General features: G+C 59.7%; 47 protein-coding genes and 4 tRNA genes (1 of these 51 running past the window's edge). 21 read left to right on the forward strand and 30 right to left on the reverse strand.

What is annotated here, in order from left to right:
• Positions 1–627 precede the first annotated feature (627 nt).
• Positions 628–2,325, reverse strand: coding sequence for an AMP-binding protein (locus tag PspS49_RS18965; protein WP_160040999.1), 1,698 nt, complete (start codon positions 2,323–2,325; stop codon positions 628–630).
• A 294-nt stretch (positions 2,326–2,619) separates the two neighbouring features.
• Here PspS49_RS18965 and PspS49_RS18970 point away from each other — a divergent pair, with 294 nt between their 5' ends.
• The 4 genes from PspS49_RS18970 to PspS49_RS18985 all read left to right on the forward strand — a co-directional run bounded on the left by PspS49_RS18970 (position 2,620) and on the right by PspS49_RS18985 (position 8,263).
• A complete protein-coding gene (locus PspS49_RS18970) occupies positions 2,620–3,783 on the forward strand; it encodes an isovaleryl-CoA dehydrogenase (RefSeq protein ID WP_122590347.1) in 1,164 nt (387 codons plus the stop codon).
• Positions 3,784–3,880: 97 nt separating this feature from the next.
• Positions 3,881–5,485: a carboxyl transferase domain-containing protein gene (locus tag PspS49_RS18975; RefSeq protein ID WP_160041001.1), complete on the forward strand. Its 1,605-nt coding sequence runs from the start codon at positions 3,881–3,883 to the stop codon at positions 5,483–5,485.
• 13 nt (positions 5,486–5,498) lie between these two features.
• Complete coding sequence (locus PspS49_RS18980) at positions 5,499–6,314, forward strand: gamma-carboxygeranoyl-CoA hydratase (protein ID WP_127928979.1); 816 nt, start codon at positions 5,499–5,501, stop codon at positions 6,312–6,314.
• Positions 6,314–8,263 carry an acetyl/propionyl/methylcrotonyl-CoA carboxylase subunit alpha gene (locus PspS49_RS18985; RefSeq protein ID WP_160041003.1) on the forward strand — a complete coding sequence of 650 codons (1,950 nt, stop codon included), beginning with the start codon at positions 6,314–6,316 and terminating at the stop codon, positions 8,261–8,263. The genes PspS49_RS18980 and PspS49_RS18985 overlap by 1 nt, the downstream gene beginning before the upstream one ends.
• A gap of 40 nt (positions 8,264–8,303) precedes the next feature.
• Here PspS49_RS18985 and PspS49_RS18990 read toward each other — a convergent pair whose 3' ends face one another.
• A complete protein-coding gene (locus PspS49_RS18990) occupies positions 8,304–8,963 on the reverse strand; it encodes a S24 family peptidase (protein ID WP_160041005.1) in 660 nt (219 codons plus the stop codon).
• A gap of 130 nt (positions 8,964–9,093) precedes the next feature.
• Here PspS49_RS18990 and PspS49_RS18995 point away from each other — a divergent pair, with 130 nt between their 5' ends.
• From PspS49_RS18995 to PspS49_RS19005, 3 genes are all read left to right on the forward strand, one after another.
• A complete protein-coding gene (locus PspS49_RS18995) occupies positions 9,094–9,432 on the forward strand; it encodes a DUF3077 domain-containing protein (protein ID WP_093434137.1) in 339 nt (112 codons plus the stop codon).
• A 479-nt stretch (positions 9,433–9,911) separates the two neighbouring features.
• Positions 9,912–11,063 carry a M14-type cytosolic carboxypeptidase gene (locus tag PspS49_RS19000; protein WP_160041007.1) on the forward strand — a complete coding sequence of 384 codons (1,152 nt, stop codon included), beginning with the start codon at positions 9,912–9,914 and terminating at the stop codon, positions 11,061–11,063.
• A gap of 148 nt (positions 11,064–11,211) precedes the next feature.
• Positions 11,212–12,405 (forward strand): MFS transporter, encoded by a 1,194-nt coding sequence (locus PspS49_RS19005; RefSeq protein ID WP_160041009.1) that lies wholly within the window; start codon positions 11,212–11,214, stop codon positions 12,403–12,405.
• Here PspS49_RS19005 and PspS49_RS19010 read toward each other — a convergent pair.
• Both PspS49_RS19010 and PspS49_RS19015 read right to left on the reverse strand, forming a co-directional pair.
• Positions 12,402–12,947: a cytochrome b/b6 domain-containing protein gene (locus tag PspS49_RS19010; RefSeq protein ID WP_160041011.1), complete on the reverse strand. Its 546-nt coding sequence runs from the start codon at positions 12,945–12,947 to the stop codon at positions 12,402–12,404. The two genes, PspS49_RS19005 and PspS49_RS19010, sit on opposite strands and share 4 nt — an antisense overlap.
• Entirely contained in the window at positions 12,944–14,050 is a 1,107-nt protein-coding gene (locus tag PspS49_RS19015) for a catalase family peroxidase (RefSeq protein ID WP_150751121.1), read from the reverse strand. The genes PspS49_RS19010 and PspS49_RS19015 overlap by 4 nt, the downstream gene beginning before the upstream one ends.
• Positions 14,051–14,207: 157 nt before the next feature.
• Here PspS49_RS19015 and PspS49_RS19020 point away from each other — a divergent pair, with 157 nt between their 5' ends.
• A complete protein-coding gene (locus tag PspS49_RS19020; RefSeq protein ID WP_160041013.1) occupies positions 14,208–14,714 on the forward strand; it encodes a sigma-70 family RNA polymerase sigma factor in 507 nt (168 codons plus the stop codon).
• Entirely contained in the window at positions 14,711–15,466 is a 756-nt protein-coding gene (locus PspS49_RS19025; RefSeq protein WP_150751122.1) for an anti-sigma factor, read from the forward strand. The genes PspS49_RS19020 and PspS49_RS19025 overlap by 4 nt, the downstream gene beginning before the upstream one ends.
• Positions 15,467–15,589: 123 nt before the next feature.
• On the opposite strand, the gene PspS49_RS19030 is transcribed toward PspS49_RS19025, so the two are convergent.
• The 7 genes from PspS49_RS19030 to PspS49_RS19060 all read right to left on the reverse strand — a co-directional run bounded on the left by PspS49_RS19030 (position 15,590) and on the right by PspS49_RS19060 (position 22,019).
• Entirely contained in the window at positions 15,590–16,561 is a 972-nt protein-coding gene (locus tag PspS49_RS19030; protein ID WP_110719340.1) for a spore coat U domain-containing protein, read from the reverse strand.
• On the reverse strand, positions 16,558–18,915 hold the full coding sequence (locus PspS49_RS19035) for a fimbria/pilus outer membrane usher protein (RefSeq protein WP_150775911.1): 2,358 nt from the start codon (positions 18,913–18,915) through the stop codon (positions 16,558–16,560). The genes PspS49_RS19030 and PspS49_RS19035 overlap by 4 nt, the downstream gene beginning before the upstream one ends.
• A gap of 79 nt (positions 18,916–18,994) precedes the next feature.
• Entirely contained in the window at positions 18,995–19,726 is a 732-nt protein-coding gene (locus PspS49_RS19040; RefSeq protein WP_238704417.1) for a molecular chaperone, read from the reverse strand.
• A 91-nt stretch (positions 19,727–19,817) separates the two neighbouring features.
• Complete coding sequence (locus PspS49_RS19045; RefSeq protein ID WP_122607800.1) at positions 19,818–20,318, reverse strand: spore coat U domain-containing protein; 501 nt, start codon at positions 20,316–20,318, stop codon at positions 19,818–19,820.
• 4 nt (positions 20,319–20,322) lie between these two features.
• Positions 20,323–20,859: a spore coat protein U domain-containing protein gene (locus PspS49_RS19050; RefSeq protein ID WP_127928991.1), complete on the reverse strand. Its 537-nt coding sequence runs from the start codon at positions 20,857–20,859 to the stop codon at positions 20,323–20,325.
• Between the two features lie 20 nt (positions 20,860–20,879).
• Entirely contained in the window at positions 20,880–21,413 is a 534-nt protein-coding gene (locus tag PspS49_RS19055; RefSeq protein ID WP_160041015.1) for a spore coat U domain-containing protein, read from the reverse strand.
• Between the two features lie 102 nt (positions 21,414–21,515).
• Complete coding sequence (locus tag PspS49_RS19060) at positions 21,516–22,019, reverse strand: spore coat U domain-containing protein (protein ID WP_160042560.1); 504 nt, start codon at positions 22,017–22,019, stop codon at positions 21,516–21,518.
• Positions 22,020–22,323: 304 nt separating this feature from the next.
• On the opposite strand from PspS49_RS19060, the gene zapE reads away from it, so the two are divergent.
• From zapE to PspS49_RS19075, 3 genes are all read left to right on the forward strand, one after another.
• Complete coding sequence (zapE, locus tag PspS49_RS19065) at positions 22,324–23,454, forward strand: cell division protein ZapE (protein ID WP_150751126.1); 1,131 nt, start codon at positions 22,324–22,326, stop codon at positions 23,452–23,454.
• A 216-nt stretch (positions 23,455–23,670) separates the two neighbouring features.
• Complete coding sequence (locus tag PspS49_RS19070; RefSeq protein ID WP_160041017.1) at positions 23,671–24,984, forward strand: leucine-rich repeat-containing protein kinase family protein; 1,314 nt, start codon at positions 23,671–23,673, stop codon at positions 24,982–24,984.
• A gap of 240 nt (positions 24,985–25,224) precedes the next feature.
• The gene (locus PspS49_RS19075; protein ID WP_108227338.1) at positions 25,225–26,166 is read left to right on the forward strand and encodes a transposase; all 942 of its coding nucleotides are present in this window, start codon (positions 25,225–25,227) and stop codon (positions 26,164–26,166) included.
• Positions 26,167–26,270: 104 nt separating this feature from the next.
• On the opposite strand, the gene PspS49_RS19080 is transcribed toward PspS49_RS19075, so the two are convergent.
• Positions 26,271–26,975, reverse strand: coding sequence for a YebC/PmpR family DNA-binding transcriptional regulator (locus PspS49_RS19080; protein WP_099756686.1), 705 nt, complete (start codon positions 26,973–26,975; stop codon positions 26,271–26,273).
• Positions 26,976–27,196: 221 nt separating this feature from the next.
• Between PspS49_RS19080 and tssI the strand changes: the two genes are divergently transcribed.
• Positions 27,197–28,594, forward strand: a complete 1,398-nt coding sequence (tssI, locus tag PspS49_RS19085) for a type VI secretion system tip protein TssI/VgrG (RefSeq protein WP_160041019.1) — start codon at positions 27,197–27,199, stop codon at positions 28,592–28,594.
• A 38-nt stretch (positions 28,595–28,632) separates the two neighbouring features.
• Here the strand turns inward: tssI and PspS49_RS19090 are convergent, their stop codons facing one another.
• On the reverse strand, positions 28,633–30,024 hold the full coding sequence (locus PspS49_RS19090) for an FAD-dependent oxidoreductase (protein ID WP_127928997.1): 1,392 nt from the start codon (positions 30,022–30,024) through the stop codon (positions 28,633–28,635).
• A gap of 72 nt (positions 30,025–30,096) precedes the next feature.
• A complete protein-coding gene (locus PspS49_RS19095; protein WP_007917286.1) occupies positions 30,097–31,422 on the reverse strand; it encodes an MFS transporter in 1,326 nt (441 codons plus the stop codon).
• A gap of 282 nt (positions 31,423–31,704) precedes the next feature.
• Between PspS49_RS19095 and PspS49_RS19100 the strand changes: the two genes are divergently transcribed.
• Positions 31,705–32,577 (forward strand): LysR family transcriptional regulator, encoded by an 873-nt coding sequence (locus PspS49_RS19100; RefSeq protein ID WP_150652273.1) that lies wholly within the window; start codon positions 31,705–31,707, stop codon positions 32,575–32,577.
• A gap of 96 nt (positions 32,578–32,673) precedes the next feature.
• Here the strand turns inward: PspS49_RS19100 and PspS49_RS19105 are convergent, their stop codons facing one another.
• On the reverse strand, positions 32,674–33,534 hold the full coding sequence (locus tag PspS49_RS19105) for a LysR substrate-binding domain-containing protein (RefSeq protein ID WP_160041021.1): 861 nt from the start codon (positions 33,532–33,534) through the stop codon (positions 32,674–32,676).
• 112 nt (positions 33,535–33,646) lie between these two features.
• On the opposite strand from PspS49_RS19105, the gene PspS49_RS19110 reads away from it, so the two are divergent.
• Entirely contained in the window at positions 33,647–34,756 is a 1,110-nt protein-coding gene (locus PspS49_RS19110) for a 2-aminoethylphosphonate--pyruvate transaminase (protein ID WP_127929001.1), read from the forward strand.
• A gap of 141 nt (positions 34,757–34,897) precedes the next feature.
• The gene (gene phnX / locus PspS49_RS19115) at positions 34,898–35,725 is read left to right on the forward strand and encodes a phosphonoacetaldehyde hydrolase (protein WP_127929002.1); all 828 of its coding nucleotides are present in this window, start codon (positions 34,898–34,900) and stop codon (positions 35,723–35,725) included.
• A gap of 87 nt (positions 35,726–35,812) precedes the next feature.
• On the opposite strand, the gene PspS49_RS29875 is transcribed toward phnX, so the two are convergent.
• Positions 35,813–36,379 (reverse strand): hypothetical protein, encoded by a 567-nt coding sequence (locus PspS49_RS29875; protein WP_238786294.1) that lies wholly within the window; start codon positions 36,377–36,379, stop codon positions 35,813–35,815.
• A 384-nt stretch (positions 36,380–36,763) separates the two neighbouring features.
• On the opposite strand from PspS49_RS29875, the gene PspS49_RS19125 reads away from it, so the two are divergent.
• On the forward strand, positions 36,764–37,312 hold the full coding sequence (locus PspS49_RS19125) for a cytochrome b (RefSeq protein ID WP_007917296.1): 549 nt from the start codon (positions 36,764–36,766) through the stop codon (positions 37,310–37,312).
• 3 nt (positions 37,313–37,315) lie between these two features.
• Here PspS49_RS19125 and PspS49_RS19130 read toward each other — a convergent pair whose 3' ends face one another.
• Complete coding sequence (locus PspS49_RS19130) at positions 37,316–38,242, reverse strand: pyridoxal-phosphate dependent enzyme (RefSeq protein WP_160041025.1); 927 nt, start codon at positions 38,240–38,242, stop codon at positions 37,316–37,318.
• Positions 38,243–38,442: 200 nt separating this feature from the next.
• Positions 38,443–40,482 (reverse strand): NADPH-dependent 2,4-dienoyl-CoA reductase, encoded by a 2,040-nt coding sequence (locus tag PspS49_RS19135; protein WP_127929004.1) that lies wholly within the window; start codon positions 40,480–40,482, stop codon positions 38,443–38,445.
• A gap of 209 nt (positions 40,483–40,691) precedes the next feature.
• Here PspS49_RS19135 and PspS49_RS19140 point away from each other — a divergent pair, with 209 nt between their 5' ends.
• Both PspS49_RS19140 and PspS49_RS19145 read left to right on the forward strand, forming a co-directional pair.
• Positions 40,692–41,822, forward strand: a complete 1,131-nt coding sequence (locus PspS49_RS19140) for a carbon-nitrogen hydrolase family protein (protein ID WP_150775900.1) — start codon at positions 40,692–40,694, stop codon at positions 41,820–41,822.
• Between the two features lie 3 nt (positions 41,823–41,825).
• On the forward strand, positions 41,826–42,866 hold the full coding sequence (locus tag PspS49_RS19145) for an AraC family transcriptional regulator (RefSeq protein WP_160041027.1): 1,041 nt from the start codon (positions 41,826–41,828) through the stop codon (positions 42,864–42,866).
• 410 nt (positions 42,867–43,276) lie between these two features.
• Here the strand turns inward: PspS49_RS19145 and PspS49_RS19150 are convergent, their stop codons facing one another.
• A complete protein-coding gene (locus tag PspS49_RS19150) occupies positions 43,277–44,131 on the reverse strand; it encodes a DUF2242 domain-containing protein (protein ID WP_160041029.1) in 855 nt (284 codons plus the stop codon).
• Between the two features lie 92 nt (positions 44,132–44,223).
• The gene (locus PspS49_RS19155) at positions 44,224–45,123 is read right to left on the reverse strand and encodes a LysR family transcriptional regulator (protein ID WP_160041031.1); all 900 of its coding nucleotides are present in this window, start codon (positions 45,121–45,123) and stop codon (positions 44,224–44,226) included.
• Positions 45,124–45,241: 118 nt separating this feature from the next.
• Between PspS49_RS19155 and PspS49_RS19160 the strand changes: the two genes are divergently transcribed.
• Complete coding sequence (locus tag PspS49_RS19160) at positions 45,242–46,447, forward strand: MFS transporter (protein ID WP_160041033.1); 1,206 nt, start codon at positions 45,242–45,244, stop codon at positions 46,445–46,447.
• 765 nt (positions 46,448–47,212) lie between these two features.
• On the opposite strand, the gene PspS49_RS19165 is transcribed toward PspS49_RS19160, so the two are convergent.
• From PspS49_RS19165 to PspS49_RS19210, 10 genes are all read right to left on the reverse strand, one after another.
• Positions 47,213–49,084 carry a SurA N-terminal domain-containing protein gene (locus tag PspS49_RS19165; RefSeq protein WP_127929011.1) on the reverse strand — a complete coding sequence of 624 codons (1,872 nt, stop codon included), beginning with the start codon at positions 49,082–49,084 and terminating at the stop codon, positions 47,213–47,215.
• Positions 49,085–49,312: 228 nt separating this feature from the next.
• Positions 49,313–49,585, reverse strand: coding sequence for an HU family DNA-binding protein (locus PspS49_RS19170; protein WP_003183171.1), 273 nt, complete (start codon positions 49,583–49,585; stop codon positions 49,313–49,315).
• Positions 49,586–49,733: 148 nt separating this feature from the next.
• Positions 49,734–52,130 carry an endopeptidase La gene (lon, locus tag PspS49_RS19175; RefSeq protein WP_127929012.1) on the reverse strand — a complete coding sequence of 799 codons (2,397 nt, stop codon included), beginning with the start codon at positions 52,128–52,130 and terminating at the stop codon, positions 49,734–49,736.
• 163 nt (positions 52,131–52,293) lie between these two features.
• Entirely contained in the window at positions 52,294–53,577 is a 1,284-nt protein-coding gene (gene clpX, locus PspS49_RS19180; protein WP_003223632.1) for an ATP-dependent Clp protease ATP-binding subunit ClpX, read from the reverse strand.
• Between the two features lie 112 nt (positions 53,578–53,689).
• Positions 53,690–54,325 carry an ATP-dependent Clp endopeptidase proteolytic subunit ClpP gene (clpP, locus tag PspS49_RS19185; protein ID WP_007951559.1) on the reverse strand — a complete coding sequence of 212 codons (636 nt, stop codon included), beginning with the start codon at positions 54,323–54,325 and terminating at the stop codon, positions 53,690–53,692.
• A gap of 93 nt (positions 54,326–54,418) precedes the next feature.
• On the reverse strand, positions 54,419–55,729 hold the full coding sequence (tig, locus tag PspS49_RS19190) for a trigger factor (protein ID WP_127929013.1): 1,311 nt from the start codon (positions 55,727–55,729) through the stop codon (positions 54,419–54,421).
• 402 nt (positions 55,730–56,131) lie between these two features.
• Positions 56,132–56,207: transfer RNA gene (locus PspS49_RS19195), tRNA-His, on the reverse strand.
• Positions 56,208–56,284: 77 nt separating this feature from the next.
• Positions 56,285–56,369 (reverse strand) — tRNA-Leu (locus PspS49_RS19200).
• A gap of 56 nt (positions 56,370–56,425) precedes the next feature.
• A tRNA-His gene (locus PspS49_RS19205) sits at positions 56,426–56,501 on the reverse strand.
• 32 nt (positions 56,502–56,533) lie between these two features.
• Positions 56,534–56,610: transfer RNA gene (locus PspS49_RS19210), tRNA-Arg, on the reverse strand.
• 275 nt (positions 56,611–56,885) lie between these two features.
• On the opposite strand from PspS49_RS19210, the gene folD reads away from it, so the two are divergent.
• Positions 56,886–57,671: the 5' portion of a bifunctional methylenetetrahydrofolate dehydrogenase/methenyltetrahydrofolate cyclohydrolase FolD gene (folD, locus tag PspS49_RS19215; protein ID WP_038362797.1), read on the forward strand. 69 nt of this gene lie beyond the right edge of the window; the window shows 786 of its 855 coding nt (coding positions 1–786); the start codon lies at positions 56,886–56,888; its stop codon lies off the right edge, out of view.

A 57,671-nucleotide genomic window follows, 5' to 3' on the forward strand; every position in this document is an offset into this window, starting at 1 on the left:
AGCGAGTAACACGGAAACAAATTGTCTGGTTTCGCTGGAGTGAAAATTTGCTGAAATTCTCAAATCATTGATTTATAAGGATTTTTAAAAGTTGGCACGGCTTCTGCTATCTCTATGGCATAACAAGAATAAAAAGCAGCAAACCAATAAAAATAAGACGTACCGACTCTGACATAACAAAAACAACACGGCAGAGACGCAGCTAACAGATTTTTTTGGAGAAGGTGTGCTTTTCAGGGTGCTCTCAGGAGTGACCCGCAACCGGGCAGAGAACAATAAAACTACCTTCAGGTAGCTCCCGAATCGGTTGGATCGTTTAACGAGAAAGCAGATCAGCGCTCAAAAAAATACGTTTGCTCTTGACCCCGGATGGGGGTCGCCAAAAACAGCGGTAAAGGGCAACGGTTGCCAAAAACAACAACAGACCGACCCTCAATAATAAAAAAGAGCACGCGACGACAAAATTAAAGGGGAGCTTCGGCTCCCCTTTGTGCTTTCTGTGATTTGTGTTTTCACTGCGTATCCCCTGTGGGAGCGAGCCTGCTCGCGAAAGCGTTGTATCAGACACATCTGCCCTGAATGACACACTGCATTCGCGAGCAGGCTCGCTCCCACATTGAATCCTCGTCAGGCGTGCTTTTCGCGTAGCTCTTCGATGCTTATTTCCCGCATGCGGAATTTCTGAATCTTGCCCGTGACCGTCATCGGAAACTCTTCAACGAACTTGAAGTGCCGTGGCGTCTTGAAGTGCGCGATGCGCTCCTTGCACCAGGTTTGCAGTTCCAGTTCGGAAGCGCTGTGGCCGGGGTGGAACTTGATCCAGGCAACAATCTCCTCGCCGTAACGCGAGCACGGAATGCCGATCACCTGCACGTCCGCCACCGCCGGATGGGTGAAGAAAAACTCTTCCAGCTCACGCGGATAAACGTTCTCGCCACCACGGATGATCATGTCCTTGTTACGCCCGGCGATGTTGACGTAACCCTCCTCGTTCATGCTCGCCATGTCTCCGGTGTGCATCCAGCCCGCCTCATCGATGGCTTCGGCGGTGGCCTGCGGATTGTTCCAGTAGCCGAGCATCACGCTGTAACCACGGGTGCAGAGTTCGCCGATGGTGCCGCGCGACACGAGGTTGCCGACCTCGTCGATGATCTTGCTTTCCAGTTGTGGCTGGGTGCGGCCGACGGTGGTCACGCGCAGCTCCAGTTCATCGTTCGGCCCGGTTTGCAGCGACACCGGGCTGGTTTCGGTCATGCCATACGCAATCTGCACTTCGCTCATGTGCATCTCGCTGATGACCCGGCGCATCACTTCGATCGGGCAGGTCGCGCCGGCCATGATCCCGGTGCGCAGGCTCGACAGATCGAATTCGCCGCGTTGCGGCTGGTCGAGCATGGCGATGAACATGGTCGGTACGCCGTAGAGGCCGGTGGCCTTTTCTTCGGCGACGGTTTGCAGGGTCAGCAACGGGTCGAAGGCATCGTTGGGGTAAATCATCGTGCTGCCGTGGGTGATGCAGCCGAGGTTGCCCATGACCATGCCGAAGCAGTGATACAGCGGCACCGGGATCACCAGGCGATCGCGCGGGGTCAGGCCGATGCTTTCGCCGACCATGTAACCGTTGTTGAGGATGTTGTAGTGACTGAGGGTCGCGCCCTTGGGGAAACCGGTGGTGCCGGAGGTGTACTGAATGTTGACCGCTTGATCGAAGTGCAGGCTGTCACTGCGTTCTTGTAGTTGTTCTTCAGAGACACTGGTTGCCATGTCGGACAATTGCGACCACGACAGGAAACCTGACGGTGGCTGCGCGTCGAGGCTGATCACCCCGCGCAACTCTGGCAACCGCTCGCTGCGCAATTGGCCGATGGATTGTTCGGCCAGTTCCGGCACCAGGCCTTGCAACATGCCGTGGTAGTTCGAGGACTTGAATGCCCCGGCGCAGACCAGCCATTGGCAGCCGGATTGCTTGAGCACGTATTCGAGTTCGGAACTGCGATAGGCCGGGTTGATGTTGACCAGGATCACGCCGATTTTCGCCGTAGCGAATTGGCTGATGCACCATTGCGCGCAATTCGGTGCCCAGATACCGAGGCGGTCACCGGCCTGCAAACCCAAAGCGAGCAACGCTCTGGCATGCAGGTCTACCGCATCGGCCAGTTGCCGCCATGAGTAGCGCAACTGCTGATGGCGCACCACCAGCGCTTCACCGTCCGGGTATTGCGCAACAGTCTGATCGAACTTTTGCCCGATGGTCATCGCCAGCAAGGCTTTGTCCTGAGAACCACGGGTGTAGCTGCGCTGCGGGTTTGCACTGGGTTGATCCATGACGACCCCTATTGTCTTTATTTATGGGTTGCCGACGATCACTTGTAGGAGTGAGCCTGCTCGCGATCTCGATCCATCAGTCAACATTTACGTCGACTGACACAACGCGATCGCGAGCAGGCTCACTCCTAAAAAAACCAATCAGCTTTCAATCTTGAACTGCCCCTACTCTCGCTCAAGTTGACGTTAACGTAAAGGGTGATTGACAGCCATCCGTCACAGGCTTACGTTAACGTAAAGGTGAGAGCCGAGTGACCGCCCTCCCCACCCTACAAAAAAGCCAAAAGGTGACCCATGAGCTATCCATCCCTGAACTTCGCCCTCGGTGAAACCATCGACATGCTGCGCGATCAGGTTCAGTCCTTTGTCGCCAAGGAGATCGCCCCGCGCGCGGCGCAGATCGACAGCGACAACCTGTTCCCCGCCGACATGTGGCGCAAGTTCGGTGACATGGGCCTGCTCGGTATCACTGTGCCGGAAGAGTACGGCGGCGCTGGGCTGGGTTACCTGGCACACGTGGTGGCGATGGAGGAAATCAGCCGCGGTTCGGCCTCTGTAGCGCTGTCCTACGGTGCGCACTCCAACCTCTGCGTCAACCAGATCAACCGCAACGGCAACCATGAACAAAAAACCAAATACCTGCCGAAACTGATCAGCGGCGAACACGTCGGCGCGCTGGCGATGAGCGAGCCAAACGCCGGCTCCGACGTGGTCTCGATGAAACTGCGCGCCGACAAACGCGGCGACCGCTTCGTCCTCAACGGCAGCAAAACCTGGATCACCAACGGCCCTGACGCCAACACTTACGTGATCTACGCCAAGACCGACCTGGAAAAAGGCCCGCACGGCATCACCGCCTTCATCGTCGAGCGCGACTGGAAAGGCTTCAGCCGCAGCAACAAATTCGACAAGCTCGGCATGCGCGGCTCCAACACCTGCGAGCTGTTCTTCGATGACGTCGAAGTGCCGGAAGAAAACATCCTCGGCGTCCTCAACGGCGGCGTGAAAGTGCTGATGAGCGGCCTCGATTATGAGCGTGTGGTTCTCTCCGGCGGCCCGACAGGGATCATGCAGTCGTGCATGGATCTGATCGTGCCGTACATCCACGATCGCAAACAGTTCGGCCAGAGCATCGGCGAATTCCAGCTGATCCAGGGCAAAGTCGCCGACATGTACACCCAACTCAACGCCAGCCGCGCCTACCTCTATGCAGTCGCCCAGGCCTGCGAGCGCGGCGAAACCACCCGTAAGGACGCCGCCGGCGTGATCCTCTACACCGCCGAACGCGCCACACAAATGGCCCTCGACGCGATCCAGATTCTCGGCGGTAACGGTTACATCAACGAATTCCCGGCGGGTCGTCTGCTGCGCGACGCCAAGCTGTACGAAATCGGCGCCGGCACCAGTGAGATCCGGCGCATGCTGATCGGTCGCGAACTCTTCAACGAAACGAAATGAATTTCGTCAGCTGCGAGCCGCAAGTTTCAACCTTTAAGAGAACCGCTTTAACTTGCCGCTCCAAGCTTGCACCTCGTAGCTGCTTACGGAGTAAGCCATGATTCTGCACACTCAGCTCAATCCTCGTTCGGCGGAATTCGCCGCCAACAGCGCGGCGATGCTCAAACAGGTCGACGCGCTGCACACCCTGCTCGCCCAAGTGGCGCAAGGCGGCGGCGCGAAAGCTCAGGAGCGCCACACCTCGCGCGGCAAATTGCTGCCGCGGGAGCGCATCAACCGCTTGCTTGATCCGGGTTCGCCGTTTCTGGAAATCAGTCAATTGGCCGCCCACGCGGTTTACGGCGAAGACGTACCCGCCGCTGGTGTGATCGCCGGGATCGGTCGTGTCGAAGGCGTCGAGTGCATGATCGTCGCCAACGACGCAACGGTTAAGGGCGGTTCGTACTACCCGCTGACCGTGAAAAAACACCTGCGCGCGCAGACCATCGCGCAGCAGAATCGCCTGCCGTGCATCTATCTGGTGGACTCCGGTGGCGCCAACCTGCCGCGTCAGGACGAAGTGTTCCCGGACCGCGAGCACTTCGGGCGGATCTTCTTCAACCAGGCCAACATGAGCGCGATGGGCATTCCGCAAATCGCTGTGGTCATGGGCTCCTGCACTGCTGGCGGCGCCTATGTGCCGGCGATGGCTGACGAAGCGATCATGGTGCGCAATCAGGCGACGATTTTCCTCGCCGGGCCGCCGCTGGTGAAGGCCGCGACCGGTGAAGTGGTCAGCGCCGAGGATCTGGGCGGCGCCGATGTGCACTGCAAAATTTCCGGGGTCGCCGACCACTACGCCGAGAGCGACGAACATGCCCTCGCCCTCGCCCGCCGCAGCATTGCCAATCTCAACTGGCGCAAGCTCGGCGAAGTGCAACAGCGCGCACCGATTGCGCCGCTGTACGCTAGCGACGAGTTGTACGGTGTGGTTTCGGCTGATGCGAAGCAACCGTTCGACGTGCGCGAAGTGATTGCGCGACTGGTCGACGGTTCGGTGTTCGATGAATTCAAAGCGCTGTTCGGCACCACGCTGGTCTGCGGTTTCGCGCATCTGCACGGTTACCCGATCGCGATTCTGGCCAACAACGGCATCCTCTTCGCCGAAGCCGCGCAGAAAGGCGCGCACTTCATCGAACTGGCTTGCCAGCGCGGCATTCCGCTGCTGTTTTTGCAGAACATCACCGGTTTCATGGTCGGCCAGAAATACGAGGCCGGCGGCATCGCCAAGCACGGCGCAAAACTGGTAACCGCCGTTGCTTGCGCAAAAGTGCCGAAATTCACCGTGATCATCGGCGGCAGCTTTGGCGCCGGCAACTACGGCATGTGCGGGCGCGCTTACGATCCACGCTTCCTGTGGATGTGGCCGAACGCGCGGATCGGCGTGATGGGCGCCGAGCAGGCAGCGGGCGTGTTGGTGCAGGTCAAACGCGAACAGGCTGAACGCAGTGGTCAGGCCTTCAGCGCCGAGCAGGAGGCCGAGATCAAGCAACCGATTCTCGACCAGTACGAAGAGCAGGGTCACCCCTACTATTCCAGCGCACGGCTGTGGGACGACGGCGTCATCGACCCGGCGCAGACCCGCGATGTGCTGGCCCTGGCCTTGTCCGCGTCGTTGAACGCGCCAATCGAACCGAGCCGCTTCGGCGTGTTCCGGATGTGATCGGGAGAATCTCATGAGCGACTTCAATACACTCGAACTGCAAACCGACCCACGGGGTTTCGCGACGCTGTGGCTTAACCGCGCCGAAAAGAACAACGCGTTCAACGCCGAAATGATCCGCGAGTTGATCCTTGCCCTCGACAAAGTCGCCAGCGACGCCAGCCTGCGTTTCTTGCTGGTGCGTGGCCGTGGCAAGCATTTCAGCGCCGGCGCCGATCTGGCGTGGATGCAGCAATCGGCCGAGCTCGATTACCACACCAACCTCGACGACGCCCGCGAACTCGCGGAGCTGATGTACAACCTCGCCAAGCTGAAAATTCCCACAGTCGCCGTGGTCCAAGGCGCGGCGTTCGGTGGTGCACTGGGGTTGATCAGTTGCTGCGACATGGCGATTGGCGCCGATGATGCGCAATTCTGCCTGTCGGAAGTGCGCATTGGTCTGGCCCCTGCGGTAATCAGCCCGTTCGTGGTGCAGGCCATCGGCGAACGTGCTGCGCGGCGCTATGCGCTGACCGCCGAACGTTTCGGCGGCCAACGCGCTCGGGAAATCGGCTTGTTGTCCGACAGCTATCCAGCCGCTGAACTGGAACAACAAGTCGAACAGTGGATCAACAACCTGCTGCTCAACAGCCCCGCCGCGATGCGTGCCAGCAAGGATTTGCTGCGTGAAGTCGGCAACGGCGCGCTGACCCCGGCACTGCGCCGTTATACCGAAAACGCCATCGCCCGTATCCGCGTCAGCCCCGAAGGCCAGGAAGGTCTGCGCGCTTTTCTGCAAAAACGTCCGCCGAGCTGGCAAGCCGCAACCACCACCAAGGAGCCGCGTTGATGAGCGCACCTGTTCTCACCACCCTGCTGGTGGCCAACCGTGGCGAAATTGCCTGTCGCGTAATGCGCACCGCCAAAGCGCTGGGCCTGACCGCGGTCGCCGTGCACAGCGCCACCGACCGTGAAGCGCGGCACAGCCGTGAAGCCGACATTCGCGTCGATCTCGGTGGCAGCAAAGCCGCCGACAGTTATCTGCAAATCGACAAACTGATCGCGGCGGCCAAGGCCAGCGGCGCGCAGGCGATTCATCCGGGTTACGGGTTTCTCTCGGAAAACGCCGGTTTCGCCCGAGCTATCGAAGCGGCCGGTTTGATTTTCCTCGGCCCGCCCGCTTCGGCCATCGATGCCATGGGCAGCAAATCCGCCGCCAAAGCGCTGATGGAAACCGCTGGCGTGCCACTGGTGCCGGGTTATCACGGTGAAGCGCAGGATCTCGAGACCTTCCGCGATGCTTGCGAGCGTATCGGTTATCCGGTGCTGCTCAAGGCCACGGCCGGCGGTGGCGGCAAAGGCATGAAAGTGGTCGAGGACGTCAGCCAACTCGCCGAAGCCCTCGCCTCGGCACAGCGTGAAGCGCAGTCATCGTTTGGCGATTCGCGGATGCTGGTGGAAAAATATCTGCTCAAGCCGCGTCACGTGGAAATCCAGGTGTTCGCCGATCAACATGGCAACTGCCTGTACCTCAACGAGCGTGATTGCTCGATTCAACGGCGCCATCAGAAAGTCGTCGAAGAAGCTCCGGCCCCGGGCTTGTCCCCGGAACTGCGTCGGGCGATGGGCGAGGCGGCTGTGCGCTCGGCGCAGGCGATCGGATATGTCGGCGCCGGTACTGTGGAATTTTTGCTGGATGCGCGCGGTGAGTTCTTCTTTATGGAGATGAATACGCGCCTGCAAGTAGAGCATCCAGTGACCGAGGCCATCACCGGTCTGGACCTGGTCGCGTGGCAGATCCGCGTAGCCCGTGGTGAAGCGCTGCCGATCACCCAGGCGCAGGTGCCGTTGAACGGTCATGCGATTGAAGTGCGCTTGTACGCTGAAGACCCTGCGAATGACTTCCTGCCGGCGACCGGGCGTCTGGCGTTGTATCGCGAATCGGCTGAAGGGCCTGGGCGCCGGGTCGATAGCGGGGTTGAAGAAGGCGATGAAATTTCGCCGTTCTACGACCCGATGCTCGGCAAACTGATTGCCTGGGGCGAGGATCGTGAGCAGGCGCGCCTGCGTCTGTTGAGCATGCTCGACGAATTCGCGATTGGCGGATTGAAGACCAACATCAACTTTTTGCGGCGGATCATCGCCCATCCGGCGTTCGCGGCGGCGGAGCTGGATACCGGATTTATTCCGCGCTATCAGGAGCAATTGCTGCCTGCTCCCGGCACGTTGAGCGATGAATTCTGGAAAGCGGCGGCTCAAGCGGTGGCGCAAAGCCTGCCCCAGCTTGTGCGTCAGGATGACCCTGCTTCGCCGTGGTCATTCAATAGTGGTTTACGTGCAGGTCTGCCACTGGAAATCACCCTGCATTTGAGTTGCGAGGGCCAGGATCGCGCCTTGACGCTGAATGCCGCTGATCACGCCAGACTGTCGGGTGAAACACTCATCGTCGAGCACGACGGCGTCCGTCGTACGTTGCGCGCCATTCGCCAGGGCGATGCGCTCTATCTGCAATGGGAAGGCGAGTTGCGGCGCATCGAGACGTACGACCCGATCAGTGCCGTCGAAGCCAGCCACAGCCATCAGGGCGGACTGACCGCGCCAATGAACGGCAGCATTGTCCGTGTGCTGGTCGAGGCTGGGCAATCGGTAGAGGCCGGTGCGCAACTGGTGGTGCTGGAAGCGATGAAGATGGAACACAGCATCCGTGCGCCGCATGCCGGGGTGATCAAAGCGCTGTATTGCCAGGAAGGTGAAATGGTCGGCGAAGGCAGCGCTTTGGTTGAACTGGAAGCAGTGTGAATATGAGGATCGATCCTACGCCTGGCGAGGATCGATCTGACTAGTAACGCGCCGTTGCCTGAACCACAACGCCGATGATTCGACACTCATCGGTCAGCAGCGCCTTTGGCCACGTCGGATTGAGCGGTACCAGGTAACGCTGGCCGCCCTCTTCGTCGAGCTTGCGGAAGATCGCTTCAGGGCTGTCGGGCCATTGTGCGATTACCAGTTTGCCGGGCACCGCCTCGGCCGCCGGATCAACCAGAATCAGCATGCCTTCGGCAATGCTCTGGCCACTGGGGGCGGTCATTGAATCCCCCGTCACCGTCAACCAGAACGCCGGACCACGCGCGTGGTAATCCGTCAGTTCGAAGCGCTGTTTGCCTGAAGGCTTGGCGTAGGACGTGGCGTCGCTCTCGCGCACCTCGCACGTCGTCTGCCAATCGCTGACCGGGTAACGGAAATACGGGTTGTACTTCTGCGCCAGCGGCATGTCGTCGTCAGGTGTTATTTGCGGTTCCCGGATCACCAGCACCACTTCCAGAAAATCCATGCCCAGCGCTTGCAGCACGCGATTCATTTGCGTGATGCCGGGTTCGCGACGCTTGTTCGGCCAATGGCCGATCCCGCCCTGGGACATGCCGACGCGCTCTCCGAGCTCTGTTTGAGTGATTTTGAGTTCACTCATCTTGGCCTTGACCAACTCAATCCATTTATCCATGTGCAGCACCTTACGTCGACGCCTTCGGCCAGCAAAACACATATTGTAGTATTTAAATTCTGGTCACAACTACACAAAGTACTATTCTGAAGACACGGATTTTCAATCGACCAAGGAGTGCCTCTTCATCATGAATATCAGCAGCAAAGACTTGCCCGATCTGCAAATGGACACCACCTTCACCTCGCCTCAGGGCAATGCAGCGGCGCAGCGAGCGTTGGACTATTACTTGAAACCAGCTGTGTCAGAACCCGAGGTCGACGAACGTTTTTTCGATGTCAGGCGCCATCTGAGCGGCGAAGAAGCCCTGGTGCACGCCTCGGATCTGTTGCGCTGTGCCGCAGCCACGGCGTTCAAGGCAGCCGAAAACCTGCAAGGCGCGAGTCGCGATCTGGCGTTTTCAGTGGTGCACATGGTGGATATGGCGCGGGCAATGGTCGACCATTCGCTCGATGGCGATGAAGCTTGAGCAACGGGACAGCGGACGGACAGGAAAGAATTTTCCAATCGCGCAGATAAAAACATTTGACTTGCAAATGATAATGATTATTATTGCATGCAGCTGGTCGCGAGATCAGTCGATGGACCAGAGACCTTAGGTCGGTCTTCTGGACTATCTCCTCATCAGGCTAATCACGGTTTTTGACCCGGCTTTTTGCCGGGTCTTTTTTTGCCCGTTTTTCGGGCTTGTGTCTTCAGGCTAATGAAGTCTTTAGGTGTTGCGAATTCGATGGCGCGGATAATATCAAAAGAATATCGCTTGGCAAGCCGAGCCCGGCCACATTGGGGCAAACTAATGACAATTAGCACTTGAGAATCAATCGCACAGTCTCTAAGCTGCATCCGCGTCATGGAGGACGCCCCCCGCCACACCCCGCAATTCCCCTCGGTTTCAGACCTGCCTGCGTGTAAAGTAACGGCCATAAAAATCATATTCAGGAATCGATTATGACCGTGGCCAAATCCTCGTTCGACATCAGTGCCAACTTCGACAGCGGCAACATCCAAGTCATCGACATCAGCAATCCGCTCAATCCGGTTCTGGCCATTCGCCCGGATACCCGCAGCGCCCATTTTCAGTGGTTCCACTTCAAGGCCAGCGGCCTGCATGTTCATCAGGAACACTGGTTTCGCCTGGTCAACGCCAGCCAGTCCTCCTATAACAAAGCCTGGACCGGCTATCAGGCAGTCGCCTCCTACGACCACGTCAACTGGTTCCGCATTCCAACCAGTTTTGAAGGTGACAGCCTGCGTTTTTGCCTTGAGGCGGAGCAAACCCATGCATGGTTTGCGTATTTCGAACCCTACAGCCGTGGCCGTCACGACTGGCTGATCGATCAGGCCCTGAGCAAGGCCGGCACCGAACTGCTGGCCACCGGCAAGAGCGTCGAAGGTCGCGATATTCAACTGCTGCGCAAAGGCACCGGCGCCGAAGGTCAGCGCAAAATCTGGATCATTGCTCAACAGCATCCCGGCGAACACATGGCTGAATGGTTCATGGAAGGCGTCATCGAACGTCTGGAAAGACACGACGATCCTGTGCTGAACAAACTGCTGGCCAGCGCTGATTTGTACCTGGTGCCGAACATGAATCCCGACGGTGCCTTCCACGGTCACCTGCGCACCAATGCGATGGGCCAGGACTTGAACCGCGCCTGGCAGAACGCCAGTCAGGACATCAGCCCCGAGGTACTTTTCGTACAACAGCAAATGGAAAAGTACGGCGTCGATCTGTTCCTCGACGTACATGGCGACGAAGAAATCCCCCACGTATTCACCGCCGGTTGTGAAGGCAATCCGGGTTACACACCGCGCATCGAAAAGCTCGAAGAGCATTTCCGCAGCCACCTGAAACACACCACCAAAGACTTCCAGACCAAGTACGGCTACACCCGCGACGAACCGGGCCAGGCCAACATGACCCTGGCGTGCAACAGCGTCGGACAGAAATACGACTGCCTGTCACTGACCCTGGAAATGCCGTTCAAGGATCACGACGACCATCCCGACAAGGTAACCGGCTGGTCGGGCAAACGCTCGAAACAACTGGGCAAAGACGTGCTGACCACCATCGCCGACATGGTTGATACCTTGCGCTGATCCCCTCCTCCGTCCCTCAAAAGATCGCAGCTTGTCTGCGATCTTTTGCTTTCTGCCATTCGTACTTTCGTGCAAACAGGTTGCAAAATAAAACCTGAATCAATACCGTGATCAAGGTTTTATTTTGAAACCTAAAAGGATGCGGGATATGAAACCTCTCAACAGCAGCGCCGTTTTGCTTTTCTCTGTGGCCTGCGGTCTGGCCGTGGGCAACGTGTATTACGCCCAGCCATTGCTGGACGCCATGGCTGAAGCGTTTGCGATGTCGCCGGCGACTATCGGCATCGTCATCACCCTGACGCAAATCGGTTACGGCATCGGCCTGGTGTTACTGGTGCCCCTCGGCGATCTGCTCAATCGACGCCGATTGATCGTCACTCAAACCCTGCTGTCGGCAGCGGCGTTGTTGATGATCGCGCTGGCGCCCAGCAGTGTCTGGCTGCTGCTCGGCATGACGTTGACGGGGCTGCTCGCCGTGGTGACGCAGGTGCTGGTGGCTTACGCCGCCACACTGGCGATCCCTACACAACGCGGGCGCGTGGTCGGTGTGGTCACCAGCGGTATCGTCGTCGGCATCTTGCTGGCACGCACGGTCGCCGGCGGCATGGCCGATCTGGCCGGCTGGCGTGCAATCTACTTTCTGTCAGCAGGGCTGACACTGTTGATGGCGTTGCTGCTGTTTCGCGTCCTGCCCAAGCGCGAATCTCCACAACCGGCGACTGGCTACATCGCACTGATCGCCTCGGTATTCAGTCTGTTCAAAGAAGAACCGGTACTGCGCCAACGCGCATTCCTCGCCCTGCTGACCTTCGCCAGCGCGATGGTGCTGTGGACGCCGATGGTGTTGCCACTGGCCGCGCCGCCACTGTCCCTGTCGCACAGTGAAATCGGTCTGTTCGGTCTGGCCGGCGCAGCAGGTGCGCTGGCCGCCGCACGGGCCGGACACTTGGCTGATCGCGGCCTCGGCCAATGGGTCAGCGGACTTTCGCTGTTACTGATGCTCGCCTCCTGGCTGCCGATCGCCCTCACCCAATCCTCGTTGTGGGCATTACTGCTGGGTGTGATCACCCTCGATTTGGCTCTGCAAGCCGTGCACGTCACCAGCCAGAGCATGATCTACAGTGTGCGCCCCGAAGCACAAAGCCGCCTCACTGCCGGTTACATGCTGTTCTACTCGATCGGCAGCGCACTCGGCTCCATCGGTTCGACCGCGATGTACGCGTGGGCCGGCTGGATCGGCGTGTGCCTGCTCGGCGCCGGCATCAACGCCGTGGCGCTGGCTTACTGGTGGTTGACCCTGAAAAGCGGCGCACCGGCACGATGCGCCACTCCGATGAGTTAACTGCGATCGCGACCACGCAACATGCTGTCGAGCACTTCGTCACGGCGCACCCAGCCATGGAACAACGCCGCCGCCAGATGCAGCAGCACCGTCAGGAACAACAGATAGGCCAGATACCCGTGAGCCTTGCGCAAAAACGCGAACAACTGCGCATCGGCCGGGACGATCGATGGCAACTGCAACGTTGTGCTGAGCATGACCGGCTCACCCGAGGCGCTGATCATCGCCCAGCCCAGCAACGGCAACACCAGCATCAACGCGTACAACAACAGATGTGAAGCCTTGGCCGCCAGCACTTGCCAGCCTGGCAGATCCGCGGGCAACGGTGGCTGGCGCGTGGTGAGCCGCACCAGCAAACGCAAAATCACCAACGCCAGAATCGCGATGCCCAGCGGTTTGTGCAGATGGATCAGCCATTCATGCCGCTCGGACACCGAGGTGACCATACCTGCACCGATAAACAACATGGCAATGATCATCAGCGCCATCAGCCAATGCAGCAGTCGCGCCAACAGGGCGAAATGCGTCGGTTGAGTTCTCATGGACGAGCCTCCTGTTTAGCGGCGGGCAACTGACTGACTTCGCTGGTGCGACGCAGGTAGGAATTGGCGTAACCGGCGGAACGGGCCGCGAGCAACGGGTCGTCGGAACCTTGAATCCCGGCCGGCAACACCAGCGGGTCGTAGTTGATATCACGGCATTCGCCGCTCAGTTGCGGCTGGGTCTTTTCCAGCACCAGCGTGCCCGCGTTCAACACTTTGCGCCCGGCCGGCCAGGTCTTGCTGGCGTCGTTCACCGGATCCTCAGGATTGGCCAAGGTGATGTTCAACTGAAAGCGCAGCGGCGCTGAGGCCAAACGTTGCACCAGATCCTTCTCGAGAAAATCGCCACCCTCAGGCGCAGTGGCGCCCGCAGCGTCCCGTGCCAACGGTGTCATGCTCCAGCGTACGGCCTGCTTTTTACCGCTGGCGTCGACCAGATAAAACGCGTTGACGCTGTTGTAAGTTTCGGTGGCATAACTGGCCGACGGCTTGGCGGTTTTCACCCAGGTCAGAAACGGCACGGCTTCCGGGTGCGAGGCAAAGAAGGCCGGGACCTTGCTCGGATCAGGTTTACCCGTGGCCGGGTCCGGCGACTGTGCCTGCTGCAATTGATAAAACGCCTCAGGCGTACCGACCGGGAACACCGGCATGCTGTTCATCCCGGTGCGCCACTGCTGCCCGTTGGCCTGGGTGAACCGCAGCGCCAGACTGCGAATCGGCACGCTGCTGTCCGGTGCATACGGATTGCCCGCCGGCAGCGCGAATCGCCCAACCACCGGAGTCTGCGGCTCGTTGAACACTTGCGCAGTGGAAAACACCCGCGCCTCGCCGCTGCTCTCGAAATGCCCGATCACGCACACGCCTTTGGCATGGTTACGGCGAAACCCGGGGTGTACGCCGTTGTTCTTCTCCAGCACATCGACCAGCGCTTTTGGCGTCAGGCGTTGTGGGTCGAAGTTACCGTGAACGTAGGCAAACGCCCCGGCCACTGCAGCGACTACCACGGCAATGCCGCCCAGACGCAGAACCAGGCTCGCCGCACTCAGTGGCGGGCGCTGTGGGCCGCCGGGCGGTGCAGAATCGGGTGATGAACGATCAACCATGAAAGACTCCAGGGCCATCGGCCACAAGTAGGAAGAATCAGCAAGACGCACCTCGTGTGGATTTATTCCCCGCCTCGGTATTTATTTTTCCGAACGTGGAATAACCTCCAACGACGGACGTCTCCCTAGTCCACAGCGTAGTGACTAGCAGAATTTCATGAGCGAATTCGACGAACAGTTGAGAGAAATCATTCCCAGATTGCGCCGCTTTGCCGTGTCACTGACACGCAACAGCAGCAGCGCCGACGATCTGGTGCAGGCGTGCCTTGAGCGGGCGCTGTCGAGTTGGGGCGACAAACGCGCTGAAGGTGACTTGCGTGCCTGGCTGTTTGCGATCCTCTATCGGCAGTTTCTCGATGCCCATCGCCGCTCGCGACGCTACGCGCGGATGCTCGAGTTCTTCACCGGACGCGACGATGCCGAACCCTCGGTGGAACGCACCGTGATCGCCCAATCGACCCTGCAAGCCTTCGACCGCTTGCCCACCGAACAGCGCGCCCTGCTGCTGATGGTCTCGGTGGAAGGCCTTTCCTATAAAGAGGTCGCCGCGATTCTCGACGCCCCGATCGGCACCGTGATGTCGCGCCTGTCCCGCGCCCGCCAGGCCTTGCGCCAGCTCAGCGACGGCGAAATCAGCAGCCCTTCTTTGCGGATACTCAAATGATCAGCCTGCCTCCCAACGAGCGTGACTTGCACGCCTACGTCGACCACCAACTCAGCGACACCGACCGGCGCGTGCTGGAGACCTGGCTGGCCAACCATCCGGACGAAGCGGCGCAGGTTCGCGCCTGGCAACAGGATGCCCAACAATTGCGCGCGGCACTCAGCGGTGCGTTGCAGCAACCGGCCAATCCGGCCCTTGACCCTGCCATGATCCGTCAGCGCCGCCAGCGTCAGTCACGGCGTCATCTGGCCAGCGCCGCGGTGTTGCTGATCGCAGTGAGCATCGGAGGCTTCAGTGGCTGGCAGGCTCGCGAAATGACTCTCGTGCGCCCATCCATGTTACCGATGACCGACGCCTTGCAAGCCTATCGCCTGATCGCCCAGCAAGGGATGCTGCCGGCCGATTACAAGGTCGACAATGACGGCGACATGCAACGCTGGCTCGATCGTTATTTCAACCGGGCCAGTCGTTTACCGGACCTGAAGGCGGCCGGGTTCGAACCGGTCAGCGGACGCTTGCTCAGCACTGACGAAGGCCCGGCGGCGATGGTCATGTATGAGGATGGCAGCGGGCATAAGGTGAGTTTCTACGTGCGCCCGCCGGGGCCAAAGAACACCTTTTTGCCCCGTGGCAGCCGCAGTGACGGAGACTTGCAGGCGCAGTACTGGTCGGGCGACGGGTACAACTATGCGATGGTCAGCCCGGTTGATACGCCGGCGGCGCAACAGCTCAAGCAATCACTGCAATTCTGAATCCAGTGAGGACTCCAATGTGGGAGCGAGCCTGCTCGCGAATGCGGTGGATCAGCAACACTGTTGTCGACTGACATCCCCATTCGCGAGCAGGCTCGCTCCCACAAGGGTTCAGCGTCAGGCTCAGAAACCTACGTCGAGCACCACATTATCCAGATAAGTGCCCGCCGGTGGCGTGGTCTGGTCGGTGTAGATCTTCGCGTTGTAGTTGAAGATCTGGCTGCCCGTGCCCAACCCGTTACCCGGATTGACCTCGGCATCGGTACTCGCCCGCCGCGCCGCGCCGACACTGCCCCAGCGCGTAGTGCCGGCGCTTTTGAAAATGTCGTAGGCCAGATAATTGCTCCCGGAAATCATCCGTCGCCGGCCGCCGACACTCACCGCATTCTGCCCGTCGCTCAATCCCACTGTATAAGCACTGCCCTTGGTGCAGGCCAGATTGATGGTCTGTCCGGTCACCGGCGTGAACGCGCTGACCACCGGCGCGCTGCCGAACGCGATGTTCGGCGCAGTAATCGTGCAGTCATTGGACACCGTCAGATTCACCGTCAGCGAAGTCGTGCCGTTGGCGATATCGCGCCCGAGACAGATAGCGCCAATGCCGATCCCAGAGCAGTAATTCCAGTTCCAGAAAATGCTCAGCGTCTCGGTATACACCCCGGCGGCAACGTTGCTGCCAATGGTTGTACCGAGGTAGAGCGGCACCGTTTTCGGCGTCGTACCATTGAGCAGGCCAAGGGCATCGATGATGCCGTTGCGCGCAAAGTCATAGGCCGTGCCGCGGGTCAGCGGGTAACTGGTGCTGTTGTTGGCGTAGATCGTGTAGCTGATGACATCGCCGGTCGGCCCGACCAGCCCCCCTTGAGTCGAAGACACAGTGCCCCAGAAGTGGTCGTTACTGGTCAGCAAGGACAGCAGCGAACCGGTGCAACTCAAACCCGCATTCAGTGTGGAACTGGGCTGCGAAGTCGTGCGCACGGCAATCGAACTGAGCGTACCGAACGCCGCCGGTGTGGTGCTGACCACCGAGCACGCGGCCTGCACCGCCCCCGGCAGCATCAGCGCCAGCATCAATAGCCATCGCCTGAACATCATTGACACACCAACGGCCCGAGCAATGGCACCTGATCCTGATTCAGGTCGACGCTGAACTGTGCCCGACAGGTCTTGCCGTCGCCCAGCGTGACCAGCAGCGAATTCTGCGCCTGCAGGTTCTCCAGATAAACCAGCCCATCCCAACCGACCACCGTCCGCGTGCCGCTCTGCTCATGCAGCACGCCCGCGCCCAGCGGCAGCTCGCGCTGCTGCGCATCGACCAGCACGATGCTCGCGGCGATCACCCGGCTCAGCGGAAACTCCAGCAGATAACCGCTGCCTCGGCGCACGGCAATGCGCTGTTCGACGTTGGGGCTGCGCACGTTGGCCGGCAGATTCAGTGGATCGATTTCATACTTGCCGCGGTAATACGCGCTGCTCCACGGCACCAGCAAATGACCGTTCTTGTCGGTCTGACCGACCTGCTGGTTTTCGTAGCGCACCGGAATGTCGGCGAAACCCTCGGTGCTGACCACCACAAACGCATCGTCGATGCGGTTGGCGGCGAACACCTGGCGATCCATCCACACCAGCGAACCACTGGCGTCGGCCCAACGGGTTTCGGCGTCGGAAGTGCCATAGACCCCGGCCTGCAATTGCACCGACTGCAGGCGCCAGGTCACGTCAGCCTGACGATAATCGGCGCCATCACCCTTGGCGTAACCCAGATTGAAACCTACGCCACCCTCAGTCGGCACCGCACGACTGTAGTTGACCCGCTGCTGGCTCTGCCCGGTTTTACTGCGCTCGGTGCTGATCGCCAGACTGCCGCGCAGATCGAACGGGACCACCAGTTGCGCCTGCACAGCCCAGTTGCTGTCGCCGATCTCGCGGTTGGCCGAGAGGTAGAAACTGCTGTTGCGCCACAGCGGTTTGCTCCAGCTCAGGTTGAGCAGACGCGTGCGTGAATCGTCCGCTGCACGCACATCGAAATAGCCGGCGCCGAGGCTGCCCCAGCGGTCGAGATTGAGGCTCAAGGTCGCCTGTTCGCTGCGCCGGCTCAGGCTGATATAAGGGCTGTCGACCACGGTCAGGTCGGCGTATTGATCATGCCGTTGCAGGCGCTGATAAGAAAAACTGAAACGCTGGTTGCTGTACTGATAGCCCAAACTGATTTGCTGACCGCCCTCACCGTCGAAACGGCTCTGGCTCAACGCACTGTTAAGCACGCCAAAATTGCCCAGTTGCAGGTTGCCACCGAGGCCACCGAGGGTCAGCGAGTCGGCTGCTTCGGCATGGCTTTCCAGAGTAAAACTGTCGCTGACGCCATAACGCAGGCTGCCGGACGTGACACCCGGGCCATAGTTGAAATCCTTCAAGCCGTAGTCGCGGCGCAACGTACCGGCGGCCACGGAAAAATCGCTCAAGCCCTTTTGCAGCAAGGTGCTGGTGACATAGAACGGCACCGTGGTCGACACCTGCCGGCCCAATGCATCGGTGGTCACCACCACCGCTTCGCCCGCGCCGTTGATGAACGGAATGTTGGTCAGCGTGTAGGGCCCAGGCTGTAAATCTGCGCTGCTGGACTTGTAGCCATTGATGAACAGATCCACCGAGGACGGCACTGCTGCTTCACCGGCAAATTGCGGCAGCGGATAGGTCACCAGATCCGGGCGCACCGCAAAATCCCGAGAGAACTGCACGCCGCCCAAACGCACCGAACTGCTCCACGGCAACGCACCGCTGATCACGTCACCGGCCTCGTAGGTGAGCATTCGCTCGTCATCGGAGTAACGCCAGGTGGTGTCGTAACGCAGGTAGCCATTGTTCAGCGTGTTGAGTGAATCACCGGACAAGGTGCGCCGGTATTGCCCGGTATTGGACAACGTGCCCCAACTGTCGAACAGCCGCACTTCGTTCCACGCCGCCAGATAAGTGCCGGCATCGTCGGTGTCGTTGAGGTACAAGTCATAGTTGAACAGCGCGCCGAAACTGCTCAATGCCGGAGTGCGCGGGTAAGCCTGGCGATTACCGATGAACTGTTCCGGCAGCCAGTCCGGCGGCACGTCCAGCAGCAGGCGCTGACCGACACTGTCATAGTCGCTGTGCAGCCCCGGCAGGCTGTCGAGATCGACCTCGACGGCGAGGTTGTCGGGCAGTTTCATGCCGGTTTCGCGCAACGCCGTCGCCGGTACAAACAAGCGCCCGTCGCGCTGCTGCACTGCCACGACGCGTCCGGTATTCATCTGGTTGACCACCAGTTCCAGAAACAACTGTGCATCACTCACGGCCTCCATGCCGCTGGGCGGCGGCGGCAGATCGCCGGCCCCGGATGGTTGAACGAACATCAGGCAACACGCGCCGGTGATGAACCACAACGGACGCTGAATACGGCGAGCCAATCCCGGGCTCATACACGTTTTACGTCCGTCAATGGACTGAATCCTCCTGATACCGCTTTAGCCGCCGCCAGATGTTGGCGCGACGACTCACTCACTTGGCCGGCGTAATGCTCTGCACCTGCGCCGCACCATTGACCCGCACCTGCAACGCCGACTCATTCGACAGCGCCGCCGGTGCCGGCCAGCGCATCACTGCGCCCGGCAGCACGTAGCCCAACAGCCCTTCGGCCAACGGTTTGCTCTGCCCGGCCTGTTTGATGGCCACGTCGGTCAGCCGCGCGTGCACCGCGCCCTGATTGCGCACCTCGACATAAGGCTTGCCGTCCACGGCCACCGTGCGCCAGCTCAACTGCGGCAGGCCCACGCCTTTGGGATCTCGTGCGCGAGTGCTGTCTTCTTTGCTCCACAGCCCGGCGCCATAGGCAAACAGCGGCACCGAGTAACGCATCTGGAAACGGATCGCCGCAGCGGTTTTGCCACCGTCAGCGCTCGCTGGTTGTGCGGAAGGAATTTCATCGATGATGATCCGGTAGGCCAGTTCCTGCCCCGGCGGCACCTCTTTGGTCCGGGTCAGACGCACCAATTGCTTCTGCCCCGGTTCGATCTTCGCCACTGGCGGGCTGCCGATCACGTCGCGCTGATTCTGGTACTGCTCCGCGAAACCGCTCTGGCTCCAGCCGAATACGCGGATCTGCAGATTGGCGGTTTCGCTGCCGCGGTTCTCCAGCCACAGCGCACTGGCCTGTTGATCAGCTTCCAGCACCGGATCGATCGGCCAGATCAGCACCGAACTTGCAGCGTTTACAGAATTCATCCCCAGCATGAGCAAGGCCGCTATCGCGCAAACCCCGAGCGAACGCCCTGACGTGTAACACTGCATAAACCTGCTCCTTGTCGGCAATCCTGACTTCGCCTCACCACGACAGTTGCACCTGCAACACATCGCTGTACGTCCCCCCAGGCTGATTGCCCGGCAACTGCACCTGACCGTAGATTGGCAGGCTGATATTGTTCGCATCGCTGTAAGCCACCGCCACACTCTGGCCAATGCCCAGGCTCTGGCTGTAGGCCGCATCGCGAAACAGCGCATACGCCACCCGCGCACTGCCGCTGTTGACCTGCATGTGCCGGCCGCTGTTGTTGTACTGGCCGCCATCGACGCTCATGTTCAAGGTCACGCCCGGCGTACATTGCAATTGCACGCCCCCCGTCAGCGCGACCTGCACCGTGCCGGTGGCCAACGCTGAACGTGAACCGAAATTCAGCCCGCCGTAGTTCGACACCCCGCCCACCACCAGACATCCCGCGGTGACCGTGGCGCTGACCTGAAAGCTCTGGCTGGTCGCGGCGGTCAGCGGCAGCGGCGCACTCCCCGCACAGAGCAGGAGCAGCGCGGCACAGCCATGACGACGCATGGCATCAGAACGTCAGTTCAACAGCGACGGTGTCGGTGTAAGTCCCCGCTGGCAAACCGGCCTTGCCCACCGCCTGACCGTAGAGGTTCACCGTCTGCGCAACGCCGGTGCTGGCGGCGAGGTTGATCGTCCCGTCAATCGCCAGCAGTTGCGAGTGCCCGGCGTCGGTGTACAAGTCGTACGGCACGTAATTGGCCACCCCGTCGTACAACGCTCGGGTGCCGCCCGGCGACATGCCATCATGGGAACCGGCGCGCACCTTGACCGTCGGCGTAGTGCCGCTGGAGCAGAGAATCGACAGCGCTCCGCCGCCACCGCCCAGCACTTGCCCGGTGGCGGTGGTGAACAGGCTGTTGGCGGTGCCGAAGTTCAACGCACCGAAGTTCAGCCCGGTCGAACCGCCGGCACCGTTAACCTGACAACTGCTGATCAGAATCAGGCTGGAGGTGATCTGGCCGGTGACCGTGGTGGCGGCGTTGACACTGGAAACCAGCGCCAGGCCGAACAGTGACAAACCTATCCTTGATGCAAACGTACGCATGGTGTCCGTCCTCTACGGGGTTACCAGTCGAGCGTCACCGTCAGGGTGTCGGTATAGACCCCTGCCGGCACCGCGCGGGTATTCGCCACCACCGAGCCAAATACCGGAATGGGTATCTGCGCAGCGCTGGTGACAGCGAAATTGTGTTGCTGGCCGATGCTGTAGCTCCGGGCGCCGGAGGGATCGACGAACAGCTGATAGGGAATGGTCTGGCGGCCGTTGCTCAGGTGCCGGGTGTTGCCGTCACCGTGGGTGCCGCCATCGATGGTGACGGTGAAACCGGTGACCGACGGATTGCAGGCGACGTTGAGCTTGCCGCTGCTGTCGCCATCGAGGCTGGCCTTGATCGGCGCGTTCCAAGTGGGCCCCTGCAGGCCGAAATCGAGGGTACCAAGGTTGCTGACCGGGCTGGCGGGACTGCTGTTGTTGGTGACTTCGCAACCGGCAATCAGGATCAGCCGCGCATTGATCTGCCCGCTCATCGCCGCTTGCGCGTCGTCGGCGAGCAATACCAGCGTCCCTGCTACGACCACCATCCAAAGCTTGCCTGTCATTGCGTCCGTCCCTGCTCCTTGATGGTGACTCATCCACCGCGCTCGTCATCGAACGCCTTCCTTGCACGCCCCGCGTCCACCGGGTGCCTGTTGAAACCGTGATCACCAGGTGACCGTCACCTTGACCAGATCCGAGTAACGGCTGACCTGTGGCACTTCGGCCAGCGGCTCGATCCGCGCGTACAACGGTAATTCCACGGTGCCGCTGTCCGGCACCCGCCCGCTGACCGGCACATCCACCACCAGCGGCACCCGCCTGGCCGCGTCCTGATACAAGCGGTACGGAATCGGCTTGCTGCCCGTCGAACCAGCCATGTAGCGGACTTCACCGACCCCGCCATGCAAACCACCGTCGACGCGCATCTGGTACGGCGTGTCCGGGTTGCACTCCAGCCGTGGCAGGCGCTGATTGGTCAACGCCGCGCCCAATGGCCCGGCCGGGTCGTCAAGGCGCGAGGTGCTGCCGAAGTCGAGCACACCCAGTTGCTCGATGCCGGCGCCACGCTGCTGGCCGATCAACTGGCAGCCACGCTGCACGTCAACGCGCACTTCGACCTGAAGATCCGCCGCATAGACGGGCGCAACGAGCACACCCAGCAATCCCATGACCACCTGTACTTTCACTGCGCCGTTCCTTGTCAGCGATCGCTTGCGACGTCGTTTCTGTGATTGAGGTTAGCAACGGTCGACGATTCCGCCAGTCGATTGGATCCATGGATCGCCCGGGATATGTTTCGAAAGGTTGGCAAGTGGTCGGGCCAACTCGCTAAAAATAGCTGTACGCACCAGACAAAATCGTCCAATAACCGCCCACTCTCGATTCGTCGCGGTGGCTGGCGAACTCGGCGTCTGGTTACACTACGTCGCCGCGCTTCCGGGAGCCGGTTCTACGAATACGGAGACGCCCACAGTGCCTGCCCAACCGCCGAAACGATCGCGACTGACCCAGCGCTGGCCGGCGTTGCGCCGCTGGTTCGGCAAGGGTTTACCAGCCAGCGCCGGGCATGACGCCAGTGCCCAGTCGATCCGCGATTACTTCCGGCACAAAGCCAGCGCTCAGGGCTACACCCTCAGCCACAGCCAGCAGCACGTCATCGATTGCATGGCGCAACAGGCCAGTCTGCTGTTTGGCGCCAGTAGCCGAACCGCGCCGAGCCTGTATCTGTTCGGTGCCGTCGGACGTGGCAAGAGCTGGCTGCTCGACGGTTTTTTTCATGCCTTGCCGATCACCCAGAAACGACGCCTGCATTTCCATCAGTTCTTCGCGCAATTGCATCAAGGCATGTTCAGCCATCGCGCGCAGGACGATGCCCTCGACGTGACCCTCGACGAACTGCTGGAGGATTGTCGGGTGCTGTGTTTTGACGAGTTTCATGTGCATGACATCGGCGATGCCATGCTCATCACCCGGCTGTTCAAGGCATTGTTCAAACGGCGGATTCTGCTGCTGGTGACCTCCAACTATGCGCCCGAGGGCCTGCTACCCAATCCGCTCTATCACGCCCGTTTCAAACCGGTGATCGAGCTGATCAACGCGCACATGCAAGTGATGGAAGTCGGCGGCCCGCATGATTACCGCAGTCACACACGCCACTCTGCGCAGCAGATATTCACTCAGGGGCATTACGTGTGGCCCGCCACGCCCGCACAACGCGCCGCGCTGGAGCTGCCGCCTGCAGATGCGCCAGCCATCAGGTTAGCGGTCGGCACCCGACAGTTTCAGGCGCGGTTGTGTGACGCACGGCGTGTCGGTTTTACCTTCAGCGATCTGTGCGAACAGCCGACGGCGGTCATGGATTATCTGGAACTGTGTCGACGTTTCGACCGCTGGATCATTGATGATCTACCCGAGCTGGGAGAGTGCTCGATCGCTGCGCAACAACGCTTCATCAACCTGATCGACGTGCTGTACGACCAGGACAAACACCTGACGCTGCTCGGTCGACTGCCGTTGCGTGAAAGCCTCGACGGCCATGCCATTGACCTGGCGCGCACACGCAGCCGGTTGGGGCAATTGCAAGAGATACACGATAACGACTGACCACACAGCTCATGTGGGAGCGAGCCTGCTCGCGAAGACGGGGGTGTCAGTCAATACATAAGAGGCCGACATTCCGCTTTCGCGAGCAGGCTCGCTCCCACAAAAGGCATCTGAAGTTTCGCCACCTACCCAATTTCAAATCCGGGTATTGCCGTTATCATGTCGCCCATCCTCAGCGCCCCAGCGTCGCTCCACTGATCAATAGCGAACACCAACATGCACACCCTTGCTCAATTACGCGCCGGCGAGTTGTCGGGCATCACGCGACTGGACCTGTCTTGTGGCCTGACCGAATTCCCGCGCGAGATTTTCGACCTGGCCGACACGCTGGAAATCCTCAACCTCAGCGGCAACGCCCTGAGCAGTCTGCCGGATGACTTGCACCGTCTGACGCGCCTGCGCGTGCTGTTCTGTTCCGACAACCCGTTCACTGAACTGCCGGCCTGCCTCGGCCAATGCGCGGCGTTGACGATGATCGGTTTCAGGGCCAATCGCATCGTCAACGTACCCGGTGCTGCCTTGCCGCCACAGCTGCGCTGGCTGATCCTGACCGACAACTGCATCGAACACCTGCCGAACGAACTGGGTGAACGTCCTGCCCTGCAGAAACTCATGCTGTCCGGCAACCGTCTGCAAACGCTGCCGCCCTCCCTGAGCAACAGCCATAGGCTGGAGCTGCTGCGCATTTCCGCCAACCGCCTGACCGAACTGCCGCAGTGGCTGCTCGCGCTGCCGAGCCTGAGCTGGCTGGCCTACGCCGGTAACCCGCTGGAAACCGAGGCGGACGCCGCCGCGCTGCAGGCGACGGCGCAAATCCCCTGGTCGGCGCTGCGTCTGGAGCAACGCTTGGGTGAAGGCGCCTCGGGGGTGATTTCCCGGGCGAGCTGGCAGCGCGACGATGGCTCAGTGACGCCGGTCGCGGTGAAACTGTACAAGGGTGAAATGACCAGCGACGGCTCGCCGCTGCACGAAATGAATGCCTGCATCACCGCAGGTCTTCATCCCAATCTGATCCGCATCGAAGGGCGCATCAGTGACCATCCCCAGGGCCAGCAGGGATTGGTGATGCAACTGATCGATCCGTCGTTCAGCAACCTCGCCGATCTGCCAAGCCTGGCATCCTGCTCGCGAGATGTGTATGCCGATGATTGCCGATTCGGCGCCGATGTTGCGCTGAACATTGCCAAAGGCATCGCTTCGGCAGCCGATCACTTGCACCAGCAAGGCATCACCCATGGCGACCTCTACGGGCACAACATTCTGCTGAACGAGCGCGGCGATTGCCTGCTTGGGGATTTTGGCGGGGCGTCGTTCCATGCAGTCGCCGACACAGTAGAAACGCGCGCGTTGCAACGCATCGAAGTGCGTGCGTTCGGGATTTTGCTCGGGGAATTGCTGGCGCGCATCGACTCGGGGTTGAGTGATGAGCGGCGTCGGTTTCTTGAGGAACTGGAGCGACGTTGCTGTCAGGCGGATGTGCTGGCGCGGCCGGGGTTTGCTGAGGTCATGAAGCAACTTGAAGATCTGTGACCGCTGCGCGGTCAATCGCTGGCAGGCTAGCTTGTATGGTAGGACTTGAAGGGAGGAGGAGGGACAAGGCTCGATTCTGACTGTTGACGCAGCACAGACCGTGGGAGATTTCGCCCCTCCTCCTTTCACCCAAGCGCCGATAAAGAATGCATCTGGCTAGACCGACGATAGGAACAAGCCTGCGCCTCTGGGTGAGCCCTTCAAGTGCTCAAACCTTATCCCGGAGGAAATCCTGTGGCAATGCCAGTCGCTCTATCAAATCCGATCGTTGGCGTGGATGTCGCCAAAAATGAACTGGTGATTTATCAGGCCGATAGCGATCTGCTTGAAGCGATTCCCAACACCAAAACATCCATCAAGCAGTGGCTGAAGGCCTTGCTCGGCCCCGTGTCTATTGCCATTGAGGCAACCAACATCTACCACCTGGAATTCGCTGATTTGGCCTATGCGGCCGGTTGCACGATTTACATGGTGGGCGGCTATGAACTCAAACATTACCGCGAAGGCGTGAAGATCCGCGCCAAAACCGACGCCTTGGACGCCAAGTTGCTGGCCCGTTACCTGAAGAACGAAGCCGAGGAGTTGCGCCCCTGGACCCCGCCATCACCGCTGTACCGCCAGCTCCTGAGCCTTTTCCGCCGCCGCGCGGCTTTGGTCCAGGCAAGGGTCGGCCTGGTGCAGAGCTGGTCGAATGAGCCGCTGTTGAAGGCAGCTTTTGCTGAACAAATAAAATCCATGCAGCGGCTTGAAACGATGATCGAAAAGACGATCAACGATCAGCTCAAACAAGCCGGTTTGCTCGGCCAATTGAAGCGTTGCCTGAAAGTTGAGGGCATTGGATTTCTGACCGGAGCGCGCCTGCTCACGGCGTTTCAGCGGGGGGAATTTAGCAACGCGGATGCGTTTATCGCCTTCCTGGGCATGGATTTACGGGTATCGAAATCAGGGCAAAAGGACGGTCGCCGCAGCTTGACCAAGCGCGGAGACCCCGAGGCCCGCCGACTTTTGCACAACGCAGCGATGTCGGCTAGCCGTACGATAGCCTGGAAAGGGTTTTACGAAGCCCAAAGAGCACGGGGTTTCAGCACCACGCAGGCGTTGGTGATGCTGGCTCGCAAACTTGCTCGGGTGGTATTCGCCTTGCTGAAAGGGCAAAGCGAATATCAGACAAAAGTCAGTTGAGGGCTTCCCCTCAACCATAGAATCTCCCACACTGGATCTGTGGCGTTCACAAATCCCCTGTGGGAGCTAGCCTGCCAGCGCTGAGGCATCACTGGAGAAACAGATCAGCCCGCCAGGCCGACAAACATGTCCTGCACGTCATCATGGTTGTCGAGGCCTTCGAGGAACGCTTCAACTTCAGCCATCTGCTCATCGCTCAAACCGCTGACCGGGTTCTTCGGCTGGTAACCCAGCTTGGCCGACAGCACGGTGAAACCTTGCTCTGGCAGCGCCTTCTGCACCGAATCCAGATCGGTAGGATCGGTCAGAAACAGCGTCGCGCCGTCTTCGCCCGGCTCGAAATCCTGAGCACCGGCTTCAATCGCGGCCATTTCCGGATCGGCGTCCGGGGTGTCCGGCGAGGCTTCGATCATGCCGACGTGGTTGAAGTCCCAGGCCACGGAGCCTGAGGCACCCAGTTGGCCTTTACGGAACGCTACGCGGATTTCGGCGACGGTACGGTTGATGTTGTCGGTCACGCACTCGACGATCAGCGGCACCTGGTGCGGGGCGAACCCTTCGTAGGTGACGCGATGGTATTGCACGGTTTCACCCAGCAGACCGGCGCCTTTCTTGATCGCGCGATCCAGGGTTTCTTTTGGCATCGAGGCTTTCTTGGCCTGTTCGACCACCAGACGCAGGTGTGCGTTGGTGGTGGTATCGGCACCGTTGCGGGCAGCGATGGTGATTTCCTTCACCAGTTTGCCGAAGATCTTGCCCTTGGCGTTAGCTGCCGCTTCTTTGTGTTTAACCTTCCACTGTGCGCCCATTACTCACTCTCTTGATCTGTGGCGCCGAGACATCTATTGGCCGACGCGTGGCGCCAAGTTTATACGGCCTAAAGTCGGCAATCGACCAAAAAAATGCAATGCAGAATCGACATCTTCACTAGAGCTTGTAGGGGGATTCTGAAAAACGGCTTTGACATGACCATTCAGCGCTGTGGTTTCGTACCCTCTCAGGCCCGTATTGCCTGACAGAGCCTGTTCGAATGCTCAATGACAAGGAAAGTCCTTTTACCCTGACCCTGACCGACAGCGGCCTGAGCCTGCCGGTGCTGCGTTTTCAAGGCGAAGAAGCGCTCAACCAGCCTTACCGTTTCGACATCGAACTGATCGGCCTCGCGCCCGCCATGGCGCCGGGTACATTCCTGCACCAACCGGCCTTTTTGCGTCTGGACGATCATCATGGGGTTCACGGCATGATCGACAGTGCCAGTTGCGAACATCGCGGCACGCACCGGATCGGCTATCGACTGACCTTGGTGCCACGTCTGCAAAGGCTGGCCCAACCGAGCAAGCGGCGGGTGTTTGTGCACCTGAGCGTGCCGCAGATTCTCCAGCAATTGCTCACGGAAAATGCCCTGCCCATTAATGGTTACCGGATTGAAATGACCGTCGGTCAATACCCGGCCCGGCCGTTTTGCATCCAGTACGAAGAAAGCGATCTGGCGCTGCTGGACAGGCTTTGTGAAGAAGAAGGCATTCACTATCACTTCGAACACCGGGTCGACGGTCACGTTGTCGTGTTTGCCGATGACAGCCTGAGCCTGCCGCAAATGCCGGCGCTGCTGCCGTTCAAAGTGTGCGAGCAAACACCGTCACCCTGCGTCAGTGCGCTGTTTCAGCACCATCACGCCGCGCCCATCGCCACGCTGCATACCGTGCGCAATCGAGGGCAGCAGACAAGCCGTGACGATGCCGCCAACCACGGCACGGCGACCGCCCTGCCGCCAATACCCTCCCTCGAACAACGTCACCACGAACAACGCAGCCGTCGACATCTGGAGAGGCAACGCGGTCAGCATCGGACGATCAACGGCCGCAGTGACCGGGTCGGTTTGCTCAGTGGGCACCTGCTACAAGTGTCGGCGCATCCGGTCAGCCACTTCAATGAACAATGGCGGCTCACCGCCCTGCGCCATCACGGGCAGCATCCGTCGATTCTTGACCCTGGCCCAAACGTCCATCGTTACCACAACGACTTCAGCGCCCAGCCCTGGTCATCCGACTTTCGCCCGGCGCTCAGACAACCCCGGCCCAGCGTCGCCGGCTATCACCTGGCCCGGGTGCTCGGGCCTGCCGGGCAACCGGCGCAACTCGATGACCAGGGCCGAGTCGCCGTGCGCCTGTGGCCGTCGGATACCGAGCACACGCTTGATCACCACGCGATCTGGCTGCCCATCGCCATGACCCGGACCCATCGCCGAATCGCACAGGACGAATTGCCCTGCACCGGCAGCGAAGTGTGGGTGAGTTTCCTCGACAGCGATCCAGACCGACCGATTCTGTGCCTGGGCAACTCACGCAACCCTACGCCTCGCGAGCCACCGCCCGCGCGCGACAACAGCTTATTGCTGGACTGGCTGTTCAATAGCGACGCCCGCTGATCCAGCCTGCGGCTGCTCCTGCATCAGTCAGCAGTGCTTCAGGCTTTGTCAGCCTTGCCCGCCGCTGCGGCGAATTTCGCCAGACGCACATCCAGGTGCCGAGGTCGCCGCCCATGATCCTCGGCGCGCTCCTTGCGGCGGATGGCGTTGCGCACCATCAACGAGCCGAGGTAGCGGATCGGCTCCGGCGGGAAATACCCCAGCGGCCCGTTGACCAGCGGCGAGCGCGTCCACGGGTTGTCGAGACCTTGCACCAGGGCGGCAAGAATCTGCCCGCCCATGTGGCACGGGCCGACGCCGCTGCCCGAATAACCGAAACCGTAAAACACATTGCCCGCGCTGCTCATCTGGCCGAAGAACGGTAATCCGGTGACTGAGCGATCCGACGGGCCATTCCAGGTGGCATCGACTTTCACGTCGGCAAAGGCCGGGAAGAAGTCCGCCAGGCTGCTTTTGAGCAGGCCGGCGTACGGCGACGGCTGATCGAACACCGGCAGCATGCGCCCACCAAACGCGAAGGTATTGCCGCCCTTGCCGAGCATGATCCGACCGTCCGGGGTGTTGTGGTAGTAGTGCACGAAAATCCGCGAATCGAGCACCGTCACGCCGCTGGTCAGGCCGATTTCCTGCAACAGATCCGGGCGCGGCTCGGTGATCAGCATGTCGCTGGAAACGATTGCCACGCTGCGTTCGAACTGCGGGAAGGCACGGGCCATCCACGCATTCATCGCCAGCACCACGCGATCGGCAACGATGCTGCCGTTTGGCGTCTGCAGGCGCGCAGGACGGCCCTCCTCCAGCCCGGTCATCGCGGTGCTTTCGTGGATCTTCACGCCCAGCTGCAGCGCCACCCGACGCAAGCCGCGCACCAGTTTGCCGGGTTGCACACTGGCCGCTGCCGGCGAAAACCAGCCCTCCAGATGCTTGCCTGAACCGGCCATGCGCTGCACATCGGCGAGCGGACGCTGGGTGAACGAGTTGATGCCATTGCGTTCCAGTGCGGCGATGACGGCGTCGGTCGAGCCGACCTGCGCGCGATTGGTCGCGGTGTACAGCGTGCCATCGAGCCGGTAATCGGCATCGACGCCATACTGCTCACAGAACTCGCCGATCGCGTGAATGCTGCGTTCCGATTCCTTGACCAGACGCACCGCCTCCTCAACACCAAACAAGCGCTCAAGGGTGAAATATTTCGCCGACCATGACAGCGCACAACCGCCATTACGCCCACTGGCGCCGGCGCCGCAGATGTCCGCTTCGATCAACAACACATCGAGTTCGGGGTTCTGCTGCTTGAGCATGATTGCCGTCCACAACCCGGTATAGCCGCCGCCGACAATGCACACATCGGTGCGGACCTCGCCCTGCAACGGCGGGCAGGGTTCAGACGTATCGGCCTGCAAGGCCTGCTCCAGCCAAAACGGTCTCATGGGGTTTCTCCAGTCAGTTGGCCACGGCACAGCTTGCCGCGAGCGTCGCAGCAAGCCGCGAGGCACAGGGTTTCAGGAACGCAGGGGTTTGATCGTCAGCGGGCAATTGGGGATTGAGGCACGCGGTTCCATCACGCCGACCGGGCGGCTGTTCCAGTGCGGAATCAGCACCAGCGCCGAGAACAGCGCACAACCGGCGAAGACGATGAACACTGTCACCGAGTCGAAGTAACCCGGCAGCAAACCACCGAGTACCGCACCCACCGATCCACAGCCGTTGACGAAACCGGCAGCGGTGGCCCCAGCCTTGGCCTTGCCGAAGTCGATCGCAGCAGCGCCGCTGATCATCGAATCCGGGCCGTACAGGGTCAGGCCCATGACAAACAACAATGCGACCACCAGCAACACACTGCCGCTCTGCAACGCAGCCATGAACAGCGCCAGCGTCACGGTCAGCGCCAACAGGCTCAACACACAGGCCGGCATACGGCGGGCGCCGAACAGTTTGTCCGAGGCCAGCCCGATCAGGATCGGCCCGAGCAACCCGGCCAGTTCGAACGAAGTGGGAATGATCGCCGCGCCGACCTTGCCGACACTGGGCATCTGTTCAAAGACAATCACCGGGCCCCACAACAGAATCGCGTAACGCGCCGGTTTCAACATGAAATATGCCAGGCCCAGCACCAGCACCGTGCGGTTACGCAGGATTTCCTTTAACGGCTCCCAGACACTGAGCTTGCTATTGGCTTCAGTTTCTTCCGCCGTCAGTTCCGGTTCCGGCTCGACTGCCGGCAAACCGACGTCTTCCGGTTTGTTGCGCTGGAAGATAAAGAACAACACCGCCACCACGGCAACCACCACCGCACTGGAAATGAACGCCGCGTGCCAGGTGCCCATCAAGGTGTACGCCCACCAGCCGGCGAACGGCGACGCCACCAGACCACCAAAGGCGTAGCAGGAACTCCACAGCCCGAGCACCCGCCCGCGCTGCTGGGACGGGAAGAAACTGCCGAGGTTTTTGCACAATCCCGACCATCCGGTGGACTGCGCCAAGCCCTGAATCAACATGCACGTAGCGAAGATCGGCAGCGTGGCGAAACTGCCCATCACCAACGCCGCGGCTGCGGAAATCAACAAACCACCGAGCACGACAACTCGCGGGCCAAAGCGGTCGGCAAGCATGCCCCAGGTGAATTGGCCGAGGGCATAAGCCGCCAGATAGATCGCATCGAGATTGGCCATGGCCATCTTGTCGAGCATGAAGGTCGGGTCTTCGGCGATGCCCAGTTTGGCCACCGAAAACGCTTTGCGGGTGAAGTAGAAAGCGGCGTACGCCAGCCAGGTAATCGCGAAAATCTGCACGCGCCAACGCGCAATGGTGCCGATGTGCTTGTTCATGGTGGTTCTGACCTCAGGGTGTGAGTGTGCCGGCAGAATCGTTAAGAAAAACGCCTGTGTTTTTATTGTTGAGCACTGCGATATCACCCCGTCCCTACGGCGATACCGGTCAGATGAGTCCTGCTGTTGCACGCCCAGGCTCATGGCCAACCGCGCTGCCCGAACGGGCAGTCAGCGATGGCGTGAAGCGATCAAAGCAATTACTGTTTAATAAATAAAATCGATTTATCGTATTTCACACATAAGCTCAGCTTGTTACTGACTTATCGATCAGGTGACTTCATGTCGGTGTCCCACGCCCAACTCAAAGCCTTCCACGCCGTGGCCGTGCATGGAAGCTTCACCAAAGCCGCCGAGCGCCTTTTTCTCACGCAACCGGCGATATCCGACCAAGTGCGCAAACTCGAGGAGCGTTTTGGCGTGTTGCTGTTTCACCGCAATAAACGTTCCGTGCGCCTGACCGATCTCGGCGAGCGCTTGCTGGCGATCACCCAACGCCTGTTCGTGATCGAAGCAGAAGCGCAGGAATTGCTGCAGGAATCCCAGGCCCTGCAAACCGGCAGCCTGATTCTGGCAGTGGATGCGCCGGTGCACGTGCTGCCGCAGATCGCGCGTTTCTGCGAACGTTATCCGGGGATCAGCGTGAAGATCGAGACCGGCAATACCGACGAATCGCTGTTTCGCCTGTTCAACTATCAGGCCGATCTGGCGTTGCTCGGGCGTGATGTCAGCGATGAACGCTTGCTGTGCGTTCCATTGCGTAACGATCCGATGGTGGCGTTCGTTTCGCGCAATCATCCGTGGGCCGAGCGCGAATCGATCTGCCTGCAAGATCTGGATGACACGCCGCTGGTGCTGCGTGAACACGGTTCGGTGACGCGGCAGACGCTGGAAGAGGAAATGGCCCGGGCCGGGTTTCGCATTCGCCCGGCGATTCAGGTCGAAGGACGGGAAGCGGCGCGCGAGGCGGTGGTGGTCGGGATTGGTGTCGGCGTGGTTTCGGCAGCAGAGTTTGGCGCGGATTCGCGGGTGTGTGCGTTGCCGATTATCGACTGCACGCGACGGCTGACGGAAACGCTGGTGTGTTTGCGTGAGCAGAGCAATCGACGGGTGGTGTCGACGTTCCTCGATATGGTTCGCGACAGTCTCGTGTGAACCATGATGGCCCCTTCGCGATCAGGCTCGCTCCCACATTTGGAATGCATATCCCTGTGGGAGCGAGCCTGCTCGCGAAGGGAGCACCACGGTTTATCAGGTTGGCGCGAGGCCAAAGAACGCCTGAATCAGGCGCAATTCCCGTCGCCGTTCCATGCAGCCGATCATGTGCCGATTCACCAGCCCAGCCCCGACAATCGGAATCGCCACCACCCGCGGGTCATGACTAACCTCAACCGATGACACCACGCCAACGCCCAACTCAGCCGCGACGGCTTCGGTCACCGCCTCACGGCTATCGAGCTCCAGCAACACCCGTGGATGGATCGACGCCTGCGCGCACGCCTGATCAAACGTACGCCGGGTGATCGAACTCGGCTCGCGCAGCACCATGATCACCTGATCCAGTTCCTTGAGCTTCACTTCACCGACCCGCATCGCCCATGGGTGCCCCGCCGGCACCAGCGCGCAAATCCGCGATTCGCTCAACGCTTGCAAATGCAGGCCTTTGCGCGGTTCGACTTCGGTCAACACCGCCACATCGGCGTGTTCCGACAACAACGCCGCGAGGGTTTCCTGGGCATTGCCCAAGCGCAGATTCACCGTGATCCCCGGATACCGCGCGCGCAGGCTGGCGAGCATCGGCATGACCATGTGCGGCCCGTCCGCCGCCACTTCCAGCCGTCCGGTCAACAGCTGCCGGTTGGCCTCGAGCATCGTCTGCGCCTCTTCCGCGAGGCCAAACATCGCGCGGGTGATCGCCGCGAGTTTGGTGCCTTCCTCGGTCAGTTCCACCCGTCGCGCGGTGCGCCGCAGCAGGGTGATCTGATAGTGCTCTTCCAGCGCCTTGATGTGCCCGGTGACCGCCGGCTGACTAATAAACAAGCGCGCGGCGGCCCGGGTGAAACTGCCTTCACGGGCCACGGCGTCGAACGCGCGAAGCTGGAACAGGTTCATGAATAACTCTCGCTGATGGCTGGCATAACAACAAACAATTTGATTGATGCAACGGCGAATTGCAACGTATGCCCCGTAGCTTCATCCCACAGCGCAATCCGAGGACACACGAATGAGTATCGCCGAACCCATCCTGCTCACTCCCGGCCCGTTGACCACTTCGGCCCGCACCCGCCAGGCGATGATGGTCGACTGGGGGTCATGGGATGACCGTTTCAATCAACTGACCGCCAGCCTTTGCGAACAATTGCTGGCGATCCTCAACGGCGCCGCCACTCACCACTGCGTGCCATTGCAGGGCAGCGGCACCTTCGCCGTTGAAGCGGCGATCGGCACCTTGGTGCCACGTGACGGCAAAGTGCTGGTGCTGATCAACGGCGCCTACGGCAAGCGTCTGGCGAAGATCTGCGAAGTACTCGGCCGCTCGTTCAGCACCTTCGAAACCGCTGAAGACGAACCGACCACCGCCGCCGACGTCGACCGTCTGCTGCGCGCCGACAGCGACATCACTCACGTCGCGCTGATCCATTGCGAAACCAGCACCGGGATTCTCAATCCGCTGCCGGAGATTGCCCAGGTCGTCGCGCAACACGGTAAACGCCTGATTATCGATGCCATGAGTTCCTTTGGCGCACTGCCCGTGGATGCGCAACAAGTGCCGTTCGACGCGCTGATCGCCGCGTCCGGCAAATGCCTGGAAGGCGTACCGGGGATGGGTTTTGTCTTCGCACGTAAAGAGGCGCTGGCCGCTGCCGCTGGCAATTCGCATTCGCTGGCGATGGACCTGTACGACCAGCACGCCTACATGATGAAAACCGGCCAATGGCGCTTCACCCCGCCGACCCACGTGGTCGCGGCGCTGCACGAAGCGCTGCTGCAATACAACGAAGAAGGTGGCTTGCCGGCGCGGCATGCGCGTTATGACGCCAACTGTCAGGCGTTGATGGAGGAGATGGGCAAACTCGGTTTGCGCAGTTTCCTGCCGGCGGCGATTCAGGCGCCGATCATTGCCACGTTCCATGCGCCGCAAGATCCGCGTTATCAGTTCAAGGATTTCTACGAGCGGGTCAAGGCCAAGGGTTACATCCTCTATCCGGGCAAACTGACCCAGGTCGAAACCTTCCGCGTCGGTTGCATCGGCCATGTCAGCCCGGACGAAATGCGCCAGGCCGTGGCGGCGGTCGGCGAAGTGCTGCGCGAAATGGAAGTCCTCGAAATCTGAATTACCACGATCCCTGTGGGAGCGAGCCTGCTCGCGAAAGCGGTCGCACATACAACATAGATGTCGACTGACACCACGCCTTCGCGAGCAGGCTCGCTCCCACATTTTTGAATTGCATTTCAACTCAGGAATTTGATTGCCATGAACTACGAAAACCCAAACAAGCTGCAAGCCGCGATCCTCGACTGGGCCGGCACCGTGGTCGATTTCGGCTCGTTCGCGCCAACGCAAATCTTCGTCGAAGCCTTCGCCGAGTTCGACGTGCAGGTCTCCATCGAAGAAGCTCGTGGCCCAATGGGCATGGGCAAGTGGGATCACATCCGCACGCTCTGCGATCAGCCGCAAGTGGCCGAGCGTTATCGCAAGGCGTTCGGCCGCACGCCGACCGATGACGACGTCACCGCGATCTACAACCGCTTCATGCCGCTGCAGATCGAAAAGATCGCCGAACACTCGGCGCTGATTCCCGGCGCGCTGGAAACCATCGCCAACCTGCGCCAGCAAGGCATCAAGATCGGCTCCTGCTCCGGCTACCCGAAGCAAGTGATGGACAAGGTCGTCGAACTGGCCGCCAGCAACGGCTACGTCGCTGACCACGTGGTTGCCACTGACGAAGTACCGAACGGTCGCCCGTGGCCGGCTCAGGCGCTGGCCAACGTGATCGCGCTGGGCATCGACGATGTCGCGGCGTGCGTGAAGATCGACGATACCGTGCCGGGCATCCTTGAAGGCCGCCGCGCCGGGATGTGGACGGTTGCGCTGATTTGCTCGGGCAATGCGCTGGGCCTGGATTACGCCGGTTTCCGTGCTTTGGGCAGCGATGAGCTGGCCAGCGAACGCAAGCGTATTCACGCGCTGTTCGAAGGCTCGCGCCCGCACTACATGATCGACACCATCACCGATTTGCCAGAAGTGATTGCTGACATCAACAAGCGCCTGGCCAACGGCGAGATGCCGCAAAACGCTTGAGGCAGAAAACGAAAACACCGCTGATGCATGACAATCAGCGGTGTTTTTTTTGCGCTGTATAAACCCAGGACAACGTTCGGCAATTAATTACTCCGAAACAAGATTGCCCTCTGCATCGTACGCCAGGCCATCGGGATGTTTAATACTTCCATCCGGCATCTGTTCAGTTCCATCTTCCCAAACAATACGTCCATCCGGATATTCAACGGTATTATCCGGCCAGATGATTCGCCCGTCCGGATACTCTACCCGGCCATCTTCATATTGAATGATGCCATCGGGACGCTTGATTAAAGTTCTATCGGCGTCAATCACACTACCGTCAGGCAGTGTGGTCGAACTATCGACATTGACTGTCGCACCGAGTGTCTGGATTAGCGTTATCAATGCCACCGGATCGACGTTGACGTTAATGGTCGGCCATGGCATTGGCGGGCGCTTGGCCTCGGTCGGCGTGGCAGGACTGGTCGGACGCACTGGCTTGGTCGGTGCCACCGGTTTGGTCGGTGCCACCGGTTTGGTCGGTGCCACTGGCTTGGTCGGCGCAACTGGCTTGGTCGGTACCACCGGTTTGGTCGGCGCTACCGGTTTGGTCGGCGCAACTGGCTTGGTCGGTGGCACCGGTTTAGTCGGTGCTACCGGTTTGGTCGGCACAACCGGCCTGGTTGGAACTACTGGCTTTGGCACTGTAGTAGAAGGGCGAGGTTTCGAAATCGGTTTTTTCATATTAATACTCAACTTTAAAAATATATTTTTAATCTTTAACAACCCAATAAAGATTCGACCCGACAATAACCACTTAAAACAAACCACTCAAACCAAAAGTAAACACAAGATATAAACAACACAACGTCACACCTGCCAAAACCACATACAAAACTTAACTTCAAGTAACAAGCAAATCAAAACCGGGCATTGAATACTTTTCTTTCTTGCAAAAAACATCACGAGCTCCGGGCAAAAACATCCCGGCAGGTTTACAGTGAAACAAGTGCCGTGACGATGGCCTGATTGCACTCCGATCCCGAGGAATTTCTTATGCCGTGGACAAGCTCAGAATCGCGTTACAGCACCGTATCGGTCCTGTTGCACTGGCTGATGCTGGTGTTGTTGGTGCTGGTGTACGCCAGCATGGAGCTACGCGGCCTGTTCCCCAAAGGCAGCGGCGGGCGCACGCTGATCCGCGAAGTGCACTACATGCTTGGCCTGACCGTGTTCGTGCTGGTGTGGTTTCGCCTGCTCGCACGCAGCATTGGCCCGGCGCCGAAAATCTTTCCCGCGTCGCCGCAATGGCAGACCGTGCTGGCGCGGCTGATGCACTGGGCGTTGTACCTGTTCATGATCAGCATGCCGATTCTGGGTTGGCTGATTACCAGCGCCGAAGGGCATCAGGTGATGTTCTATGGTTTTGATCTGCCGCTGCTGGTCGCGGAGAACAAGGATTTCGCCAAACAGGTCGAGTACTGGCATGTGCTCATTGCCACGATTGGCTACTGGCTGATCGGGCTACATGCGCTGGCGGGGATCTATCACCATTATGTGGTGCGCGATAACACCCTGCTGCGGATGATGCCCAAGCGCGGTTGAATTTCAGGGGTTGCCGATAAAACCGCGCCGCCCCTGCAAACCACCGGTATGAATGAAGATCAGCCGCGTGCCAGCTGCGAATCTGCCCGCCTCGACTTGCTGCTTGAGCGCCAGCAATGCCTTGCCGGTGTACAGCGGCTCCAGAGGAACGCCGCTGGCCTGCTCGGTTAGTTCGATGAACTCATGCAACGCCGGATCAACCCTGGCGAAACCGCCACGGCTGGCGTCGATCAGTTCATAGCTCCCGTTGCCCTGCCCTGCGGTTTGCAGGATCGACTCGACTTGCGGCGCCACGCCGTGGTCGTCCGGCACAGCCAGCGCACCATAGACCGGGTGCGCCCCTGCTTCGGCGATCACCAATCCCGCCAATGTCGTGCCGGTGCCGCAGGCCAGCCACCAAGCGTGATAATCACTCCAGCCCAGTGTGTGCAATTGCGCCTGCGCCTGCTGTTTGATGGCCGCACAACCAAGCGCCCCCGTTAAGCCGCCACCGCCCTCGGGCACGGCATACAACTGCGGATACTGCGCGTGCCAAGGCGCCCAGAATCCCGGTTCATTGCGCGCGCGATAGCCGCCGTAACCCAACCAATGCAGTTGCATGCCGAAGGCTTGCAGATCCTGCACGGTCGGCGTTTCCTGCGCATGCCCGCGCAGCAGCCCCACGGTTTGGAAGCCCAGCCGTTTCCCCGCCGCCGCCAACGCGTGCAGATGATTGGAGTGAGCACCACCGAGACTGATGATGCCTTCGGCACCCGCGCGATCCGCGGCTTTGAAGTGCTCGACGAGTTTGAACCATTTGTTGCCGCTGATCAGCGGGTCGATCTGGTCGAGGCGCAGGATGGCGACTTCAATGCCGGCAGCGTTCAGCCAGTCCAGATGAAAGTGTTCGAGGGGGGCTTGGGGTAGCCAATCGGAGGGAGGCAAAAGCATAGGCGGCGATTCGATCTGGACAGAGCCGGCATTCTAGTCGCTCACAAGCCGCCATCGCGAGCAGGCTCACAAGGTTCGCAGTGTGCACAAATCCTGTGGGAGCGAGCCTGCTCGCGAAGGCGTCGTGTCAGTCGACATGTGTATTGGCTGACACTCCGCTTTCGCGAGCAGGCTCGCTCCCACAGGTTAAGCGGCGTTTTTTAGAGCTCCGCGGCCAGGCGCGAACCCTGGTTGATCGCACGCTTGGCATCCAGCTCCGCCGCAACATCGGCACCACCGATCAGGTGCACGTTCTGCCCCGCTTCAACCAAGCCATCGTGCAGTTCGCGCAACGGATCCTGCCCCGCGCAAATCACAATGTTGTCCACCGCCAGCACTTGCGGCTCGCCGGTTTCGCCAATACGAATGTGCAGGCCCTGGTCATCAATGCTCAGGTATTCGACGCTGTTGAGCATCTGCACCTGCTTGTTCTTCAGACCGGTACGGTGAATCCAGCCGGTGGTTTTGCCCAGACCATCTCCGACCTTGGTTTTCTTGCGCTGCAACAGGAACACTTCGCGGGCCGGCGCATGCGGTGCGGCTTTGATCCCGGCCACGCCACCACGAGCCTCCAGTTGCGTATCGATGCCCCACTCTTTCCAGAACGCGGCACGATCCTGACTGGTCGCTACGCCTTCGTGAACAAGGAACTCCGAGACGTCGAAACCGATGCCGCCGGCGCCGATCACCGCCACGCGTTTGCCAACCGGTTTGCGCTCGAGGATCACGTCCAGATAGCTCAGCACCTTGGCATTGTCGACACCCGGAATCGCTGGCAGACGCGGCGCAATGCCGGTGGCGAGGATGATTTCGTCGTAACCGCCTTCAACCAGTTTCGCCACATCGACGCGGGTGTTCAGGCATACCTCAACATGCGTGGTCTGCAACTTGCGTTTGAAGTAACGCAAGGTTTCGAAGAACTCTTCCTTGCCCGGCACGCGTTTGGCGATGTTGAACTGGCCGCCGATTTCGCTGGCCGAATCGAACAAGGTCACCTGATGGCCACGCTCAGCCGCCACGGTTGCGGCAGACAGACCCGCAGGGCCAGCGCCCACCACGGCAATCTTCTTGATCTGTTGCACCGGCAAGTAGTTGAGTTCGGTTTCGTGGCAGGCACGCGGGTTGACCAGGCAACTCGTGAGCTTGCCGCCAAAGGTGTGGTCGAGGCACGCCTGATTGCAGCCGATGCAGGTGTTTATTTCATCGGCGCGGCCTTCAGCAGCCTTGTTGACGAAATCCGGATCGGCGAGGAACGGCCGCGCCATCGAAACCATGTCGGCATCGCCTTCGGCGAGAATCTGCTCGGCGATTTCCGGGGTGTTGATGCGGTTGGTGGTGATCAACGGGATCTTCACCGAGCCACGCAACTTGGCCGTGACCTTGCTGAACGCCGCGCGCGGCACTTTGGTGGCGATGGTCGGAATCCGCGCTTCGTGCCAGCCGATACCGGTGTTGATGATGGTCGCGCCGGCCTGCTCGATGGCCTTGGCCAGGGTGACGATCTCGTCCCAGGTGCTGCCGCCCTCGACCAGATCGAGCATCGACAGACGGAAAATGATGATGAAGTTCGGGCCGACCGCTTCGCGAACGCGACGAACGATTTCCACCGGCAGGCGCATGCGGTTTTCGTAACTGCCACCCCAACGGTCGGTGCGGTGGTTGGTGTGCGCGGCGAGGAACTGGTTAATGAAATAACCTTCCGAACCCATGATCTCGACGCCGTCATATTCGGCGGTTTGCGCCAGCACCGAACAGGTGACGAAATCGCTGATCTGCTTCTCGATGCCTTCTTCGTCCAGCTCTTTCGGTTTGAACGGGTTGATCGGCGCCTGAATCGCACTCGGTGCGACCTGTTTCGGGCTGTAGGCATAACGCCCGGCGTGAAGGATTTGCATGCAGATCTTGCCGCCCGCCTCATGCACCGCGCGGGTGACGATGCGGTGCTTGAGCGCTTCTTCCTCGGTGGTCAGTTTGGCCGCACCGGAGTAAACCCCGCCCTCGTCGTTCGGGCCAATGCCGCCGGTGACCATCAGGCCGACACCGCCACGGGCACGCTCGGCGAAGTACGCCGCCATGCGTTCGAAGCCACCCGGTTTCTCTTCCAGGCCGGTGTGCATCGAGCCCATCAGGGTGCGGTTGCGCAGCGTGGTGAATCCCAGGTCCAGCGGGGCCAACAGGTGCGGGTAATGAGCGGCGGTCATCGGTAACTCCACAACGAGCGATCACGGAAAAAGTTGCGGGCGCTCTGCGGCCCCCGTCAGTCATGTGCCACAGACTAAGAGTCGCATCGCTGTCACTCAATGACCGTAACTGACAACTTATTGATCCAAATGCGCAGCGCCCCTTGGCAACCGGAGCCATGGGCCCTACCCTAGTCGCCACACCCTGTACCCGGTTGTTGTTGGTTTTCATGCGCAAACTTTTGTACCTGACGTTTTCCATGGCCCTGGTGGCTGTCCTTACTACCTATGCCATGTGGGCGGCGGACCGGCCGGCGGGGCATTACCTGTCGGACCTGCGCATAAAAGTGGCGGTTGATCAGGGCACGCCCGGCGACCGTGGCAATCTGCTGGGTATCCAGCCCGAACTGTTCCCCACTGACTATCAAAGCCCCGAACGCTTGCACCGCAAACTCGCGGCGTATTTGCAGCAGGCCCAAGACCAAGGCCTGCTGAACGATAAAACCGTGGTGGTGTTGCCAGAGAACGTCGGCACCTGGTTGCTGCTCAGTGGCGAGAAAGACGAGCTGTATCAGGCGCCGTCCCTCGCCGAGGCGATGAACTGGCTGGCGGCGAGCAATCCGTTGTTGTTCGCCCGCGCCTGGCTCAGCGCCAACGGCAGCGACCGCCTCAACGACGCGTACCTGCGCATGAAATCCAAGGCGATGGCCAAGGATTACCAAGCCCTCTTCGGCGGCCTGGCCAAGGAGTTTCACGTGACACTGGTGGCCGGTTCGATCGTGCTGCCGGAACCGAGCATCCGTGACGGCCGGCTGAAACCCGGCAGCGGCGCCTTGTTCAACAGCAGCGTGGTGTTCGGCCGCGACGGCGTGCCGCTTGGCCAGCCACAGCGGCAGATGCACCCGGTGTTCGATCAGCGTGAAGTGATCGAAGGCGCAGGCAAACACCAGATCAACGTGGTCGACACCCCGGCCGGACGCCTCGGCGTGCTGATTGGCAGCGACAGTTGGTACCCGGACAACTACCGCACACTCGACGAGCAAGGCGCGCAATTGGTCGCGGTGCCGGCGCAAGTATTCGGCCAGGGTGCGTGGAATCAACCCTGGCGCGGCTACAAAGGTTCAAGTACACCGGGATCGGTCAGTCTCAAGCCCGGTGAAGTCACCGAAGGACAGGCCTGGCATCGTCTGACGCTGACCGCACAACCGCCGAGCAGTCGGGCGATTGCCGGCATCAGCGTGTTCCTGCGCGGGCAGTTCTGGGACAAAGCCAGTGCCGGTCAGAGTTTCCTCAGCAGCAACGGCCAGCAGTTCGCCGATGGCGAGGCCCGTGGCGCGCGTTTGTTGAACATCTGGTTGTAAGCCATGAAGCCCCTGCCGATGCGCCTCGGGGATCTGTCGGTGGGCTTTGTGCACAGCCTTGCCGACGCGGTGCGCAGTCATGCAGCCGATCCGCAGCCGTTGCTGGAGCAATATGGCCTCGACGCCGCGCGGCTGGCCGAGGCCGGGGCGCGCTTGTCGATTCCGCGTTACATGCGCCTGGGCCACGCGGCGATTCAGTTGACCGGTGACTCGGCGCTGGGCTTGCGCATGGGTCAGCTCAGTCGCCTGAGCCAGGCCGGACTGGCCGGCGTTACCGCCGCACAGGCGCCAACCGTTCGCGAAGCCGCGCGCTGTCTGATCCGTTTCGAGGCGCTGTACGGTTCCAACTACCGTGGTCAGTCCAGTTTTCACGAAGATGCCAATGGCGCGTGGCTGCGTTTCTATTCGATCAGCCCGTACAACGCCTATAACCGTTTTGTCGTGGATTCGATCATCGCCGGATGGCTGCACCAGCTCTCCAGTGTCAGCCGCGAACCGCTACGCGCTGAACGCATCGACATCGAATTCGAAGCGCCGGATTATCGCGAGGCTTACAGCGTACTGGGGGATTGCCCGATCCAGTTCGGTGCCGAGCGCAATCAACTGCGCCTGAACCTCAACAGCCTCGCACTGCGAAACCCCGAGCATTGCCCGAGTACCTGGCGGCATCTGCTGCAGTTGTGTGAGCGGGAACTGGAGCAATTGACCCGAACCCGCAGCCTGCGTGAACGCATCACTCAGCTACTGGGGCCGTTGCTCAATGGTGGCCGGGAACCCGACCTGGAAGAAGTGGCGGCACGTCTGAAGCTGCCGACCTGGACGTTGCGGCGCAAACTGGCCGAGGAGGGCACACAGTTTCGCGCGATCCTCAACGACACGCGCCGGGATCTGGCCATGACGTATATCCGCGACACTGAACTGGCCTTCGGCGAAATCGCCTACTTGCTGGGTTTTGCTTCAGCCGAAGCGTTCCAGCGAGCCTTCAAACGCTGGAGCGGCCAGACGCCCGGCGAATTCCGCCGCAGCCATCGCAAAACGGCTTAAAAGCAGCTACAAGCTTCAAGCTGCAAGTCAAAGCTCGGTGGCGTCTTCAGCGGGTTCCAGAGGATCCAGTTCAAAGGCCTGGTATTCGAGCAGCTCTTCTTGATATTCATCCATCGTGTAATCCCCCTGCTGCTCTCTTGAATGGGCCTGGGCAAATGCCCAGTGCCTCGAGCTTAACGTGCTCGTGTGAAGGAAAAGTGAAACCCGGCCTTCATGAATAAAACGTAGCAGACGGTCAGGAATTTATCGCGGGACTTTTGTCCGGGGAATGTAACGAAATTTAAGGCGACCCAAAAACCACTGTGGGAGCGAGCCTGCTCGCGAAGGCGTCGGACCCTTCAGCACACAGGTGACTGAAAGTCCGTCTTCGCGAGCAGGCTCGCTCCCACGGGGATTTGGGTTCAGGCTGGTTATTGGCCGGACGCAGGCATCGCCGGAATCGGCTCGGATGGCGGCGGGATGTCCGGGTTGGCCGGTGGCGTGATGGTTTCGGTGGCCGGTGCCGGCTCAGCGCCTGGTGCCGGAGTGATCGGCGCCGCCTCTGCGGGTGGTGCGACCGGTTCCGACGTCACTGGAGCGACCTCAGCAGGCGCCGGAGCCGGCTCGGCAGCAGGTGCAGGCGTTGCGGCGGGCGCAGGTGCTGGCGTCGGTGTTGGCGCCAGCGCTGCCGGAGCAGCCTTCACCTCAGGGACACCCAGATCAGCCTTCGGCTTCTCTTCGATATGCGCCGCTTTCTTCGCATCCGCCGGCAGGAACAATTCCACCAACGTGAAGAAGCGCTCATAGAACTTCTGCGACGTCACCGTCTCGCTGGCAACCTTGACCATCGAATCGTCGGACGAGCCGATCGGCATCGACACCGAGCCCAGCACACCCACGCCGAGACTGGCCGAGTTGTTGGTCTTCTTCAGTGCGTAACGATCCTGCAAAGCGTTGGCGAACATCGTCGCATGGTGCCCGGCGCTGCCGTCATCGGCGCAGACCACGTTGAAGCTGATCTCCATGTGGGTGTCGCCGGTTTGCTGAAAACTCTTGTGGCCGCTGACCAGTTTCGGGTCGCTGCTGGTAATGATGTAGCCCTGGCTGAGCAACGCACGACGGGCCGCTTCGCAACTGACCGAGTCGGTCACCGGGTAATTGCGCGAAAACGTACCGGAGTCATCGAAGTTCTCATGCTCATACATCGGCTTGTCTTTCGAACAGCCGGCTACAGCGGTCAACAACAGCGCCAACCCGACTACACGCATGGGAGTGGAAATCAACATTGAACATCCTGAGAGAAAACAGTCCGGGGCGTATTGTGCAACAGATCGCTGCCGCGCTGCGCATGGATTAGTGTCTTAAAGCAGTTACAACTCTATCGACCCTCGGTTGCGGGAAAAAGTCGCAACGCCAGATGATCGATAAACACGCGCAACTTCGCCGTGGCGTGGCGACTCGATGGCCATAGCACCCAGAACTGCCCGGTGTGCTCCAGATGCGCGTCGAGCACCCGATGCAAGCGGCCTTGCGCCTCGGCCTCACGCGTCATGAAATCAGGCAGACAGGCAATGCCCATGCCGGCCAGCGCCGCATGACTCACCGCTTCGATCGACGTGCTGACCAAGCGGGTCGGCAACGTCGGCTCAACGGCGCCCTCCTCGCGGATCAATGGCCAGGTTTCCAGTTTGCCGGTGGCATGAAACGTATGCCGAAGGCACGCGTGAGCCGCCAGATCGGCGGGCGTCTGCGGCACACCGCGTTGCGCCAGATACGCCGGGCTGGCCACCAGCACCATGTGAAACTCGCCCAACGGTCGCGCCATCAGTCGTGAATCCCGCGGTTTGCCGGTGCGGATCACGGCGTCGAAACCTTCTTCAACCACATCGACCATGCGATCGGTCAAATCCAGATCCAGCTCGATCTGCGGGTACAAGGCCAGAAACTCAGTCATGACCGGCATCACCAAACCATGCACCTGCGGCAGGCTGATGCGCAATTTGCCGTGGGGTTTGGCAGCGGCATCGCACAGTTCGAACTCCGCCGCCTCGACTTCCGCGAGGATCTTGCGACAGCGTTCGAGAAAAAGCGCCCCTTCACTGGTCAGCCTGACACTGCGCGTGGTGCGCTGAAACAAACGCACGCCCAGTCGCGCTTCCAGCCGCGCAATGCTTTTGCCCACCGCCGACGATGACACCCCTTGCAGCCGGCCGGCCTCAGTGAAACTGCGCGTCTCGGCGACCTGAACAAACACCGAAATACTGCCCAGGCTATCCATACCACCCTCCCATTGCTGACATCCGTGTCCGATATGTTCGGAACCTTAACCCGTTTTTCGCCGATGTGCAGCGCCCTACCCTGTGCTCCTCGTCAACACTGCACAAGGATGCCGGCTCATGAACGATGCCCAACTCGGTTGCCCCGCACTTGAACAACCCGCAGATCGCCGTGAGCGATTACCCCTCGCCGCGCTCCTCGCACTGGCCACCGCCGGATTCATTACGGTCATGACCGAAGCCATGCCCGCCGGCCTGTTACCACAGATGAGCAGCGGACTGAATGTTTCCCAGGCGCTGATCGGGCAATTGGTCACGCTGTACGCGATCGGCTCGATCCTGGCAGCGATACCGCTGACGATCGCCACCCGCGGCTGGCGAAGAAAACCTCTGCTGCTGGCCGCCATCGCAGGCTTTGCCATCGCTAACAGCATCACAACCCTGTCGGAATGGTACTGGCTGACGCTGATTGCACGGCTTATTGCCGGCGTATTTGCCGGATTGCTGTGGGCGCTGCTGGCGGGTTACGCGAGCCGCATGGTCGCCCCGCACTTGCAAGGCCGCGCCATAACGGTAGCGATGCTCGGCGCGCCACTGGCGCTGTCGCTGGGAATACCCGCAGGCACCCTGCTCGGCACCTTGGTCGGCTGGCGCCTGAGCTTCGCTATCATGAGCGGACTGACCGTTGTGCTGGTGATCTGGGTGCACTGGCAAGTACCGGACTTCGCCGGCGAACGCGCGGGAAGCCGCCTGCCACTGCGTCAGGTATTTACCCTGCCCGGCGTGCGACCCGTCCTGTTTGTCACGCTCACCTACGTCGTTGCGCACAACCTGCTGTACACCTACATCGCCCCCTTCCTGCAACCGTCCGGGCTGGACGCCAATGTCGACCGCGTATTGCTGGTATTCGGCCTCGCCTCGGTGCTGAGCCTATGGATCGTCGGCAGCCTGATTGACCGCTGGCTGCGCGAACTGGTGTTGACCAGTGCCGGGTTGTTCATGCTGTCCGCGATAGCGCTGGGCCTGTGGCGCGAATCGCCGAGCGCGGTGTACATCGCCACTGCTGTTTGGGGACTGGCGTTTGGGGCAATGCCATCGCTGCTGCAAACCGCCTCGGCGAAAACCGCAAAGGAGGCTGCCGATACGGCGCAATCGATGTTGGTTACGCTGTGGAATGTCGGGATTGCGGGGGGTGGTTTGGTCGGAGGCTTGTTGCTGGGGAACCTTGGGGTGGGGGCATTCCCGTGGATTGTTGCAGGATTGCTGGTACTGACCCTGTCAGTAGCGATCAAAGCTCGGAGCCACGGTTTTCCAACAGCCGAATGAGACCGAATGAGTTGTTGGATTGAGGCCAGACAGGTGAAAACCCGTCGATTGACAGGCAGCCATCGCGAGCAGGCTCACTCCCACAATTGGATTGAGTACATCTGACAGAAGATTGGCCGGCTGGAAGGCCGTCTTCGCGAGCAGGCTCACTCCTACAATGGAACTGAGTACATCAGACAGAAAACTGGTCGGCTGGAAGGCCGTCTTCGCGAGCAGGCTTGCTCCCACAATTGGATTGAGTACAGCAGACAGAAAATTGGCCGGCTGTCAGGCCGCCATCGCGAGCCGGCTCGCTCCCACAGGTTTAATTCGTGTGCGGCCCACGCGGCAAAGCCGCCCCACTCAACAGGATGAGCGTTAGCTCGGCTGCAGCTCTTGATCTTGATCTGAAGGCCCGTCGGCAGGCTGAGTGGAGGGATTGATCCGGGGTGGGAGCGCAGCGACCGTTCGACGAAGTCGAACACATCGAGAGGAGGTGCAGCGAAGCAAACCGTAGGCGATGCCCCCGGATCGATCCCGGAGCGAAGGAACCCCGAGCCCCAGCGAGCGGGCCGAACGTCAGGGCACAGACCTTTGGTTACTTTGGGGCGTTTGCCAAAGTGACCCGCCGTAAGGGCGGAACCGCCAGCGGCAACACCCACAGCAACGGATATCCCCCCAAAACCCCAAGAACATGGTCGGCCCAAAGGCCGCCACTACGCAACGCCCAAAAAAAAGCCCCGACCTACACAGGCCGGGGCTTCCACATTACAACTCAATCAACCATCAAAACCGCTTGATCTCAGCCTGAGCTTCCAACTGCTTGCGATACGCCGCAAAGTCCTGCTGCCCCTCACGCGAAGCAAGGAAGCGACGGTACTGAACCTTCTCTTCATCCGTCGGCGCAGCCGCTTCGTTAACGCCGTTCAGACGCACGATCATCAAACTACCATCCGGCAGGGTCACGCTGGTGAACGTCGGCTTGTCCTTGGCAGCCGGCTTCGGCATACGGAACAACGCTTGCAGCACCGCCGGATCAACACCTTCCTGACCACGAGTGGCCGCTTCGGTAGCTTTCCAGCTCTGCCCGTCAACCGCCTTGTCCAGAGGAGCCTTGCCGTCACGCAGATCAGCAATCAGCTTCTCGGCCTTGGTCTTGGCGGCAGCACTGGCATGCTCTTTGGTCAACTGAGTGCGGATCGCCGCATTCACGCTTTCCAATGGCAGTTGCGCAGGCTTCAGGTGCTCCTTGGAACGCAGCACGATCACGGTTTCCGGATCCAGCTCGATGGCGGTGCTGTTGGCACCTTCGTCGATCACTTCGGTGCTGAATGCCGCGGTGACCACAGCACGGTTGGCTGCAACACCTTCGCCACCTTCACGGCCGAACGGCTTGGAGGTGTGCACGGTCAGCTTCAGATCCGCCGCTGGCTGAGCCAGGTCAGACGCTTCAAACGCCGAGTCTTCCAGTTGCTTGGTCGCCTCGACAAAACGCTGCTCGACCTGCGCGGCTTTCAGCTCGCGGGTCAGCTTGTCTTTCAGGCTGGCCAGGGTTGGCACTTCCGGCGCTTCCACACCCAACAGCTTGATCAGGTGGTAACCGAAGTCGGTACGAATCGGCTCGGACACCTGGTCTTTCGACAGCGAGTACAGGGCTTTTTCGAACGCTGGATCATAAACGCCAGGACCTGCGTAACCGAGGTCACCGCCATTGTTGGCCGAACCCGGATCCTGCGAGAACTCTTTAGCCAGCGCTTCGAACTTCTCGCCCTTGGCCAGACGCGCCTGGACGTCGTCAATCTTCGCCTTGGCCTGAGCTTCAGTGGTCTTGTCGTTCACTTCGATCAGAATGTGCGCGGCACGACGCTGTTCCGACAGGTTGGCAATCTCTTTCTGATACGCCGCCTGCAGGTCTTCGTCCTTGACCGCGACCTGATCGAAGAACGAAGACTTCTTCAGTTCCACGTAATCGATGATCACTTGATCCGGAGTCATGAACTCCTTGGCGTGCTCGTCGTAGTAGGCCTTGACCTCGTCGTCGGTCAGCTTGACCGCAGCCGGGTCAGCCTTGACGTTCAGGGTGGCGAAATCGCGGGTCTGTTTTTCCAGACGGGCAAATGCCAGCACTTCGGCGTCGGTGACGAAACCGCTGCCCGCCACACCGGCGCGCAGTTGGCCGATCAGCATTTCCTGAGCCAGCATCTGGCGGAATTGCATACGGCTGTAACCCAGTTGACGGATTACCTGGTCGAAACGCTCGGAGCTGAACTTGCCGTCCACCTGAAACTCAGGGGTCTGCAGGATCACTTGATCCAGTGCGCCTTCGGAGAACGCGAACTTCGCCTGTTCGGCACCTTGCAGCAGCAACTTGCGATCGATCAGACCTTTGAGGGCCGATTCGCGCAGCATTTTTTCGTCGAGCAAAGAAGCATCGAAGTCTTTGCCCAGCTGTTGCATCAACTGACGGCGTTGCATATCAACGGCCTGGCTCAGCTCGTTTTGGCTGATTTCTTCACCGTTGACCTTGGCCGCCTCATTCTTGTGAGTCGTGGCCTGGAAAATGGCGTCGAAACCGGTCAGAGCCATCAGTGCAACGATGACCCCGATAATGGTCTTGGCAATCCAGCCTTGTGAATTGTCCCTGATATTCTGCAGCATGCGTCCCCCAGAAACGGTTGAACTTCAAAATTAGGCAACCGTGGAGCGTGGGTAGAATCCGGATAGAAGAAAGGCGCATCCGAGGATGCGCCTTCTCGTAACTGGCGGAGCGGACAGGGCTCGAACCCTCGATCCCGGCGTTACAGGCCACTGTTTCAGCGACCTGCTCTACCGCTCCGCTGCCAAGTCAGGCATGACCCCGACCCGGATGGGTAAAAACCTGAAAACTTAGTTAACAGCTTCTTTCAGTGCTTTACCGGCTTTGAAACCTGGCTTCTTGGCAGCCGGGATTTCCAGAGTCTTGCCGGTCTGAGGGTTACGACCGGTACGAGCCGGACGGTCCGTCACGGAGAAAGTACCGAAACCAACCAGAACAACGGAGTCGCCAGCCTTGAGAGCGCCAGTGACGGATTCGATTACAGCGTCCAGCGCACGGCCAGCAGCAGCTTTCGGGATATCAGCGGATGCAGCGATAGCATCAATCAGTTCCGACTTGTTCACTCTAAGTCCCCTTATATCTATTTTGAGATGATTCTAAGTTTTTTGGTGAAAGCAAAAACGAGTGCTGAATGGCCTACAGACACTTAAGAGCCGCTTTATAACAAGGGCTCTAAAAAACTGTCAAGGAAGCCCCCCAGGCAAAAGCATATTAATGCGTGCTAATTCTTTCCTTAGAGTCAGACTCACGTTTTTCGTCCTTGGCAACTATCTCCGGAGCCACATCCGGCAAGGGCTCCGGCGCGTATTGCAGCGCAATTTGCAGGACCTCGTCAATCCATTTAACCGGTTTAATCTGCAGATCCTGCTTGATATTGTCAGGAATCTCCTTCAGATCACGCACGTTCTCTTCCGGAATAATCACGATCTTGATTCCGCCGCGGTGAGCCGCCAGCAGTTTTTCCTTCAGACCACCAATCGCCAGCACTTGACCACGCAGCGTAATCTCGCCCGTCATGGCGACATCAGCGCGCACCGGAATGCCGGTCAATGCCGACACCAGCGCCGTGCACATGCCTACACCGGCGCTAGGGCCGTCTTTCGGCGTCGCCCCTTCCGGCATGTGGATGTGGGTGTCGCGCTTCTCGTGGAAGTCCAGAGGGATGCCCAGGCTCTTGGCGCGGCTGCGCACCACGGTGAGCGCGGCAGTGATCGATTCGACCATCACGTCGCCCAGCGAACCGGTCTTGATCAACTGACCTTTACCCGGCACAACAGCGGCTTCGATGGTCAGCAATTCGCCGCCCACCTGAGTCCAGGCAAGGCCGGTCACCTGACCGATCTGATCCTGTTGCTCGGCCAGACCGTAACGGAATTTGCGCACACCGAGGAAATGTTCCAGCAGGTCAGCTGTCACTTTCACCGAGAAGCGTTTTTCCATCGCGTGCTCTTTGACCGCTTTGCGGCAGACCTTGGCGATCTGACGCTCGAGGCCACGCACACCCGCTTCACGGGTGTAATAACGGATGATGTCGCGGATCGCTTCTGCATCGAATTCCAGCTCGCCTTTCTTCAGACCATTGGCGGCGATCTGTTTTGGCGAGAGGTATTTGACGGCAATGTTGATCTTCTCGTCTTCGGTGTAGCCCGGCAGACGGATAACTTCCATGCGGTCGAGCAGCGCCGGCGGGATGTTCATCGAGTTCGAGGTGCACAGGAACATCACATCGGAGAGGTCGTAATCGACTTCCAGATAGTGGTCGTTGAAGTTGTGGTTTTGCTCTGGATCGAGCACTTCCAGCAACGCCGACGCCGGATCGCCACGCATGTCGCTGCCCATTTTGTCGATTTCATCGAGCAGGAACAGCGGGTTGCGAACGCCAACCTTTGTCATCTTTTGAATCAATCTTCCCGGCATCGAACCGATGTAAGTCCGGCGGTGACCACGAATTTCCGCTTCATCACGCACGCCACCGAGGGCCATGCGCACGAATTTACGGTTGGTCGCGTGGGCGATCGACTCGGCCAGCGAGGTTTTACCCACGCCTGGAGGACCGACCAGGCACAACACCGGACCTCGGATTTTCTTCACGCGTTTTTGCACGGCGAGGTATTCAAGGATACGTTCCTTGACCTCTTCGAGACCGTAGTGATCGGCATCGAGAATGTCTTCTGCACGCGCCAGGTCCAGGCGTACCTTGCTCTGAGCCTTCCACGGCACCTGCACCAGCCAGTCGATGTACGAGCGCACCACGGTGGCCTCAGCGGACATCGGCGACATTTGCTTGAGCTTGTTCAGCTCGGCAGTGGCTTTGGCCAGCGCGTCTTTCGGCAGACCGGCAGCGTCGATACGCTTTTTCAGGTCTTCGATTTCGTTGTGGCCTTCGTCGCTGTCACCGAGCTCTTTCTGAATGGCCTTCATCTGCTCATTCAGGTAGTACTCGCGCTGACTGCGCTCCATTTGCTTTTTGACGCGGCCACGAATGCGTTTTTCGACTTGCAGCAGATCGATCTCGGCATCCAGCAGCGCCAGAACGTGCTCGACCCGGGCCGACAAATCGATGATTTCGAGGATTTCCTGCTTCTGCTCGATTTTCAGCGCCATGTGCGCCGCCATGGTGTCGACCAGGCGACCTGGCTCATCGATGCTGTTGAGCGACGACAGGACTTCAGCCGGGACTTTCTTGCCCAACTGTACATATTGTTCGAACTGCGACAGCAGTGTGCGCACGAACACTTCAGATTCGCGCTCGGCGGCGTCGACTTCTTCGATCAACGAGACTTCGGCACGGCAGTGGCCGTCAATTTCGCTGAACCGCTCGACGGTGCCGCGCTGCTCACCCTCAACCAGCACCTTGACGGTGCCGTCAGGCAGCTTGAGCAGTTGCAGAACGGTAGCGATGGTACCTACGCGATAGAGAGCGTCTTCACCGGGATCGTCGTCCGCCGGGTTTCTCTGGGCCAGCAACAGGATCTGCTTGTCGCCCGTCATCGCAGCCTCGAGGGCTTCGATGGATTTCTCGCGCCCCACGAACAGCGGGATAACCATGTGCGGATAAACCACGACATCACGCAATGGCAGGAGAGGCAATTCGATGGTTGTCTTCATGATTTCGCCTCTACGGCGGCCATATGGCCGTAATCAGATGGAATTGAGCTTGAAACCAAGATGGGGGCTGCCTTGAAAAAAAACAAGCGCAAAGCGGATGTAAAAAACGACATAAAAAAAAAGAGGCCCGAAGGCCCCTTCTTTATTCCAGCAGACTGGACGCTTACGCGTCCGGCGCTGCCTTGGCCGTCGGCTCACTGTTTTCGTAGATATACAGTGGCTTGGACTTGCCTTCGATCACGCTTTCATCGATCACGACTTTGCTCACCTCGGACTGCGAGGGGATTTCATACATCGTATCGAGCAGTACACCTTCGAGAATCGAACGCAGGCCACGGGCACCGGTTTTACGCTCCAGGGCACGCTTGGCGACCGATTTCAGCGCGTCTGTGCGGAACTCCAGATCCACGCCTTCCATCTCGAACAGCTTGGCATACTGTTTGGTCAAAGCATTTTTCGGCTCGGTGAGGATCTGCATCAACGCAGCCTCGTCGAGTTCGTCCAGCGTGGCGAGGACCGGCAGACGACCGACGAATTCCGGGATCAGACCGAACTTGACCAGATCGTCAGGCTCGACTTCACGCAGGGATTCACCGACTTTCTTGCCTTCTTCCTTGCTGCGCACTTCTGCGTTGAAGCCGATGCCGCCCTTGGTGGAACGGTTTTGAATAACCTTTTCCAGACCGGAGAACGCACCACCACAGATGAACAGGATGTTACGGGTGTCGACCTGCAGGAACTCCTGCTGCGGATGCTTGCGGCCACCTTGCGGCGGTACGGAAGCGACCGTGCCTTCGATCAACTTGAGCAAGGCCTGCTGCACGCCCTCACCGGAAACGTCCCGGGTGATCGACGGGTTGTCGGACTTGCGGGAAATCTTGTCGATTTCATCGATGTAGACAATACCCATCTGGGCCTTTTCTACGTCGTAATCGCACTTCTGCAGCAGCTTCTGAATGATGTTCTCGACATCTTCACCTACATAACCCGCCTCGGTGAGGGTGGTTGCGTCGGCGATGGTGAACGGAACGTTCAGCAAGCGGGCCAGTGTTTCGGCCAGCAGGGTTTTACCGGAGCCTGTCGGGCCGATCAGCAGGATGTTGCTCTTGCCGAGTTCGACGTCGTCAGCCTTTTTGTCACGCTGGTTCAGGCGCTTGTAGTGGTTGTACACCGCTACGGCCAAAACCTTTTTCGCACGCTCCTGACCAATGACGTACTGGTCAAGGATGCCGCTGATTTCTTTAGGCGAAGGCAATTTATGCGCGCTGCTTTCGGCCTGGGCTTCCTGCACCTCCTCACGGATGATGTCATTGCACAGGTCGACGCACTCGTCGCAGATAAAGACCGAGGGGCCGGCAATCAATTTGCGCACTTCATGCTGGCTTTTGCCACAGAAGGAGCAATAGAGCAGCTTGCCGTTGTCCTCGCCGTTGCGGGTGTCAGTCATTCGTTCGATCCAAATCCGATAGGCTTGCAACACAAGATGAAGGCTATTGCGGGCTTTTTCAAGCCCGCCGCTGATCAGACAAGCCGACCAAGCCTATTTTGAGCTGCTTATTTTAAGCTGGGCGCTGGTTGATCACTTCGTCGATCAGGCCATATTCCTTCGCAGCTTCTGCACTCATGAAGTTGTCGCGATTGGTATCGCGCTCGATTTCTTCCAGAGTACGCCCGCTGTGTTTGGCCATCAGCGTGTTCAGACGCTCGCGAATGAAGAGGATTTCCTTGGCGTGGATTTCGATGTCCGACGCCTGGCCCTGGAAACCGCCCAGTGGCTGGTGAATCATCACGCGCGAGTTCGGCAGGCAGAAACGCTTGCCCGGGGCACCTGCAGTCAGCAGGAACGCGCCCATGCTGCAAGCCTGACCGATGCAGGTGGTCGATACGTTCGGCTTGATGAACTGCATGGTGTCGTAGATCGACATGCCCGCTGTCACCGAACCGCCCGGAGAGTTGATGTAGAGATGGATGTCCTTGTCCGGGTTTTCCGCTTCAAGGAACAGCAGTTGCGCGCAGATCAGGTTGGCCATGTAGTCCTCTACCGGACCAACCAGAAAGATCACTCGCTCCTTGAGCAGGCGCGAATAGATGTCATAGGCGCGTTCGCCACGAGCAGATTGCTCGACAACCATCGGGACCAGGCCGCCGGCGGCCTGGATATCAGAGTTCTGCTGAATATAAGAATTACGGAACATGCTCTGCAGTCGCTCCCAAATAGTTATGTCTTGAATACGCATAAGCCAGCTCGAGAGCTGGCTTATGGTGTGTACTTCTTAACGCGGAATCAATCAGTCGGCTTTTGGAGCTTCTACCGGCTTGACTGCTTCTTCGTAAGAGACCGCTTTGTCGGTCACACTAGCTTTCTGCAGAACAGTATCCACAACTTGTTCTTCCAGCACAACCGAACGCACTTCGTTCAGTTGCTGCTCGTTCTTGTAGTACCACGACACAACCTGCTCAGGCTCCTGGTAAGCCGAAGCCATTTCCTGAATCATTTCGCGAACGCGAGCTTCGTCAGGCTTCAGGTCGAACTGCTTGACCACTTCAGCAACGATCAGACCCAGCACGACGCGGCGCTTGGCTTGCTCTTCGAACAGCTCGGCCGGCAGCTGATCAGGCTTGATGTTGCCGCCGAACTGCTGAACAGCCTGCACGCGCAGACGGTCAACTTCGTTGGACAGCAGAGCCTTAGGCACTTCGATCGGGTTGGTGGCCAGCAGACCGTCCATTACCTGATTCTTGACCTTGGATTTGATCGCCTGACGCAGTTCACGCTCCATGTTCTTGCGAACTTCGGTGCGGAAACCGTCGATGCCGCTTTCCTTGATGCCGAATTGAGCGAAGAACTCTTCGTTCAGCTCTGGCAGCTTAGGCTCGGACACAGTGTTGACGGTCACGGTGAACTCGGCGGTTTTGCCAGCCAGGTCCAGGTTCTGATAGTCCTCAGGGAAGGTCAGGTTCAGAACGCGCTCTTCGCCGGCTTTGGCGCCAACCAGGCCTTCTTCGAAGCCCGGGATCATGCGGCCGGAACCCAGTACCAGCTGAGTGCCTTTGGCGGAGCCGCCAGCGAAGACTTCGCCGTCTACCTTGCCCACGAAATCGATGTTCAGCTGGTCTTCGTTCTGGGCAGCGCGATCGGCCACTTCAAAACGAGTGTTCTGCTTGCGCAGGATGTCGAGCATTTTGTCCAGGTCAGCGTCAGCCACGTCAGCGCTCAGGCGCTCAACGGTGATGCCTTCGAAACCGGCAACGGTGAACTCAGGGAACACTTCGAATACAGCAACGTATTCCAGATCCTTGCCAGCTTCGAGCGACTTAGGCTCGATCGATGGCGAACCAGCAGGGTTCAGCTTCTGCTCAACCACAGCTTCGTAGAAGGAGGACTGGATCACGTCGCCTACAGCTTCCTGGCGAGCATCAGCACCGAAACGGCGCTTGATTTCGCTCATTGGCACTTTGCCTGGACGGAAGCCAGCAATCTTGGCCTTTTGGGCAGTCTGCTGCAGACGCTTGTTGACCTGAGTCTCGATGCGCTCAGCCGGCACGGTGACGCTCATGCGGCGCTCGAGAGCAGTAGTATTTTCAACAGAAACTTGCATGGATATTCCTCGTTGCACAGACGTTAGCCGGCCGTTTCCGACCCCAGAATCAAGGGCATGCATTCTAGTGGGTCAAACTCAAGAAGTCACCCTACTGAAAACGGGTAAAAAAACAGCAGGCATTTTATCGGGACCGCCACACTAGTGCAGCGCGCCCCACAGGCGAATACAACCAATCTCGCCAGGGCTCTGCGCCAACCGCTTCTATATATAGAAGAGACTGCCAATCACTCCCTGACGGCCGTTCTTGCAAGCAAGCCCGGCGAGCAGCGCTGCATCATCGAGCAACATAAATACGACGAAGCGCCCTGCCCTTGCGCCTGGAAACCGACAATCGCCGGTTTTCAGAACCGCTAAAACAAAAAAGGCGCCAGACTGTTAAATCTGGCGCCTTTCGAAATATGGGGTGGACGATGGGGATCGAACCCACGACAACGGGAGTCACAATCCCGTGCTCTACCAACTGAGCTACGCCCACCATATTGCGTAACAAAAAAGCCAAACAACTTCTTTGTTGAAACCTCACCAGCCCGAAGACATGAATGAAGCTTTAATTGGTGCGGATGAAGAGACTCGAACTCTTACGCCTCGCGGCGCTGGAACCTAAATCCAGTGTGTCTACCAATTCCACCACATCCGCAGGTGAAGCTTTAAAGCAAAGGCGCCAGACTGTTACATCTGGCGCCTTTCGAAATATGGGGTGGACGATGGGGATCGAACCCACGACAACGGGAGTCACAATCCCGTGCTCTACCAACTGAGCTACGCCCACCATATCGCGTTACTTGTGCCAAAGCTGCCTAATGGCGCACCCGGCAGGACTCGAACCTGCGACCATCCGCTTAGAAGGCGGATGCTCTATCCAGCTGAGCTACGGGCGCCTTATTAATCTGTACTCTTAAAGGACTACAAACTAAGTGCTTTCCAGTGTCGCAGAACCTTGATTCCGCTTCACCTTCTTAACCAGTGCTAGGCTGTGCCCGACAAGTGCGACGAATAGTATAGAGCGCTCCGAAGGTCGTCAAATCCTTTTTGAAAAAAATTCATTTAATTAAAGGAGTTAGAGGAATTTGCTGACCAAGCGCCTTTGCCCTCACCGCTCGACATGCGAGAATGCGTTCTCATTTTTTCCCCTCTCGATGGTTAATCACGCGCAATGACTGCACAACTAATCGACGGCAAATCGATCGCCGCCAGCCTGCGCCAGCAGATCGCCCAACGAGTTGCCGAGCGTCGCCAGCAAGGCCTGCGCACTCCCGGCCTCGCGGTGATCCTGGTCGGCAGCGATCCTGCCTCTCAGGTTTATGTCTCGCACAAGCGTAAAGACTGTGAAGAGGTTGGCTTCCTCTCTCAAGCCTACGACCTGCCCTCCGACACCACGCAAGACGCGTTGACCGATCTGATCGATCGCCTCAATGACGACCCTGCAATCGACGGCATCCTGCTTCAGTTGCCGCTGCCCGAGCACCTGGACGCCTCCAAACTGCTGGAGCGTATCCGCCCGGACAAAGACGTCGACGGCTTCCATCCTTATAACGTCGGCCGCTTGGCCCAGCGCATTCCGCTGCTGCGCCCATGCACGCCTAAAGGCATCATGACGCTGCTGGAAAGCACCGGTGCTGATCTTTATGGCATGGACGCAGTGGTTGTCGGCGCTTCCAACATCGTCGGTCGCCCGATGGCGATGGAATTGCTGCTGGCCGGCTGCACCGTGACCGTGACTCACCGCTTCACCAAGGATCTGGCCGGCCACGTCGGTCGTGCCGATCTGGTGGTAGTGGCCGCCGGCAAGCCGGGCCTGGTCAAAGGCGAGTGGATCAAGGAAGGCGCGATCGTGATCGACGTCGGCATCAACCGTCAGGACGACGGCAAACTGGTCGGTGACGTTGTTTACGAAACCGCCCTGCCCCGCGCTGGCTGGATCACTCCGGTGCCGGGCGGC

This window comes from Pseudomonas sp. S49 (genome assembly GCF_009866785.1).
Classification (GTDB): Bacteria; Pseudomonadota; Gammaproteobacteria; order Pseudomonadales; family Pseudomonadaceae; genus Aquipseudomonas.

Bases quoted from the DNA above. Each gene is read 5' to 3' on its own strand.
- PspS49_RS18965 (WP_160040999.1), bottom strand. From the start codon at position 2,325: ATGGATCAACCCAGTGCAAACCCGCAGCGCAGCTACACCCGTGGTTCT.
- PspS49_RS18970 (WP_122590347.1), top strand. From the start codon at position 2,620: ATGAGCTATCCATCCCTGAACTTCGCCCTCGGTGAAACCATCGACATG.
- PspS49_RS18975 (WP_160041001.1), top strand. From the start codon at position 3,881: ATGATTCTGCACACTCAGCTCAATCCTCGTTCGGCGGAATTCGCCGCC.
- PspS49_RS18980 (WP_127928979.1), top strand. From the start codon at position 5,499: ATGAGCGACTTCAATACACTCGAACTGCAAACCGACCCACGGGGTTTC.
- PspS49_RS18985 (WP_160041003.1), top strand. From the start codon at position 6,314: ATGAGCGCACCTGTTCTCACCACCCTGCTGGTGGCCAACCGTGGCGAA.
- PspS49_RS18990 (WP_160041005.1), bottom strand. From the start codon at position 8,963: ATGGATAAATGGATTGAGTTGGTCAAGGCCAAGATGAGTGAACTCAAA.
- PspS49_RS18995 (WP_093434137.1), top strand. From the start codon at position 9,094: ATGAATATCAGCAGCAAAGACTTGCCCGATCTGCAAATGGACACCACC.
- PspS49_RS19000 (WP_160041007.1), top strand. From the start codon at position 9,912: ATGACCGTGGCCAAATCCTCGTTCGACATCAGTGCCAACTTCGACAGC.
- PspS49_RS19005 (WP_160041009.1), top strand. From the start codon at position 11,212: ATGAAACCTCTCAACAGCAGCGCCGTTTTGCTTTTCTCTGTGGCCTGC.
- PspS49_RS19010 (WP_160041011.1), bottom strand. From the start codon at position 12,947: ATGAGAACTCAACCGACGCATTTCGCCCTGTTGGCGCGACTGCTGCAT.
- PspS49_RS19015 (WP_150751121.1), bottom strand. From the start codon at position 14,050: ATGGTTGATCGTTCATCACCCGATTCTGCACCGCCCGGCGGCCCACAG.
- PspS49_RS19020 (WP_160041013.1), top strand. From the start codon at position 14,208: ATGAGCGAATTCGACGAACAGTTGAGAGAAATCATTCCCAGATTGCGC.
- PspS49_RS19025 (WP_150751122.1), top strand. From the start codon at position 14,711: ATGATCAGCCTGCCTCCCAACGAGCGTGACTTGCACGCCTACGTCGAC.
- PspS49_RS19030 (WP_110719340.1), bottom strand. From the start codon at position 16,561: ATGATGTTCAGGCGATGGCTATTGATGCTGGCGCTGATGCTGCCGGGG.
- PspS49_RS19035 (WP_150775911.1), bottom strand. From the start codon at position 18,915: ATGAGCCCGGGATTGGCTCGCCGTATTCAGCGTCCGTTGTGGTTCATC.
- PspS49_RS19040 (WP_238704417.1), bottom strand. From the start codon at position 19,726: ATGCTGGGGATGAATTCTGTAAACGCTGCAAGTTCGGTGCTGATCTGG.
- PspS49_RS19045 (WP_122607800.1), bottom strand. From the start codon at position 20,318: ATGCGTCGTCATGGCTGTGCCGCGCTGCTCCTGCTCTGTGCGGGGAGT.
- PspS49_RS19050 (WP_127928991.1), bottom strand. From the start codon at position 20,859: ATGCGTACGTTTGCATCAAGGATAGGTTTGTCACTGTTCGGCCTGGCG.
- PspS49_RS19055 (WP_160041015.1), bottom strand. From the start codon at position 21,413: ATGACAGGCAAGCTTTGGATGGTGGTCGTAGCAGGGACGCTGGTATTG.
- PspS49_RS19060 (WP_160042560.1), bottom strand. From the start codon at position 22,019: ATGGGATTGCTGGGTGTGCTCGTTGCGCCCGTCTATGCGGCGGATCTT.
- PspS49_RS19070 (WP_160041017.1), top strand. From the start codon at position 23,671: ATGCACACCCTTGCTCAATTACGCGCCGGCGAGTTGTCGGGCATCACG.
- PspS49_RS19075 (WP_108227338.1), top strand. From the start codon at position 25,225: ATGCCAGTCGCTCTATCAAATCCGATCGTTGGCGTGGATGTCGCCAAA.
- PspS49_RS19080 (WP_099756686.1), bottom strand. From the start codon at position 26,975: ATGGGCGCACAGTGGAAGGTTAAACACAAAGAAGCGGCAGCTAACGCC.
- tssI (WP_160041019.1), top strand. From the start codon at position 27,197: ATGCTCAATGACAAGGAAAGTCCTTTTACCCTGACCCTGACCGACAGC.
- PspS49_RS19090 (WP_127928997.1), bottom strand. From the start codon at position 30,024: ATGAGACCGTTTTGGCTGGAGCAGGCCTTGCAGGCCGATACGTCTGAA.
- PspS49_RS19095 (WP_007917286.1), bottom strand. From the start codon at position 31,422: ATGAACAAGCACATCGGCACCATTGCGCGTTGGCGCGTGCAGATTTTC.
- PspS49_RS19100 (WP_150652273.1), top strand. From the start codon at position 31,705: ATGTCGGTGTCCCACGCCCAACTCAAAGCCTTCCACGCCGTGGCCGTG.
- PspS49_RS19105 (WP_160041021.1), bottom strand. From the start codon at position 33,534: ATGAACCTGTTCCAGCTTCGCGCGTTCGACGCCGTGGCCCGTGAAGGC.
- PspS49_RS19110 (WP_127929001.1), top strand. From the start codon at position 33,647: ATGAGTATCGCCGAACCCATCCTGCTCACTCCCGGCCCGTTGACCACT.
- phnX (WP_127929002.1), top strand. From the start codon at position 34,898: ATGAACTACGAAAACCCAAACAAGCTGCAAGCCGCGATCCTCGACTGG.
- PspS49_RS19125 (WP_007917296.1), top strand. From the start codon at position 36,764: ATGCCGTGGACAAGCTCAGAATCGCGTTACAGCACCGTATCGGTCCTG.
- PspS49_RS19130 (WP_160041025.1), bottom strand. From the start codon at position 38,242: ATGCTTTTGCCTCCCTCCGATTGGCTACCCCAAGCCCCCCTCGAACAC.
- PspS49_RS19135 (WP_127929004.1), bottom strand. From the start codon at position 40,482: ATGACCGCCGCTCATTACCCGCACCTGTTGGCCCCGCTGGACCTGGGA.
- PspS49_RS19140 (WP_150775900.1), top strand. From the start codon at position 40,692: ATGCGCAAACTTTTGTACCTGACGTTTTCCATGGCCCTGGTGGCTGTC.
- PspS49_RS19145 (WP_160041027.1), top strand. From the start codon at position 41,826: ATGAAGCCCCTGCCGATGCGCCTCGGGGATCTGTCGGTGGGCTTTGTG.
- PspS49_RS19150 (WP_160041029.1), bottom strand. From the start codon at position 44,131: ATGTTGATTTCCACTCCCATGCGTGTAGTCGGGTTGGCGCTGTTGTTG.
- PspS49_RS19155 (WP_160041031.1), bottom strand. From the start codon at position 45,123: ATGGATAGCCTGGGCAGTATTTCGGTGTTTGTTCAGGTCGCCGAGACG.
- PspS49_RS19160 (WP_160041033.1), top strand. From the start codon at position 45,242: ATGAACGATGCCCAACTCGGTTGCCCCGCACTTGAACAACCCGCAGAT.
- PspS49_RS19165 (WP_127929011.1), bottom strand. From the start codon at position 49,084: ATGCTGCAGAATATCAGGGACAATTCACAAGGCTGGATTGCCAAGACC.
- lon (WP_127929012.1), bottom strand. From the start codon at position 52,130: ATGAAGACAACCATCGAATTGCCTCTCCTGCCATTGCGTGATGTCGTG.
- clpX (WP_003223632.1), bottom strand. From the start codon at position 53,577: ATGACTGACACCCGCAACGGCGAGGACAACGGCAAGCTGCTCTATTGC.
- clpP (WP_007951559.1), bottom strand. From the start codon at position 54,325: ATGTTCCGTAATTCTTATATTCAGCAGAACTCTGATATCCAGGCCGCC.
- tig (WP_127929013.1), bottom strand. From the start codon at position 55,729: ATGCAAGTTTCTGTTGAAAATACTACTGCTCTCGAGCGCCGCATGAGC.